This window comes from Achromobacter sp. ACM04, from assembly GCF_014851465.1.
In the GTDB taxonomy this organism is placed as follows: Bacteria; Pseudomonadota; Gammaproteobacteria; order Burkholderiales; family Burkholderiaceae_B; genus Achromobacter; species Achromobacter aegrifaciens.
Genome location: NZ_JACUZS010000004.1, coordinates 450,059 through 507,729 on the forward strand (window position 1 = coordinate 450,059; position 57,671 = coordinate 507,729).

At 65.2% G+C, this 57,671-nt stretch carries 48 protein-coding genes (1 of these 48 cut by a window edge); 25 read left to right on the forward strand and 23 right to left on the reverse strand.

Translation table 11 applies throughout. The annotated features are described in order from the left end of the window. Nucleotides 1-170 precede the first annotated feature (170 nt). Together IB259_RS24005 and IB259_RS24010 are read right to left on the reverse strand one after the other, a co-directional pair. Nucleotides 171-671: a copper chaperone PCu(A)C gene (locus IB259_RS24005; RefSeq protein ID WP_192330271.1), complete on the reverse strand. Its 501-nt coding sequence runs from the start codon at nt 669-671 to the stop codon at nt 171-173. A 19-nt stretch (nt 672-690) separates the two neighbouring features. After that, nucleotides 691-1,590: a LysR family transcriptional regulator ArgP gene (locus IB259_RS24010; protein WP_192330273.1), complete on the reverse strand. Its 900-nt coding sequence runs from the start codon at nt 1,588-1,590 to the stop codon at nt 691-693. A gap of 146 nt (nt 1,591-1,736) precedes the next feature. On the opposite strand from IB259_RS24010, the gene IB259_RS24015 reads away from it, so the two are divergent. From IB259_RS24015 to IB259_RS24045, 7 genes are all read left to right on the forward strand, one after another. Next, on the forward strand, nt 1,737-2,369 hold the full coding sequence (locus tag IB259_RS24015) for a LysE/ArgO family amino acid transporter (protein WP_054457287.1): 633 nt from the start codon (nt 1,737-1,739) through the stop codon (nt 2,367-2,369). Between the two features lie 102 nt (nt 2,370-2,471). Then, on the forward strand, nt 2,472-2,783 hold the full coding sequence (locus IB259_RS24020) for an antibiotic biosynthesis monooxygenase (protein ID WP_054456914.1): 312 nt from the start codon (nt 2,472-2,474) through the stop codon (nt 2,781-2,783). Nucleotides 2,784-2,835: 52 nt separating this feature from the next. Beyond that, nucleotides 2,836-3,777, forward strand: a complete 942-nt coding sequence (locus tag IB259_RS24025) for a LysR substrate-binding domain-containing protein (RefSeq protein ID WP_054456916.1) — start codon at nt 2,836-2,838, stop codon at nt 3,775-3,777. A 330-nt stretch (nt 3,778-4,107) separates the two neighbouring features. After that, nucleotides 4,108-5,271 (forward strand): ABC transporter substrate-binding protein, encoded by a 1,164-nt coding sequence (locus IB259_RS24030; RefSeq protein ID WP_054456918.1) that lies wholly within the window; start codon nt 4,108-4,110, stop codon nt 5,269-5,271. Nucleotides 5,272-5,414: 143 nt separating this feature from the next. Continuing rightward, the gene (locus IB259_RS24035; RefSeq protein ID WP_054456919.1) at nt 5,415-6,287 is read left to right on the forward strand and encodes a branched-chain amino acid ABC transporter permease; all 873 of its coding nucleotides are present in this window, start codon (nt 5,415-5,417) and stop codon (nt 6,285-6,287) included. A gap of 3 nt (nt 6,288-6,290) precedes the next feature. Further along, nucleotides 6,291-8,213, forward strand: a complete 1,923-nt coding sequence (locus tag IB259_RS24040; RefSeq protein WP_119450178.1) for an ATP-binding cassette domain-containing protein — start codon at nt 6,291-6,293, stop codon at nt 8,211-8,213. 18 nt (nt 8,214-8,231) lie between these two features. Beyond that, nucleotides 8,232-8,954: an ABC transporter ATP-binding protein gene (locus IB259_RS24045; RefSeq protein WP_013396767.1), complete on the forward strand. Its 723-nt coding sequence runs from the start codon at nt 8,232-8,234 to the stop codon at nt 8,952-8,954. 190 nt (nt 8,955-9,144) lie between these two features. Here IB259_RS24045 and IB259_RS24050 read toward each other — a convergent pair whose 3' ends face one another. From IB259_RS24050 to IB259_RS24060, 3 genes are all read right to left on the reverse strand, one after another. Next, the gene (locus tag IB259_RS24050) at nt 9,145-9,570 is read right to left on the reverse strand and encodes an organic hydroperoxide resistance protein (protein WP_175162424.1); all 426 of its coding nucleotides are present in this window, start codon (nt 9,568-9,570) and stop codon (nt 9,145-9,147) included. A 143-nt stretch (nt 9,571-9,713) separates the two neighbouring features. Continuing rightward, entirely contained in the window at nt 9,714-10,175 is a 462-nt protein-coding gene (locus IB259_RS24055; protein ID WP_192330275.1) for a MarR family winged helix-turn-helix transcriptional regulator, read from the reverse strand. Between the two features lie 64 nt (nt 10,176-10,239). After that, nucleotides 10,240-10,944, reverse strand: coding sequence for a Crp/Fnr family transcriptional regulator (locus tag IB259_RS24060; RefSeq protein ID WP_054456926.1), 705 nt, complete (start codon nt 10,942-10,944; stop codon nt 10,240-10,242). Nucleotides 10,945-11,113: 169 nt separating this feature from the next. On the opposite strand from IB259_RS24060, the gene IB259_RS24065 reads away from it, so the two are divergent. The 7 genes from IB259_RS24065 to IB259_RS24095 all read left to right on the forward strand — a co-directional run bounded on the left by IB259_RS24065 (nt 11,114) and on the right by IB259_RS24095 (nt 19,693). After that, complete coding sequence (locus tag IB259_RS24065) at nt 11,114-13,090, forward strand: long-chain fatty acid--CoA ligase (RefSeq protein ID WP_175181510.1); 1,977 nt, start codon at nt 11,114-11,116, stop codon at nt 13,088-13,090. Between the two features lie 5 nt (nt 13,091-13,095). After that, the gene (locus IB259_RS24070) at nt 13,096-13,893 is read left to right on the forward strand and encodes an ABC transporter ATP-binding protein (protein WP_054456930.1); all 798 of its coding nucleotides are present in this window, start codon (nt 13,096-13,098) and stop codon (nt 13,891-13,893) included. Between the two features lie 11 nt (nt 13,894-13,904). After that, the gene (locus tag IB259_RS24075; protein ID WP_042796065.1) at nt 13,905-14,834 is read left to right on the forward strand and encodes a branched-chain amino acid ABC transporter permease; all 930 of its coding nucleotides are present in this window, start codon (nt 13,905-13,907) and stop codon (nt 14,832-14,834) included. Between the two features lie 26 nt (nt 14,835-14,860). After that, the gene (locus IB259_RS24080; RefSeq protein ID WP_192330277.1) at nt 14,861-15,925 is read left to right on the forward strand and encodes a branched-chain amino acid ABC transporter permease; all 1,065 of its coding nucleotides are present in this window, start codon (nt 14,861-14,863) and stop codon (nt 15,923-15,925) included. 227 nt (nt 15,926-16,152) lie between these two features. Beyond that, nucleotides 16,153-17,493 carry an ABC transporter substrate-binding protein gene (locus IB259_RS24085; protein ID WP_175162420.1) on the forward strand — a complete coding sequence of 447 codons (1,341 nt, stop codon included), beginning with the start codon at nt 16,153-16,155 and terminating at the stop codon, nt 17,491-17,493. Nucleotides 17,494-17,553: 60 nt separating this feature from the next. Further along, nucleotides 17,554-18,396 carry an ABC transporter ATP-binding protein gene (locus IB259_RS24090; protein WP_175162418.1) on the forward strand — a complete coding sequence of 281 codons (843 nt, stop codon included), beginning with the start codon at nt 17,554-17,556 and terminating at the stop codon, nt 18,394-18,396. Nucleotides 18,397-18,424: 28 nt separating this feature from the next. Beyond that, nucleotides 18,425-19,693, forward strand: coding sequence for a phenylacetate--CoA ligase family protein (locus tag IB259_RS24095; protein WP_054456936.1), 1,269 nt, complete (start codon nt 18,425-18,427; stop codon nt 19,691-19,693). Nucleotides 19,694-19,711: 18 nt separating this feature from the next. Here IB259_RS24095 and IB259_RS24100 read toward each other — a convergent pair whose 3' ends face one another. The 5 genes from IB259_RS24100 to IB259_RS24120 are packed head-to-tail and all read right to left on the reverse strand — an operon-like array spanning nt 19,712 to nt 22,994. Then, on the reverse strand, nt 19,712-20,539 hold the full coding sequence (locus tag IB259_RS24100; RefSeq protein WP_192330279.1) for a sulfite exporter TauE/SafE family protein: 828 nt from the start codon (nt 20,537-20,539) through the stop codon (nt 19,712-19,714). A gap of 7 nt (nt 20,540-20,546) precedes the next feature. After that, nucleotides 20,547-21,782, reverse strand: a complete 1,236-nt coding sequence (locus tag IB259_RS24105) for an FAD/NAD(P)-binding oxidoreductase (RefSeq protein ID WP_175181511.1) — start codon at nt 21,780-21,782, stop codon at nt 20,547-20,549. Between the two features lie 18 nt (nt 21,783-21,800). After that, nucleotides 21,801-22,220: a DUF6691 family protein gene (locus tag IB259_RS24110; protein WP_054456941.1), complete on the reverse strand. Its 420-nt coding sequence runs from the start codon at nt 22,218-22,220 to the stop codon at nt 21,801-21,803. Between the two features lies 1 nt (nt 22,221). After that, nucleotides 22,222-22,653 carry a YeeE/YedE family protein gene (locus tag IB259_RS24115; protein WP_054456943.1) on the reverse strand — a complete coding sequence of 144 codons (432 nt, stop codon included), beginning with the start codon at nt 22,651-22,653 and terminating at the stop codon, nt 22,222-22,224. After that, nucleotides 22,650-22,994: a helix-turn-helix transcriptional regulator gene (locus tag IB259_RS24120; RefSeq protein ID WP_054456945.1), complete on the reverse strand. Its 345-nt coding sequence runs from the start codon at nt 22,992-22,994 to the stop codon at nt 22,650-22,652. The genes IB259_RS24115 and IB259_RS24120 overlap by 4 nt, the downstream gene beginning before the upstream one ends. A 123-nt stretch (nt 22,995-23,117) precedes the next feature. Between IB259_RS24120 and IB259_RS24125 the strand changes: the two genes are divergently transcribed. From IB259_RS24125 to IB259_RS24140, 4 genes are all read left to right on the forward strand, one after another. Beyond that, nucleotides 23,118-23,981, forward strand: a complete 864-nt coding sequence (locus IB259_RS24125) for an MBL fold metallo-hydrolase (protein ID WP_192330281.1) — start codon at nt 23,118-23,120, stop codon at nt 23,979-23,981. Between the two features lie 84 nt (nt 23,982-24,065). Then, complete coding sequence (pap, locus tag IB259_RS24130; protein ID WP_192330283.1) at nt 24,066-25,532, forward strand: polyphosphate:AMP phosphotransferase; 1,467 nt, start codon at nt 24,066-24,068, stop codon at nt 25,530-25,532. A gap of 23 nt (nt 25,533-25,555) precedes the next feature. Beyond that, entirely contained in the window at nt 25,556-26,005 is a 450-nt protein-coding gene (locus IB259_RS24135; RefSeq protein WP_175213016.1) for a GNAT family N-acetyltransferase, read from the forward strand. Then, the gene (locus IB259_RS24140) at nt 26,002-26,466 is read left to right on the forward strand and encodes an HIT family protein (protein ID WP_175162405.1); all 465 of its coding nucleotides are present in this window, start codon (nt 26,002-26,004) and stop codon (nt 26,464-26,466) included. The genes IB259_RS24135 and IB259_RS24140 overlap by 4 nt, the downstream gene beginning before the upstream one ends. A 13-nt stretch (nt 26,467-26,479) precedes the next feature. On the opposite strand, the gene IB259_RS24145 is transcribed toward IB259_RS24140, so the two are convergent. Both IB259_RS24145 and IB259_RS24150 read right to left on the reverse strand, forming a co-directional pair. Next, nucleotides 26,480-27,637 carry a glycosyltransferase family 4 protein gene (locus IB259_RS24145; protein WP_192330285.1) on the reverse strand — a complete coding sequence of 386 codons (1,158 nt, stop codon included), beginning with the start codon at nt 27,635-27,637 and terminating at the stop codon, nt 26,480-26,482. A 2-nt stretch (nt 27,638-27,639) separates the two neighbouring features. Further along, a complete protein-coding gene (locus IB259_RS24150) occupies nt 27,640-28,017 on the reverse strand; it encodes a hydrogenase (RefSeq protein ID WP_192330287.1) in 378 nt (125 codons plus the stop codon). 229 nt (nt 28,018-28,246) lie between these two features. On the opposite strand from IB259_RS24150, the gene nhaA reads away from it, so the two are divergent. The 3 genes from nhaA to tenA all read left to right on the forward strand — a co-directional run bounded on the left by nhaA (nt 28,247) and on the right by tenA (nt 30,668). After that, nucleotides 28,247-29,467, forward strand: coding sequence for a Na+/H+ antiporter NhaA (gene nhaA / locus IB259_RS24155; RefSeq protein WP_192330289.1), 1,221 nt, complete (start codon nt 28,247-28,249; stop codon nt 29,465-29,467). A 66-nt stretch (nt 29,468-29,533) separates the two neighbouring features. Further along, the gene (locus IB259_RS24160) at nt 29,534-29,923 is read left to right on the forward strand and encodes a DUF488 domain-containing protein (RefSeq protein WP_125471134.1); all 390 of its coding nucleotides are present in this window, start codon (nt 29,534-29,536) and stop codon (nt 29,921-29,923) included. 82 nt (nt 29,924-30,005) lie between these two features. Next, complete coding sequence (tenA, locus tag IB259_RS24165; protein ID WP_054456962.1) at nt 30,006-30,668, forward strand: thiaminase II; 663 nt, start codon at nt 30,006-30,008, stop codon at nt 30,666-30,668. Nucleotides 30,669-30,818: 150 nt separating this feature from the next. Here the strand turns inward: tenA and IB259_RS24170 are convergent, their stop codons facing one another. Together IB259_RS24170 and IB259_RS24175 are read right to left on the reverse strand one after the other, a co-directional pair. Beyond that, nucleotides 30,819-31,217 carry a hemagglutinin repeat-containing protein gene (locus tag IB259_RS24170; RefSeq protein ID WP_192330291.1) on the reverse strand — a complete coding sequence of 133 codons (399 nt, stop codon included), beginning with the start codon at nt 31,215-31,217 and terminating at the stop codon, nt 30,819-30,821. Nucleotides 31,218-31,491: 274 nt separating this feature from the next. After that, nucleotides 31,492-32,025, reverse strand: a complete 534-nt coding sequence (locus tag IB259_RS24175) for a contact-dependent growth inhibition system immunity protein (protein WP_175162394.1) — start codon at nt 32,023-32,025, stop codon at nt 31,492-31,494. Between the two features lie 507 nt (nt 32,026-32,532). Between IB259_RS24175 and IB259_RS24180 the strand changes: the two genes are divergently transcribed. Next, a complete protein-coding gene (locus tag IB259_RS24180) occupies nt 32,533-33,132 on the forward strand; it encodes an RNA 2'-phosphotransferase (RefSeq protein ID WP_192330293.1) in 600 nt (199 codons plus the stop codon). Here IB259_RS24180 and IB259_RS24185 read toward each other — a convergent pair. From IB259_RS24185 to IB259_RS24215, 7 genes are all read right to left on the reverse strand, one after another. After that, a complete protein-coding gene (locus IB259_RS24185; protein ID WP_192330295.1) occupies nt 33,081-33,530 on the reverse strand; it encodes a hypothetical protein in 450 nt (149 codons plus the stop codon). The genes IB259_RS24180 and IB259_RS24185 overlap by 52 nt on opposite strands. Nucleotides 33,531-33,538: 8 nt before the next feature. Beyond that, on the reverse strand, nt 33,539-34,630 hold the full coding sequence (locus IB259_RS24190) for a hypothetical protein (RefSeq protein ID WP_192330297.1): 1,092 nt from the start codon (nt 34,628-34,630) through the stop codon (nt 33,539-33,541). 536 nt (nt 34,631-35,166) lie between these two features. Continuing rightward, a complete protein-coding gene (locus IB259_RS24195; protein WP_192330299.1) occupies nt 35,167-35,439 on the reverse strand; it encodes a hypothetical protein in 273 nt (90 codons plus the stop codon). Between the two features lie 241 nt (nt 35,440-35,680). Further along, nucleotides 35,681-36,127 carry a hypothetical protein gene (locus tag IB259_RS24200; RefSeq protein WP_192330301.1) on the reverse strand — a complete coding sequence of 149 codons (447 nt, stop codon included), beginning with the start codon at nt 36,125-36,127 and terminating at the stop codon, nt 35,681-35,683. A gap of 8 nt (nt 36,128-36,135) precedes the next feature. Continuing rightward, entirely contained in the window at nt 36,136-40,920 is a 4,785-nt protein-coding gene (locus IB259_RS24205) for a hemagglutinin repeat-containing protein (RefSeq protein ID WP_192330303.1), read from the reverse strand. Beyond that, on the reverse strand, nt 40,921-48,201 hold the full coding sequence (locus tag IB259_RS24210; protein WP_192330305.1) for a filamentous hemagglutinin N-terminal domain-containing protein: 7,281 nt from the start codon (nt 48,199-48,201) through the stop codon (nt 40,921-40,923). Between the two features lie 90 nt (nt 48,202-48,291). Next, nucleotides 48,292-49,977: a ShlB/FhaC/HecB family hemolysin secretion/activation protein gene (locus tag IB259_RS24215; protein ID WP_192330307.1), complete on the reverse strand. Its 1,686-nt coding sequence runs from the start codon at nt 49,975-49,977 to the stop codon at nt 48,292-48,294. Between the two features lie 291 nt (nt 49,978-50,268). On the opposite strand from IB259_RS24215, the gene IB259_RS24220 reads away from it, so the two are divergent. From IB259_RS24220 to IB259_RS24230, 3 genes are all read left to right on the forward strand, one after another. Continuing rightward, nucleotides 50,269-51,030 (forward strand): uracil-DNA glycosylase, encoded by a 762-nt coding sequence (locus IB259_RS24220; RefSeq protein WP_192330309.1) that lies wholly within the window; start codon nt 50,269-50,271, stop codon nt 51,028-51,030. 277 nt (nt 51,031-51,307) lie between these two features. Beyond that, the gene (locus IB259_RS24225; protein ID WP_054456966.1) at nt 51,308-53,107 is read left to right on the forward strand and encodes a DEAD/DEAH box helicase; all 1,800 of its coding nucleotides are present in this window, start codon (nt 51,308-51,310) and stop codon (nt 53,105-53,107) included. Between the two features lie 89 nt (nt 53,108-53,196). Beyond that, nucleotides 53,197-54,384 carry a class I SAM-dependent methyltransferase gene (locus tag IB259_RS24230; RefSeq protein ID WP_054456968.1) on the forward strand — a complete coding sequence of 396 codons (1,188 nt, stop codon included), beginning with the start codon at nt 53,197-53,199 and terminating at the stop codon, nt 54,382-54,384. A gap of 55 nt (nt 54,385-54,439) precedes the next feature. Here IB259_RS24230 and IB259_RS24235 read toward each other — a convergent pair whose 3' ends face one another. Both IB259_RS24235 and IB259_RS24240 read right to left on the reverse strand, forming a co-directional pair. Next, nucleotides 54,440-55,540 (reverse strand): CCA tRNA nucleotidyltransferase, encoded by a 1,101-nt coding sequence (locus tag IB259_RS24235; protein WP_119450167.1) that lies wholly within the window; start codon nt 55,538-55,540, stop codon nt 54,440-54,442. Further along, nucleotides 55,537-57,671 carry the 3' portion of a lytic transglycosylase domain-containing protein gene (locus IB259_RS24240; RefSeq protein WP_119450166.1) on the reverse strand. Its footprint extends 16 nt past the window's final position, so only the last 2,135 of its 2,151 coding nucleotides appear in the window; the start codon falls outside the window, past its right edge; its stop codon occupies nt 55,537-55,539. Before IB259_RS24240 ends, IB259_RS24235 begins: the two co-directional genes overlap by 4 nt.

The window sequence follows — 57,671 nt, forward strand, 5'->3', positions numbered from 1 at the left end:
GACCGGCAAAGCCGGCTCCGCGCGGCCGCGATTGGGGCAGATCTGCTTTATCAAGACGGACCCGCCTCGTTGGCGGGGATTCGCCCGAGCCAGGCTGGCTGACTAACTGACTTCTTGGGTCTTTCAGGTGAACCACACCCGCGCCATCAGGCGCGGGCGACGCCTGGCGCTTAATGCTTCATCGCGCCGTGGTTCATGCTGCCGTGGTTCATGCCGGGGTTGTGCGAGGCCGGCTTGACCTTGAATTGCACGGCGACTTCGCCGGCTTTTTCGAACTTCAGCGTGGCCGGGACCGTGCCGCCTTCGGCGAACGGGGCCTTCAGCTTGATGAACATGACGTGGTAGCCGCCCGGGCTGAGCTTGACCTCGGTGTCCGCCGGCAACGCGATGCCGCCTTCCACCTGACGCATCTTCGAGACGCCGTTCTCGGTTTGCACCGTGTGCAGTTCGACGCGTTCCGCCGCGTCGGACGACACCGACAGCAGGCGGTCAGCAGCCTTGGCGTCGTTATCGATGTCCATATACCCCGCGCCATTGGACTGGCCAGGCGCCGACGCACGCACCCAGAGGTCGTCGACCTCGATCTGGCCAACCTTGTAGTCCTTCGCCCAGGCCGAGCCGGCCGTGCACAGGCCCAGTGCGGCAATGACAGCGAACTTGCGGATGTTCATGGGTTGTTCTCCTAGTGGGTTAACGCCGCCTGACCAGGCTGCGGGCAGCTGACAGGACCGAATCCGTCAGGGCTTCCATCGCTTCGGAGTTTACCCGCCAATGCTGCCAATACAGCGGTACATCCTCCCAGGCGCGGCCTCGAAGCAGCATCAGCTGACCTGCATCAAGGTGTTCCTGCACCAAGGGCAGCGGATTCATGGTCCAGCCCAGGCCGCCCAGCGTGGCCTGCACGAACGCGCGTGTCGACGGCACCCACCAGACCGGCGGCTGCCAGGGTGCGGGATCGGCGATCTTGTGCGCGAAGCGCGCCTGCAGCGCGTCCTTGCGGTTGAACACCAGCACCGGCGCCTGCGCCAGCGTCTGGGCGTTGACGCCCTGCGAAAAGTAGCGCTTGTGGAATTCCGGCGTGCAGGTGGCCACGTAGCGCATGCTTCCCAGCGCATGGATGCGGCAGCCCTGGACCGGCTCGGCCAGGGCGGTCACCGCGCCCAGCACCGAACCGTTGCGCAGCAGCGCCGCGGTGTGGTCCTGGTCTTCGGACTGCATGTCCAGCGTGGCGCGCGTGCGCGCCGAAAACTCTACGGCAGCGTTGACGAACCAGGTCTCCAGGCTGTCATGATTGACCGCGACCGGGATGCTGGCATACGGCACATCGTCGTCCGCCACGCCCAGGCGGTCGAGCGCGTCATGCTCCAGCAGCGCCGTCTGCTCGGCCAGCCGCACCAGCACCTGGCCGTCCGCCGTCGCCACCGCCGGCACGGTGCGCTGGACCAGCAGGCGGCCCATGCGGTCCTCCAGCGCCTTGATCCGCTGCGACACCGCGGATGGCGTGACGCTCAGCGACAGCGCCGCCCGCTCGAAACTGCCTTCCCGCACTACCGCGGCCAGGGCGCGCAGGTTGCCGTGATCGATTTTCATGAGATTAGATTTACTTAAGATAGTGAAGGAAAATTAGCTTTATTTCATATTCACCGCAAGCGAAAATGCCTTATTACCGGAGCGCCGATAGCGCCCCGCGTTGTCATCCAAACGCCGCCACAGGCGTAGCAGCACAGGTGCAGGTCATGTTCGCCACGTTGTCATCCCCCCTCTTCTTCACTGCCTGGGCCAGCGGTACGGCCACCGGGCTGGGCCTCTTCGCGGTCGTGGGCGCGCAAAGCGCGTTCATCCTGCGACAGGGGCTGATGCGCGCCCACCTCTTGAGCGTGGTCGCCATCTGCGCGCTGATAGACGCCGTCTTCATCTTCGCCAGCGTGTCCGGCCTGCAGGCGCTCACCGCCTGGTTCCCCTGGCTGACAACCGCCGTGCTGTGGTTCGGCGTGGCCTTCCTGTCCTGGTACGCACTGCAATCTGCGCGCCGCGCCTGGACCGCCACCGGCGGCCTGGCCGCCGCCCGCGACGTGGTGCCATCGCGCCGCGCCGCCATGCTGGGCGCGCTGGGCTTTTCGTTGCTGAATCCGCACTTCTGGCTCGACATGGTGGTGGTCGGCTCGCTGGCGCACGGCTTCGAGGAAGCGCGCATGGCATTCGCCGCCGGCGCCTTCACCGCCAGCCTGCTGTGGCTCGCCGTGCTCGGCATCGGCTCCCGCCTGTTCGCCCCGTTCTTCGCCAGCGCGTCGGCCTGGCGCGTGCTGGACGGCATCATCGCCGTGGTCATGGCCGCGCTGGCGGTCAGCCTGGCGCTGAAGGGCGTGTAGACGCGTTTAAGCTACGCTTCCAGCAGTTCCCCCGATCGGCCGCCCGGACCTCCCGGCGGCCGGTTTTCCTGCTTGCCGCACCCGCCGCGTCCGGAGTCCCACATGTACAGCTCCACCTTCATCTTCGCCACCAAGCAGTTCGACGATGATTTTCACCGCCTGGATCAAGCCATCGCCGCTGCCGCGCGCGCCATTCCGGGCTATCTGGGCGAAGAGAGCTGGGCAGACACCGCGCGCGGCCTGATCTCCAACGTCTACTACTGGGAATCGCTGGAAGCGTTGGAACAACTCATCCGCCACCCTGCGCACCAGCAGGCCAAGGCCGCACAAGCGCGCTGGCTGGACGGCTATCGCGTGGAAATCTCCCAGGTGCTCCGGCGCTACGGAGCAGGGCTGGCGCCGCCGTCCTTATAATCGCCCGGTAGCCAATCTTTCGTCGGGCGCAACACCGGCCCGCCAGACGATCATGCGCGGTCCCAGCCCTTCCAAAGATGTGCGCCTGCCCCCCCTGGCAGCCATCCAGGCCTTCGAGGCAGCCGCCCGCCTGGGCTCCTTCGAACGCGCCAGCGAGGAACTCTTCGTCACTGCCAGCGCCATCGGCAAGCGCATCGCCGCGCTCGAGGCCATGCTGGACGTCACACTCTTCATCCGCAGCAGCCGCGGCGCCACGCTGAGCTCGGCCGGACGCGAGTACCTGGACCAGGTCCGCACCGCGCTGGACCTGCTGTCCGACGCCTCCCTGCACAAGCGCGGCGAACCCAAGCTCGAACCGCTGCGCGTCGTCTCCACCCCCACGTTCGCCCGCCAGGTGCTGATCCCCGCCCTGCCCGGCTTCACCGCCGCGCATCCCGAGGTGGAGCTGGAAATCATGCTGTCCATCCCCTACCTGGACATCATGCCGCCCAATGCCGACGTCTGGGTGCGCTTCGGCAGCGGAAAATATCCCGGCCTGAACGCGCACCAGTTGACGGCGGATCCGGTGTTCGCGGTCTGCGCGCCCGAATACCGCGACCGGCACGGCCCCTTCGAGCGGCCCGCCGACCTGGCCCGGGCGCAACTGCTGCGCTGCCCGATGGAACCGTGGCGGCCCTGGCTGGCCGCCGCCGGGCTAGACTGGCCCGAGCCCGCGCGCGGGGTGTGGCTGGTGGACCTGGGCATCATGTTGGCAGCCGCGCGCGCCGGCCAGGGCCTGGCGCTCACGCGGCGCGCGCTGGCGGCCGAATGGCTGGACGAGGGCAAGCTGGTGCGCGTCCTGGACATCGAAATTCCCGGCGAATGCCAGTATTACCTGTGCACCGAAACCTCGCGCCCGCCGGGCAGAGCGGTCCAAGCGTTTTCCCTATGGCTGGATGACGTGTGCAAACAGGTTTCTCAATGGCCGCAAGGCCTGCGGGCCGGTAAGGAATAAATTTCCAGGCCGGGGCGGAATGAAATTCCGCGCAGCCCGCCGCCGCGCTGGCTAGGATGCCGCCAATGCAATGTCCCGCCCATGCCCGCCACGGCACGCCGCCTTCCATTCCCTTCCCCACAGCAGGCAGCGCCATGGCGCATGACAGGAACCCTCGTGCGTCCGTACTAGGTATTTACGCGGAAAAACCCCGCCGGGTCAGTTTCGCGTAAGTGATTAGGCAGACAGTCACGACACGCCACACAGGAGAGCGCCGCAGCAACGATTTTCGCCGTCTGGCGCCGGCACACGGTTTTCCACGCAGTTCTACCAATTACAACGGAGACATCAATGGATTTTCGTTTGAAGCTGCTAGCAGGAACCCTTGCACTTGCCGCAACGGCCGCGTCCCACGCCGCCGACCCCATCAAGATCGGCGTGGCCGGCCCCTACACCGGCGGCTCGTCCTCCATGGGCGTCAGCATGCGCGACGGCGTGCGCCTGGCCATTGAAGAAATCAACAAGAACGGCGGCGTCATGGGACGCCAGCTGGTCGCCGTCGAACGCGACGACGAAGCCAAGAACGAGCGCGGCGTACAGATCGCCCAAGAGCTGATCAACAAGGAACAGGTCGCCGCCACCGTCGGCTACATCAACACGGGCGTGGCCCTGGCCTCCCAGCGCTTCTACCAGGACGCCAAGATCCCCGTGTTCAACAACGTGGCCACGGGCAGCGTGATCACGCACCAGTTCAAGGCGCCGGAATACCCGAACAACTACGTGTTCCGCAACGCGGCGCATGACAGCATCCAGGCCCCGATGATCGTCGAAGAGGCGGTGACCCGCCGCGGCTTCAAGAAGGTCGCGATCCTGGCCGACTCCACCAACTACGGCCAGCTCGGCCGCGAGGACCTGGAAAAGGCCCTGGACGCCAAGGGCATCAAGCCCGTGGCCGTGGAGAAGTTCAACATCAAGGACGTCGACATGACGGCCCAGCTGCTGAAGGCCAAGGCCGCCGGCGCCGAAGCCGTGCTGACCTACGGCATCGGCCCCGAACTGGCCCAGGTCGCCAACGGCATGACCAAGCTGGGCTGGAAGGTGCCGATCATCGGCAGCTGGACCCTGTCCATGGCCAACTACATCGACAACTCCGGCGCCAACGGCGAAGGCGCGCGCATGCCGCAGACCTTCATCCAGGACCCGGACACGCCCAAGCGCAAGGCCTTCATCGACGCCTACCTGGCCAAGTTCAAGCCCAAGAACAACCGCATCGATTCCCCAGTGTCGGCCGCCCAGGGCTATGACTCCATCTATCTGCTGGCCGCGGCCTTCAAGCAGGCCAACTCCACCGACGGCCCGAAGGTCCGCGAGGCCCTCGAAAACCTGCAGACGCCCGTCGAGGGCGTGGTCATGACCTACAACAAGCCCTTCAGCGCAGACAACCACGACGCGATCACCGTCAAGGAAGTGGTCATCGGCGAGGTCAAGGGCGGCCGCGTCGTCAAGGCCAACTAAGGTCCCGCAGCGCATCCCGGCGGCGGCTGCCCGGCCGCCGCCAGCCGCGCCCTGTCGCCCAGGGCGCGGGCTTGCCGCCGCCTGAAAACCGCGTTCTGCCCAAGGGGGTTGGGACGGAACCACAGCGCTACACGACACACACCATGATTCTTCTACAGCTCATCTATAGCGGTATCGCGCTGGGCATGATCTATGCCGTCATCGCGTTCGGATACCAGCTCACGTTCGCCACGTCGGGCACCCTGAACTTCGGCCAGGGCGAAGCCCTGATGCTGGGCGCGCTGGTCGGCCTGACACTGGTCGGCCTGGGCGTGAACTACTGGGTGATGATACCCATCGTCTGCATCTTCGGATTCGCGCAAGGCGCGCTGGTCGAGCGCGTGGGCGTCAGGCCCGCCATCAAGACCCGCTCGGAGTTCGGCTGGATCATGGCCACCATCGCGCTGGGCATCATCTTCAAGAACGTCGCCGAGAACATCTGGGGCCGCGACGACCTGCGCTTCCCCTCGCCGCTGCCGGAAGCGCCCATCCAGGTGCTGGGCGCCAACGTGCTGCCCATGGAGCTGCTGGTGGTGTTCGGCGCCCTGGCGATGATGCTGCTGGTGGAAGTCTTCAACCGCAAATCCATCTACGGCAAGGCCTTCGTCGCCACGTCCAACGACCGCGACGCCGCTGGCCTGATGGGGATCAACACGGGCATGGTGATCACCTTTTCCTACGCGCTGTCCTCGCTGACTGCCGCGTTCGCGGGCGTGCTGGTCGCGCCCCTGACCCTGACCGGCGCCACCATGGGCGCGGTGCTGGGCCTCAAAGCCTTCGCGGTCGCCATCATCGGCGGCCTGTCCAGCGGCATGGGCGTGGTGGTGGGCGGGCTGATCCTGGGGATCGCCGAAACGACCACCGGTTTCTATCTTTCGACGGGGTACAAAGACGTGCCGGGATTGGTGTTGCTGCTGCTCGTACTGACCTTCAAGCCCGCCGGCCTGTTCGGCAAGACCGCGATCAAGAAGGTGTAAGCGATGAAACCCTTGCACCTTTTGCTATCCATCGTGGCCGTGGCCTGCCTGGCCGCCGTGCCGCTGGGCGTGACCAACACGTACTACCTGCACCTCATCGAAACCATCATGATCTATTCGATCCTGCTGTTCGGGCTCGATATCGTGGTGGGCTATACCGGCCAGGTGTCGCTGGGCCACGCCGGCCTGTTCGGCATCGGCTCGTATGTGGCGGGCGTGCTGTTCTTCCATCTGCAGATGCCCATCTGGGTGATCCTGCCCGCGGCCATCCTGATCGCGGCCGCCTTCGGCGCGGTGCTGGCGCTGCCGGCGCTGCGCGTCACGGGGCCGTACCTGGCCATGGTGACGCTGGCGTTTGGCACCATCATCCAGATCCTGATCAACGAAATGACCTTCCTCACCGAAGGCCCCCTGGGCATCAAGATCTCCAAGCCCGCCATCGCCGGACATGTGCTGACCAAGAGCGAGTACTTCTGGCTGGTCGCGGCGCTGCTGGTGCTGTCGCTGATCGTGGTGCACCGCATCCTGAAGTCTCACCTGGGCCGCTCGTTCGAGGCCCTGCGGGACAGCCCCATCGCGTCCGACTGCATGGGCGTGTCGGTCTACCGGCACAAGGTGTTCGCCTTCGTCATCAGCGCCGGCTTCGCCGGCCTGGCCGGCGCGCTGTACTCGTATTCCGAACAGTACATCTCGCCCAACACCTACAACTTCGAACTGACCATCCTGTTCCTGCTGGCCATCATCATGGGCGGGCGCAAGAGCCGCACGGGCGCGCTGCTGGGCGCGTCCATCATCGTGCTGCTGCCCAAGATGCTGGATGACATCTCGACCTTCAGGCTGATCGCGCTGGCCGTGGCCATCCTGGTCACCGTCGGCAGCGCCATCGCAATATCCAAGGGCCGCACCGAACCGCGCCGCGTCGTCGTGCCGGTCGTCGGCACCATCCTGCTGGCGGTGTTCTCGTACTGGCTGGAAGCGGTCACCGACTGGCGCCTGACGATCTTCGGCGCCATGATCCTGTTCGTCGTGTACTACCTGCCCGACGGCATCGTGGGCTTCGTGCGCAACCTGTTCTTCTCCAACCGCCGCGCCGCGCTCTCGGTCAAGTCGGATCTGGTGAAGGCCCAGGACGCCGTGCCCGATGCGGCCAAGGGCAAGGGCGACACGCTGCTGGCAGCCAAGGGCGTGCTGATGCAGTTCGGCGGCCTGAAGGCGCTGAACCAGGTCGACCTGACCGTCAAGCGCGGCACCATCCATGGCCTGATCGGTCCCAACGGCTCCGGCAAGAGCACCATGATGAACGTGCTGACGGGCATCTACGTGCCGACTTCCGGCGCCGTGGAGTTCTCGGGCAAGTCGCTGGTTGGCATGACACCGGCCGACATTGCCGAAACCGGCATCGCGCGCACCTTCCAGAACGTGCAACTCTTCGGCGAGATGACCGCGCTGGAGAACGTGCTGGTCGGCCTGCACCACACCTTCACCACTGGGCTGGCCGGCATCGCGCTGCGCACGTCCAAGTGGAAAGGCGAGGAACAGGGCGCCCGCGCCCGCGCCATGGCGCTGCTGGAATTCGTGGGCCTGGAATCCCTGGCCAGCGAGGAAGCGCGCAACCTGCCCTACGGCAAGCAACGCCTGCTGGAAATCGCCCGCGCGCTGGCCCTGGATCCGCAACTCCTGCTGCTGGACGAACCCGCGGCCGGCCTGACCGCGCCCGACATCGTCGAACTGCTGGCCATCATCCGCAAGGTGCGCGACCACGGCATCACGCTGATCCTCATCGAACACCACATGGACGTGGTGATGGGGGTGTGCGACACCGTGTCGGTGCTGGACTTCGGCCAGAAGATCGCCGAGGGCCTGCCCAACGAAGTGCAAAGCAACGCCAAGGTCATCGAGGCGTATCTGGGCGGCGCGCCCGCCTGACGCCAAGGGGACAACAAGATGCTATCGATCAAGAATCTGGAAGCGGGCTACGGCAAGGTGAAGGTGCTGCACGGCATCAGCATGGAAGTGCCTAAGGCCAAGGTGGTGACGCTGATCGGCTCCAACGGCGCCGGCAAGACCACCACGATGCGGGCGCTGTCCGGCATGATCCGCCCCACCGCGGGCGAGGTCACGCTGAGCGGCAAGCGCATCGACGGCCTGGAGTCTCACCGCATCGCGCGGCTGGGCCTGGCGCATTCGCCCGAGGGCCGGCGAGTATTTCCAACGCTGTCGGTCACCGACAACCTGCTGCTGGGCGCTTTCCCGCGCCTGACAGGCAGCCGTCCCAAGGGCGACGTGCAGTCCGACCTGGGCCGGGCCATGGATCTGTTTCCGCGCCTGAAGGAACGGCGCGATCAGCTGGCCGGCACCTTGTCGGGCGGCGAACAGCAGATGCTGGCCATGGCTAGAGCGGTGATGCTGAATCCGGAACTGGTGTTGCTGGACGAGCCTTCAATGGGGCTGGCGCCGATCCTGGTGGAAGAAGTGTTCCGGATCATTGCGCGGCTCAAGGATGAAGGGGTGACGATGCTGCTGGTGGAGCAGTTTGCTGCTGCTGCATTGAATGTGGCGGATTATGGGTATGTGTTGGAGAACGGGCGGATCTCGGTGCATGGGAGTGCGGATAAGTTGAAGCATGATCCGGCTGTTGTGGCGGCTTACTTGGGTGGGTCGCATTAGAGGGATGGCGTTGTTGGCGTTCTTTTGACGCCTGCCACGTCGGGGACTCGCGCTGCGCGGGGCAACGATTGCGGCCCGGAGCCTTCGCTCCGGACCGCAATCGTGGGCGCGAGCCGCCACGCCGCACGCGACGACGGGCGGCCTAAGAACAAGGCCGCCCGCCAACAGAACATCAACAACCCATCAACGATCAAACAATCGTCAACGTCACATCAATATTGCCACGCGTAGCATTCGAGTAAGGGCAAACGATATGCGCCGCAGCCACCAGCTTCTCCGCCTCAGCCCGCTCCATCCCCGGCAACGAAATCTTCAGTTCGACTTCAATCCCAAACCCCGTAGGAATAGGACCGATGCCGACAGCACCGTCGATCGTCGCATTCGCCGGCATGGCGATCTTGTCGCGGCCGGCGACGAATTTCATGGCGCCCATGAAGCAGGCCGAGTAGCCCACGGCGAACAGTTGTTCCGGATTGGTGCCGGCCGCGCCCGCGCCGCCCAGTTCCTTCGGCGTGGTCAGCTTGACGTTCAGGTTGCCGTCGTCCGTGGCGCCCGTGCCTTCACGGCCGCCGGTGACGTGCGCATGGGCGCGGTACAGCACTTTTTCGATAGACATGATGCGTTTCCTTGTAGGGAAGTGGAGGTTGGACTGCCAGGCCTGGCGGGAACATCCCGCCGCGACCCTTACTATTTAAATAGTGCAATATTAAATAGCGCACTATTTATTTGATCTAACGATAGCGGGCCTGGCCCGCCGCTTCAAAGACTTGCGCTGAGCTTCTCCCGCAGCGCATGCAGCGTTTTCATCATACCTTGCGCCTCTTCCAGCGAACACTGCGCGGCGCCCGCGATCGAGTGCGGCACGGCCTCGGCTTGCGCGCGCAGTTCGCGGCCCTGGCGGGTCAGTTCGACGATCACCTGGCGCTCGTCTTCCACGGCGCGCTTGCGCGTTACCAGGCCTGCCGCTTCCAGGCGCTTCAGCAGCGGCGTCAGCGTGGCCGAATCCAGGAACAGGCGCTCGCCGATATCCGTCACTGTAATCTCGTCGCCTTCCCACAGCACCAGCATCACCAGGTACTGCGGATAGGTCAGGTCCAGACCGCGCAGCAGCTTGCGGTACACCTTGTTCATCGCCAGCGAGGTCGAGTACAGGGCGAAGCACAGCTGGCTGTCCAGCAGCAGCGGGTTGAATGCGGCCTTGGCTTTGGATCTGGATTTCATTGCGCAATATTAAATAGCGCGCGATCTATCGTCAACAACTATTTTGAACAGGAGCGGCCAGCGCCTAGGCCGGCTCGCCCTCGGCCGCGGCGCGGTCCGACCCGTATTGTTTCAAGCCGTCCAGGTCCAGCACCCTGACCGCGCCGTATTCCACATTCAGCAAGCCCGCCTCTTCCAGCTTGCGCAGCGCCTGGTTGGCGCGCTGGCGCGACACCCGGGCCAGATAGCCGACTTCTTCCTGGGTAATCGCCAGGCGCATGCCCATGCCGGGATACAGCAAAGGGTTGAAGAGTTCGGCCAGGCAGCGGGCCACGCGCGCATCCGGATCCAGCAAACGGTCGTACTCCGCCTTGCCGATGAACTGCGCCACGCGCTCGTTCAATTGGTGGAGCAGATAGCGGTTGAACGGGATGCTGTTATCCAGCAACCAATCGAAGGTAGCGGCCGGCAGGCGCGCCACCACCGAATCCCGCAGTGCAACGATGTCGTACTTGCGGATCTCGCGCTTGAGCAGCGAGCCCTCGCCGATCCAGCCGCCGGCAGGCACGCCGGTCAGCGACGCCACCTTGCCTTCGGCGTTGCCCACCGAAACCTTCACCAGCCCCGCCAGCACCCCTATCCAAGCCTGGGCGAGTTCACCTTTGCGCTCTATGATCGACCCGGCAACCACCTGCTGCACGGTAAGGTCCCTCTCGACGCGCTCTTGCTGATCGCGGCTGAGCACGCGAAACCAGGCGGCGGCGAGTTGCAGGGAGTCGGATAGCTGCATCGGGAATACCCTAAAAGTTCCTTGAATGTCGCGATGGTGACAGTTGGTAGCAACCCAACCTTATACCTTAACTCCTGCCGTAAATCTAAAACCAACTGGTCAAGCGCCTCATCGCCGCCACCGCTATCGCGGACTCCCGGCCCGATGCGCCCAAACCGGAGGAGACATCGTGGCACATACACCGCCCGCATCTGCACAGATGCCGGCGGCGCTGGATACCTTTCCGGCGCTGCTGTTCACGCATGCCAGCGTTCGCGGGTCGCGGCCCGCCATACGCGAAAAAGATCTGGGGATCTGGCAAACCCTAACGTGGTCCGACGTGGCGGAGCATGTCCGGCACGTTGCGCATGGCTTGGCTGCATTGGGCATCAAACCCGGCATGCACGTGGCCGTGATCGGTGAAAACCGTCCGCGCCTGTACATGGCCATGATGGCTGCGCAGTCGCTGGGCGCCATTCCCGTACCGCTATATCAGGACGCGGTCGCCCAGGAAATGGTCTACGTGCTGCAGGATGCCGAGATCAGCGTGGCCATCGTCGAAGACCAGGAACAGGTCGACAAGATGCTCGAAGTCCACGAGCAATGTCCCGCGCTCAAGCATGTGGTGTACGACGATCCGCGCGGCCTGCGGCATTACACCGACCCGATGCTGCGCTCGTATGAACAGCTGGAGGAGCTGGGCCGCGAATACGCCAAGCAGCATCCCGGCTTCTTCGAGCAGGCCGTCGCCGCCGTGCAGCCGCATGACCCGGCCGCCATGTTCTATACCTCCGGCACCACGGGCAAGCCCAAGGGCGTGGTGCTAACGCACCATGCGCTGATCGACCGTGCGCGCGCCGTGTCCGATATGGAAAAGCTGACCGACCAGGAAGACGTGCTGGCCTATCTGCCGCCCGCCTGGATCGGCCAGAACATGTTCTCGTACACGCAACTGCTGGTCACGGGCTTTACCGTGAACCATCCTGAATCGCCCGACACCGTGTCAATCGACATGCGCGACATCGGCCCCACCTATTACTTCGCGCCGCCGCGCGTGCTGGAAGGCCTGCTGACGCATGTGATGATCCGCATGGAAGACGCGGGGCTGATCAAGCGCAAGCTGTTCGCGGCCTGCATGAAGCTCGCCCGCCGCGTGGGCGCCAGGATCCTGGACGGCGAGCAGGTCGGCGCCTGGGACCGCCTGCGCTACGCGCTGGGCAACATGATGATCTACGGTCCGCTGCGCAATGCGCTGGGCATGAGCCGCGTGCGCGTGGCCTACACCGCGGGCGAGGCCATCGGCCCCGACCTGTTCGTGTTCTACCGCTCCATCGGCATCAACCTCAAGCAGCTCTACGGCTCCACCGAAACCTCGGTCTTCGTCTGCGTGCAGCCCGACGGCCAGGTGCGCGACGACACGGTAGGCCCGCCCGTCGAGGGCGTGGAGATCCGCGTGGCCGACAACGGCGAGATCCTGGTCAAGAGCCCCGGGCTCTTCAAGGAGTACTACCGCAACCCCGAAGCCACCGCCGAAGCGCGCAGCGCCGACGGCTGGTTCCATACGGGCGACGCGGGCTATCTGGACACCGACGGCCAGCTGAAGATCATCGACCGCGCCAAGGACGTGGGCAAGCTTGCCAATGGCGCCCTGTTCGCGCCCAAGTACATCGAGAACAAGCTCAAGTTCTTCCAGCACATCAAGGAAGCGGTCGCCTTCGGCGCCAACCGCGACGACGTGTGCGCCTTCATCAACATCGACCTGGAAGCCGTGGGCAACTGGGCCGAACGCCGCGGCATGCCCTATGCCGGCTACACCGATCTGGCGTCCAAGGACGAGGTCTACCAGCTGATCGCCGAATGCGTGGAGCAGGTCAACGCCGACCTGGCCACCGATCCCAAGCTGTCGGCCTCGCAGATCAGCCGCTTCCTCATCCTGCACAAGGAACTGGATCCGGACGACGACGAACTGACCCGCACGCGCAAGGTGCGCCGCGCCTTCATCGCGCAGAAGTATGGCGTGCTGATTGACGCGCTCTTTGGCGGCAAGCAATCGCAGTTCATCGAGACCGAAGTGAAATTCGAAGACGGACGCACCGGCAAGATCTCGGCGGACCTGAAGATCCGCCCGGTCAAGACCTTCCCCGCCATCACCGCCAAGGCCGCGTAGAGATCATGAGCAACAACGACCGCGACCAGCGTATTGGCGACGTCATGCTGGACATGCAGAACATCTCGCTGTCCTTCGGCGGCGTGAAAGCGCTGACGGACATTTCGTTCAACGTGCGCGAACACGAGATCCGCGCCATCATCGGCCCCAACGGCGCCGGCAAGAGCTCGATGCTCAACGTCATCAACGGCGTCTACACACCGCAGCAAGGCGGCATCGAATTCCGCGGCGAGCGCTTCTCGCGCATGAATCCGCGCCGCGCCGCTGAAATGGGCATCGCGCGCACGTTCCAGAACCTGGCCCTGTTCAAGGGCATGAGCGTGCTGGACAACATCATGACCGGCCGCAACCTGCGCATGAAGTGCGGACTGCTGGCCCAGGCCTTCCGCCTGGGCCCGGCCGAGCGCGAAGAAATCAAACACCGCGAGTTCGTCGAAAACATCGTCGACTTCCTGGAAATCCAGGCCTACCGCAAGACGCCCGTGGGCCGCCTGCCCTACGGCCTGCAAAAGCGCGTGGACCTGGGCCGCGCGCTGGCAATGGAGCCGCGCCTGCTGCTGTTGGACGAACCCATGGCCGGCATGAACATCGAAGAGAAGCAGGACATGAGCCGCTTCATCCTGGATGTGAACGACGAGTTCGGCACCACCATCGTGCTGATCGAGCACGACATGGGCGTGGTCATGGATATTTCGGACCGCGTCGTGGTGCTGGACTATGGCAAGAAGATCGGCGACGGCAAGCCGGACGAGGTCCGTGCCAACGAAGACGTGATCCGAGCTTACCTCGGCGTATCGCACTAAGGCGGACAGACATGGGATTTTTTCTAGAGACCTTACTCGGCGGCCTGATGAGCGGCATGCTGTACGCGCTGATCGGCCTGGGCTTCGTGCTGATCTTCAAGGCATCCGGCGTCTTCAACTTCGCGCAGGGCGCGATGGTGCTGGTCGCCGCGCTGTCCATGGCCCGCTTCTCGGAGTGGCTGCCGCGCTGGTTCGGCTTTGACAACATGATCCTGGCCAATGTGCTGGCCTTCATCGTCAGCGCCATCGTGATGTTCCTGCTGGCGGTCGCCATCGAACGCTTCGTGCTGCGCCACCTGGTCAACCAGGAGGCCACCACCTTGCTGATGGCCACGCTGGGCATCAGCTACTTCCTGGACGGCCTGGGCCAGATCACCTTCGGCAGCTCGGTGTACTCCATCAACGTCGGCATGCCCAAGGATCCGCTGATGATCCTGGACTCGGTCTTCGAGGGAGGGTTGCTGATCAACCTGGAAGACCTGACGGCAGCGGTGATCGCCGCCCTGCTGGTGGCCGCGCTGGCCCTGTTCTTCCAGTACACCTCGACCGGCCGCGCCCTGCGCGCGGTGGCCGACGACCACCAGGCCGCGCAGTCCATCGGCATTCCGCTGAACCGCATCTGGGTGATCGTCTGGAGCGTGGCGGGGCTGGTGGCGCTGGTGGCCGGGATCATCTGGGGCTCGAAATTCGGCGTGCAGTTCACGCTGTCCACCGCGGCGCTGCGGGCGCTGCCGGTGGTGATCCTGGGCGGCCTGACTTCGGTGCCGGGCGCCATCCTGGGCGGCCTGATCATCGGCGTGGGCGAAAAGCTGTCCGAGGTCTATCTGGGGTCGCTGGTAGGCGGCGGTATCGAAATCTGGTTCGCCTATGTGCTGGCGCTGGTGTTCCTGCTGTTCCGTCCGCAAGGGCTGTTCGGCGAGAAGATCATCGACCGTGTCTGAGCCCACAGGCCCTCTAGGATAAAAACATGTTCTATCGCGAAAACGGCCAATTCAAGACCAGCTATCGCGCTGACCAGCAGATCTTTCCGATCCGCCAGGACCGCATCTTCATCTGGCTGCTGCTGGCGGTGGTGTTCATCGCCATCCCGGCCATGGCCAGCGACTACCTGCTGCGCGCCATCCTGATCCCGTTCCTGATCCTGGCGCTGGCCGCCGTGGGCTTGAACATCCTGGTGGGCTATTGCGGCCAGATCTCGCTGGGCACGGGCGCCTTCATGGCGGTGGGCGCCTATGCAGCCTGGAACTTCGGCGTGCGCTTTCCCGGCATGCCGCTGGTCATCCAGATCCTGCTGGGCGGCTTCTTCGCCACCATCGTGGGCGTGATCTTCGGCATACCCAGCCTGCGCATCCGCGGCCTGTACCTGGCGGTGGCGACGCTGGCCGCGCAATTCTTCGTGGACTGGGCGTTCCTGCGCATCCCCTTCTTCACCAACTACTCGTCGTCCGGCAACGTCTCGGTGCCGCCGCTGACCGCCTTCGGCCTGCCGGTGCAGAGCGCGCTGGAGAAGTACCTGTTCGTGCTGATCCTGGTCGTCATCTTCAGCCTGCTTGCCAAGAACCTGGTACGCGGCGCCATCGGCCGGCAGTGGATGGCGATCCGCGACATGGACGTGGCGGCCTCCGTCATCGGCATCCGCCCGATGTACGCCAAGCTCACGGCCTTCGCGGTCAGCTCGTTCATCGTCGGCGTGGCCGGGGCCTTGTGGGGCTACATCCACCTGGGGTCCTGGGAACCGCTGGCGTTCGACCTGACGCGTTCGTTCCAGCTGCTGTTCATGGTCATCATCGGCGGGCTGGGTTCGATCATCGGCAGCTTCTTCGGCGCGGCCTTCATCGTGCTGGTGCCGGTGGCGCTGTCCAACATCCCGCATGCGCTGGGCATCCCGCTGTCGGTGGACACGGCCGCGCACATCGAACACATGGTGTTCGGCGCGCTGATCGTGTTCTTCCTGATCGCCGAACCGCACGGGCTGGCCAGGCTGTGGAGCATCGGCAAGGAGAAGTTGCGCATCTGGCCCTTCCCGCATTAAGGATAAGACCCACCCCCGAAGCGCCTTCGGCGCTTCCCCCTCAAGGGGGCGCCGCTGGGGACCGGCAAAGCCGGATCCGCCGCGGCCCGGATGGAGTGGCCTAAGTTTTGATCACCGTCGGCAGTAGCGGCATGAGCGCTGCAACCGGCATCCTGAATACCCGGCTCAAGACCGGGCCAATCCCGGTGTCCCAGGGTTTACTGACCCAAACACCACGCAGGAGGTAAATGGAGATGAAGCGTCTTAACCTGAAGTTGGCGGCAGCTTTGATGGCCGCAGCCGGCGCCGCAGGCGCCGTGGCCACGCCGGCAATGGCGGCGGAAGAGCAGTTCGTTCCGTTGCTGGTGTATCGCACCGGGTCCTTCGCGCCCCTGGGCATTCCCTGGGCCGACGGCAAGCTGGACTATCTGAAGCTGGTCAACGAACGCGATGGCGGCGTCAACGGCGTCAAGATCACGTACGAGGAATGCGAAACCGCCTATGCCACCGACCGCGGCGTGGAATGCTACGAGCGCCTGAAGGGCAAGGGCACCGGCGCATCGGGCTTCGACACCCAGTCCACCGGCATCACCTTCGCCGTCAGCGACAAGGCCATGGTCGACAAGGTCCCGGTCGAAACGATGGGCTACGGCCTGTCGCAGTCGGTCGATGGCAGCGTGTTCGAGTGGAACTTCCCGCTGCTGGGCACCTACTGGACCGCGGCCGACGTGATGATCCAGGACATCGCCAAGAAAGAAGGCGGCATGGACAAGCTCAAGGGCAAGAAGATCGCCCTGGTCTACCACGACTCGCCGTATGGCAAGGAGCCGATCCCCCTGCTGCAGAAGCGCGCGGCCAAGGAAGGCTTCGAGCTGGTGCTCTATCCCGTGACCGCCCCCGGCGTGGAACAGAAGTCCACCTGGCTGCAGATCCGCCAGGCGCGCCCCAACTACGTGCTGCTGTGGAGCGCCGGCATCATGACGCCGACCGCCATCCGCGAAGCCCAGGCCAGCGGCTATCCGCGCGACAAGATGTACGCCATCTGGTGGGCCGGCTCTGAAGGCGACGTGAAGGACCTGGGCGATGTCGCCAAGGGCTACAACGCCATCACCATCCACAACAGCGGCGCCGAGCACGACAAGGTCTACGACGACCTGAAGAAGTTCGTCTACGACAAGGGCCAGGGTTCGGACAAGACCGGCAAGACCACGCTGGGCACCATCGCCCACACCCGCGGCATGATGATCTCGATGCTGCAGGTGGAAGCGATCCGCACCGCGCAGGAAAAGTTCGGCAAGGGCAAGGCGCTGACGCCAGAGCAGGTCCGCTGGGGCTTCGAGAACCTGAACCTGACGCAGGAAAAGCTGGACAAGCTGGGCTTCGGCCAGATCATGCGTCCGGTCAAGACCTCGTGCAGCAACCACAAGGGCGACGACTGGGCCCGCATCGTGCAGTGGGACGGCGCGAAGTTCAAGGTGGTCTCCGACTGGTATCAGGCCGACAAGACCATCCTGGATCCGATGGTTAAGGAAAGCGCAGCGAAATACGCGAAAGAAAAGAACATCACGCCCCGCACTTGCGAGAACTGATGTGAACCGGCCGCCGGTCCCGCATAAGGGGCCGGCGGCCACCAAGCCGCAGGAACAGCCATGACCGCTGCAACGACTTCCGCAGTACCCGCAGACACCCCCAAGGTGCTGCTCGACGTGAACGGCATCGAGGTGATCTACAACCACGTGATCCTGGTGCTCAAGGGCGTTTCCCTGCAAGTGCCGGAAGGCAAGATCGTGGCCTTGCTGGGCGCTAACGGCGCGGGCAAGACCACCACCTTGCGCGCCATTTCGAACCTGCTCAAGGGCGAGCGCGGCGACGTCACCAAGGGCCATATCCAGTACCGCAACCAGCGCATCGAAAAGCTGTCGCCGGCGGAATTGGTCAAGCGCGGAGTGGTGCAGGTGATGGAAGGCCGGCATTGCTTTGCCCACCTGACCATCGAGGAAAACCTGCTGACCGGCGCCTACACGCGCAGCATGAGCCGCGCCGATACCGCGGCGGCGCTGGACCGCGTCTACCAGTATTTCCCCCGCCTGAAGCAGCGCCGCGCCAGCCAGTCCGGCTACACCTCGGGCGGCGAACAGCAGATGACTGCCATCGGCCGCGCGCTGATGGCCAACCCGAACATGATCTTGCTGGACGAGCCCTCCATGGGGCTGGCGCCGCAGATCGTCGAGGAGATCTTCGAGATCGTGCGCGACCTGAACCAGCGCGAGCGCGTCAGCTTCCTCTTGGCCGAGCAGAACACCAACATTGCGCTGCGCTACGCCGACTACGGCTACATCCTGGAAAACGGCCGCGTGATGATGGATGGCGCGGCGGCCGACCTGGCCCAGAACGAGGACGTGAAAGAGTTCTATCTGGGCATCTCCAGCGGCGAACGCAAGAGTTTCCGCGACAACAAGTTCTACCGCCGGCGCAAGCGCTGGCTGGCGTGATTCCTGGCATACGAGAGGGTGTGATCCCATGTCCCAGTTTTTCGATGTTCTCGAAACCAGAGCGCCCGAGCAACGCGAGCGCGAGCTGATGGCCGCCCTGCCCGGCGCGATCGCGCGGGCCATTGCGCGTGCGCCCGCCATCGCCGAGCAGCTGCGCGGCATCGACCCCGCCACCATCACGTCGCGCGCGGCGCTGGCGACCCTGCCGGTGCTGCGCAAGCACGAACTGCTGGAACGCCAGCAGCACAGCCGCGCCGACGCGGCCGCGCCTGCCGGACCGCAGAAAGCCTTCGGCGGCTTCTCCGCCATCGGTTGGGGCGAGGCGATGCGGGTGTTCGCGTCTCCCGGCCCCATCTATGAGCCGGAGAGCGCGCGCAGCGATTATTGGCGCTTTGCCCGCGCCCTGCACGCGGCCGGGTTTCGCGCCGGCGAGCTGGCCTACAACTGCTTTTCCTATCACTTCACACCCGCGGGCTCCATGATGGAAACCGCGGCGCATGCCGTGGGCTGCACCGTGTTTCCCGGCGGCACCGGCCAGACGGAACAGCAGGTGCGCGCGATCCAGGATCTGGCGCCCACCGGCTATACCGGCACGCCCAGCTTCCTCAAGATCATTCTTGAAAAGGCCGACGAACTGGGTGTGAAGCTGGATTCGCTGCGCCGCGCGCTGGTGTCCGGCGAAGCATTCCCCCCATCCCTGCGCGACTGGCTGGCCGCGCGCGGCATCGACGGCTACCAGGCCTACGGCAGCGCCGACCTGGGTATGGTCGCGTTTGAAACGCCGGCGCGTGAAGGCCTGGTGCTGGGCGAGGACATCATCGTCGAGATCGTGCGCCCCGGCACCGGCGAACCCGTGCCCGACGGCGAAGTCGGCGAGGTCGTGGTCACCACCTTGAACCCGGACTATCCGCTGGTGCGCTTCGGCACCGGCGACCTGTCCGCCGTCATGCCCGGCATCTCGCCCTGCGGACGCACCAACACCCGCATCAAAGGCTGGATGGGACGCGCGGACCAGACCACCAAGGTGCGCGGCATGTTCGTGCATCCGTCGCAGGTAGCCGACGTGGCGCGCCGCCATCCCGAGATCCTGCGCGCGCGGCTGGTGATCAGCGGCAGCACGGGTTCCGACCGCATGGTGCTCAAAGTGGAATCGCGGGTGCGCAGCGAAGAGCTCGGCAAGCGCATCGCCGAATCGGTGCGCGACGTGACCAAGCTGCGCAGCGACGTGGAGTGGGTGGATGCGGATGGCCTGCCGAACGACGGCAAGGTCATCGACGATATCCGCACCTACGAGTAAACCGCGCTGCTCACGGCCTCATGCGGCCGCGAGCAGCGCCAGCACACCCTTCATCAGCATCGCCACGGCCACCAGGCCCGCGAACAGCGCGAAACTCTGCTGCAGACGGCGCGGGGGAAACCGGTCGGCCACCTTGCGCCCTCCCAGCATGCCCAGCACCGCCGCCGCGGTAAAAGGCGCGGCGATGCGCCAGTCCAGATGCCCGCCCGCCGCCGCGGCCACGACGCCGCTGGCCGACACCAACGCGATCACTGCCAGCGAGGTGCCGACGATGGCCTGCATGCTGAGGTCCGTGGCGCGCCGCAGCGCGGGCACGATGACGAAGCCGCCCCCCACGCCCAGGAGACCGGAGAGAAAACCGGCGACCAACCCCGCCCCCGTCAAGGCGCGCGCGCAGGGCGCGGTCCAGCGCAGTCGGCCGGTGCTGGCGTTGAGCTGGCAGGGCGGCGTGCGCGGCGCGGCCTGCGCCGTCGCGGGCTTGTTGCCCTGGTTCCACATGCGCCAGGCCACCATGCCCAGCACGCCGGCAAAGATGATGGCCAACGGCGCATTGGGCAGACGCCGCGCCGCCCACAAGCCCAACGGCGACACCAGGATGCCGGTGGCCGCCATGAAGCCCGCTGCGCGATAGCGCACCTGCCCTTTGCGCAAGCCCAGCACCGCGCCCAGCGCAGCCGACAACCCCACCGCCAGCAAGGCGATGGGCGCGGCCTGCGACACCTGCAAGTGCAGGCCGAAGACCAGCAGAGGCACCGCCATGATGGCGCCGCCCGCGCCGGTCAGCCCGAGTATCAGGCCGACGCACGCCCCCAGCGCCGCACTGACGGCCAATACCGTATCGATCATGAGACGCTCAGTTGCCCAACGGGCGGGCCAGCCATTCGCGGCCCTTGAGCATGCCGTTCCAGTAGATCCAGGGCAGCAGCGTCGCCTTGAGGAACCAGGCGCTCTTGCGCGGCACGGTCGGGTCCAGCGGGAACGTGGGCAGCAGCTTGCCGCCGTAACCGAACTCGGCCAGCACGATGCGTCCGCGCTCCACCGTCAGCGGGCAGGAGCCATAGCCGTCGTACTTGACGGGCATGGCATGGCCTTCGCGCAGCGCCAGCAAGTTTTCCGCCACCGTGACGATCTGCTTGCGCGCGGCCGCGGCGGTCTTGGCGTTGCTGGTGCAGATGCCGTCGCCCAGCCCGAACACGTTGCCATGGCGCACGTGCAACAGCGTGGACGGGTCCACTTCGCACCAGCCGGCGGCGTCCGCCAGCGGGCTGTTCTTCAGGAAGTCATGCGGCACCTGCGGCGGCACCGCATGCAGCATGTCGAAGGATTTTTCCACGCGCGTCACCGCGCCGTCGGCGTTCTTGAGATCGAACCAGGCCTTGCGCGCCGCGCCGTCCACCGCCACCAGCGCAGAGTTGAAGGCCAGGGCGATGCCGTAGCTTTCGACATAGCGCATCAGCGGCGGAACGAACGTCGGCACGCCAAACAGCGCCGCGCCAGCCAGGTCGAACTCCACGTCGATGCGGTCCAGCACGCCGGTGCGCTTCCAGTGGTCGCAGGCCAGGTACATGGCCTTTTGCGGCGCGCCGGCGCATTTGATGGGCATGGCCGGCTGCGTGAACAGCGCCCGCCCGCCCTTCAACCCGCGCACCAGTTCCCAGGTATAGGGCGCCAGGTCATAGCGGTAGTTGGAGCTGACGCCGTTCTTGCCCAGCGTGTCGGCCAGGCCCTCGACCTTGTCCCACGCCAGGCGCAGGCCGGGGCAGACGATCAGTTGCTGGTAGCTCACCGCCCGGCCGTCGGACAGCAGCACGCGGTTGGCCTCGGGTTCGAAGCCCGCCGCTGCCGCCTGCAGCCAAGTGGCGCGCCTGGGCATGACGTCGCGGGTCGGGCGCACGGTCTTGGCGATGTCGAAAGCGCCGCCGCCCACCAGCGTCCAGGCCGGCTGGTAGTAGTGCTTGTCGCTGGGTTCGATGACGCCGATGCGCAGGTCCGGGCGGCGACGCAGCAGACTGGCGGTGACGCCTATGCCCGCCGATCCGCCGCCCACCACCACCACATCGAAATCGCGCTGCGCCTCTGCTGTCGGCATGCTTGTCTCCTTGCCGGTTTACCGGCTTTTGAATTTTTCCAGGACTGAAAATATCGCCATGCCGGCAACCATGGCAGCCACGAAGATCAGCGCTTCGGACACGCCGGCGGATGCGGCCACCAGCGCGGGCCCTGGGCAGAAGCCCGCCAGGCCCCAGCCCGCGCCGAACGCCAGGCTGCCCACGGCCAGTCGCACGTCCACGCGCGTAGCCGTGGGCCAGCGCAGCGGCTCGCCCGACAAGCTGGCACGACGCCGCCGCAAGAGCGCGAAGCCCGCCGCCGTGACCAGCACGGCGCCACCCATCACGAAGGCCAGTGAAGGATCCCAGGCGCCGGCCAGGTCCAGAAAACCCAGCACCTTGGCCGGATTGGCCATGCCGGAAATGATGAGGCCCAGCCCGAACACCAGGCCCGACCCGAATGCGATCAATGCCACCATGTCAAAGTCCCCCCAGATGGCGGGTGACGTAGACCACGGCAAAACCCGCGGCCATGAACAAGGCGGTGGCGGTGAGCGACCGGCGCGATCCGCGCGACACGCCGCAGACGCCGTGGCCGCTGGTGCAGCCCGAGGCATAGCGGGTGCCGATCCCCACCAGCAGACCCGCCACAATCAGGCGCGTCGTGCCGGCTTCGACCACGATGGGCGGCAAGGCGCTGCCCAGGCGATACAGCCAGGGCGCAGCGAACACGCCCAACAGAAAGGCCAGCCGCCACATGCCGCCGCGCTCGGGCGGCAGCAGGCCGCCCAGGATGCCGCTGATGCCCGCGATCCGCCCCGCCCCGGCCATCAGCAGCACGGCTGCGGCGCCGATGAGCAGGCCGCCCGCGCCAGCGGACCAAGGCGTGAAGGCGGACCAGTCCATGTTCATTTGAGCGACTCCAGTGACTCCATGGTCCGGCCGCAGTACAAACTGGAAAGCGTCTTCATCACCTGGCTGACCTCGAAACTGGCCATCTGGTAGTAGACGTACTTGCCCTCGCGCCGGGTCGCGACCAGGCCTTCGTCGCGCAGCACGCCCAGTTGCTGGGACAAGGTGGGCTGGCGGATGCCGGTGAGCGATTCGAGTTCGCTCACATTGCGTTCGTTCTGGACCAGCTGGCACAGCAGCAGCAGGCGGTCTTCGTTGGCCAGCGCCTTGAGGAGCGCGCAGGCCTGGGAGGCGGATTCGCGCAAGGCGGCGACCTCGCACTCGGTCAGGGCGTCATTCATTTGATGCGTATCAATCGGCTAGATGGAGTTTGATCATTATATTGACCAATATAATATCCAACAATATTATTGAAATACATATAGTGTTTCATCGTGCAGCGACTCGCTGCGATGCGAGCGTCCATGTCTCCCCAGATCCAGGCCTTTTTCGATCCCGTCACCGCCACCGTCACCTACGTCGTGCATGAGCCCGCGCCGGGCGGCGCCTGCGCCATCATTGACTCGGTGCTGGATTACGACCCCAAGTCCGGCCGCAGCAGCACCGCCAGCGCCGACCGGGTAGCGGATTACGTGCGCCAGCATGACCTGAAGACCGAATGGCTGCTGGAAACCCATGCCCATGCCGACCATCTGTCGGCCGCGCCCTACCTGCAGCGGCAACTTGGCGGCGTCATTGCCATCGGCCAAAGCATCCAGACCGTGCAGGGCGTGTTCAAAAAGATCTTCAACCTGGAGCCGGAGTTCCAGCTGGACGGCTCGCAATTCGGCCATCTGTTCAAGGACGGCGAAACCTTCTGCATCGGCGCGCTGACGGCGCAGGCCATCCACGTGCCTGGCCACACGCCGGCTGACATGGCCTACCTGATCGGCGACGCGGCCTTCGTCGGCGACACGCTGTTCATGCCGGACGTGGGCACGGCGCGCTGTGACTTCCCGGGCGGCGACGCCCATCAGCTGTACCGTTCCATCCAGCGCCTGCTGGGCCTGCCCGCCGAGACGCGGCTGTACATGTGCCACGACTACCCGCCCGCCGGGCGCGAAGCCTCCTGGCAGACCACGGTGGCCGAACAGCGCCGCGCCAATATCCACGTGCGCGACGGCGTCGCCGAAGAGGACTTCGTCGCCATGCGCACGCGGCGCGACGCCACGCTCTCCATGCCCACCCTGATCCTGCCCGCCATCCAGGTGAACATCCGCGCCGGCCATTTCCCGCCGCCCGAGGACAACGGCGTGCGCTACCTGAAGATCCCCGTCGACGCGCTCTGACCGAGCCGCGCGCCGGGCTTGCGCGCCCGGGGCTTATCCCGCAAGATCGTCCGATCGCAGAATTGCCGATCAGACGGATCCCCCATGTTTGCAGAAGCCGAAGCCGACCCCAGCCTGTCCAAGGAAGAGTTCAAGCCATTGGAGGCGAAGCTGCGCGTCGCGCTGCTGAACGCGCAGTACCAGCGCCTGCAGAAAGCGGACAAGACGCTGCTGGTGGTCATCGCGGGCATAGACGGCGCCGGCAAGGGCGCCACCGTCAACCTGCTGAACGAATGGATGGATCCGCGCCACATCAAGACGCTGGCCTACGGCCCGCGCGAAGGCGCCGCGCTGGAGCGTCCGCCCTTCTGGCGCTACTGGCATGACCTGCCGCCCAAGGGCAGCACCGGCATCGTGTTCGGCTCCTGGTATGCATCGCTGTTGTATGAGGCGACGCGCAAGAAGCCCGACCAGAACAGCATCGAGGCGCAGGCCGCCGCGATCCGCCACTTCGAGGCCATGCTCGCCGCCGAGGGAGTGCAGATCGTCAAGCTCTGGTTCCATTTGTCGGCCAAGGCACAGAAAGAGCGGGCCGAGCGCCTGCTGGCCAGCCCGGAAACCTCCTGGCAGGTCAGCCCGATAGACCTGAAGGTCTACAAAAAGTACGACCGCATCCGCAACGCCGGCCAGTTGGTGCTGAACCGCACGGACTGCGGCCACGCCCCCTGGGTCGTGATCCCCAGCGCGGACGAAGACATGCGCGCCGCGCGCACCGCCGAAGCCGTGTTGGCCGCCATGCGCCAGCGCGGCGTGCCGCGCATTCCGGCCGCCTTCGTGGCGCATGCCAGGACCACGCGCGTCGTCGACCGCCTGGGCGAACTGGACTACGACGCCAAGACCGACAAGGACGACTACGAATCCGAACTGGGCCTGCTGCAAGGCCGGCTGGCGCGCGCCGCGCGTTCAAAGAAATTCCAGGAGCGTTCGCTGGTGCTGGTGTTCGAAGGGCAGGACGCGGCCGGCAAGGGCGGCGCGATCCGGCGCGTCACGCATGCGCTGGATGCGCGCCAGTTCGACATCACGCCCATATCCGCCCCCACCAGCGAAGAGCTGGCCCGGCCCTATCTGTGGCGCTTCTGGCGCCACGTGCCGCGCCATGGCCGCATCGCCATCTTCGACCGCTCCTGGTACGGCCGCGTGCTGGTCGAGCGCGTCGAAAAACTGACCGCGCCCGCCTGCTGGCGCCGCGCCTACGCCGAGATCAACGACTTCGAGGGACAACTGGCCGCCAGCGGCGCGCTGGTGCTGAAGTTCTGGCTGGCGGTGACGCCGGACGTGCAGCTGGAGCGCTTCAAGGAGCGCGAGAACTCGCCCTTCAAGAACTTCAAGATCACACCCGACGACTGGCGCAATCGCGACAAATGGAAGGACTACGCGGATGCCGCCAACGAGATGCTGGCGCGCACCGACCTCGCGCATGCGCCGTGGCATCTGGTGTCCGCCAACGACAAGCGCTACGCTCGATTGCAAGTGCTGCGACACATCGTCGAAGCCATGGAAGACCAACTCTGAATCCCGCCTGGAGGCCGCAAGCCATGAGTACCGCAGAAATCCGTCCCATCGTCGCCGCCGACTTCGAAGCCTGGCTGCCGCTATGGAAGGGCTACCAGGAGTTCTATCGCGTCAACATCGACGACGCCGTCACGCGCAACACCTGGGCGCGCTTCCTGGACCCCGCCGAACCCATGCACGCGGCGCTGGCGTACGAAAGCGGCCGGGCCATCGGCATGGTGCACTGGATCTTCCACCGCTCCACCTGGACCGCGGGCGACTACTGCTATCTGCAGGACCTGTATGTGGACCCGGACGTGCGCGGCACCGGCGCCGGCCGCAAGCTGATCGAACACGTGTACGCGCAGGCTGCCGCCGCCAACTGCTCGCGCGTGTACTGGCTGACGCATGAAACCAACGCCACCGCCATCCAGCTCTACGACCGCATCGCCGACCGCTCGGGCTTCATCCAGTACCGCAAGGTGATGCCGTGAGCGCACGCGACCCCAACTGTCCGCTGTGCCAGGAAGACGGCGGCACGCTGCTGTGGCGCGGCCCGCACCTGCGCATCATCGAGGTCGACGACGCCGACTATCCGGGCTTCACGCGGGTAATCTGGAACGGCCATCTGGCCGAGATGACCAGCCTGTCCACGCACGGCCGCGACCTGCTGATGCGCGCCGTGTACGTGGTCGAAGAAGCGCAGCAATCGGTCCTGGGACCGGACAAGATCAACCTGGCCTCGCTGGGCAACATGGTGCCGCACCTGCACTGGCACGTGATCCCGCGCTGGCGCGGCGACCGCCATTTCCCCGACCCGATATGGGCGCCGCCGCGCATCGCCGCTGGCGCGGAACCCGCGGAATGGAAGGAACGTCAGGCGCGCGTGCAGGCGCTGCTGCCGCGTTACCGCGACCGGCTGGTCGAGGCCATGAACGCCCTGCTCTGGCACTGAGCCGCCGCCCGCCTCAGGCAGCGCGCGCAGGCCCCCGCAGTTCCGCCAGCCAGCCGGCGTAAGCCTGTTCAACCAGGCCGGCTGTGCGCTCGGCGGAAAACAGGCCTTGCCCGCGGATCAGCTCGCGGCCCGCATCGCCCATGCGGCGGCGCAGCGCCGGATCGGCCAGCAGGCTTTCCAGCGCTCCCGCCAGTGCCGCAGGATCGCCGGGCGGCACCAACAGGCCAGTCACGCCCGCCTGCATGGTTTCCGGCACGCCGCCCACGTCGGTGCCTATGACCGGCACCCCCATGGCCGCGGCCTCGATGAAGACAGTGCCCAGCGCCTCGCGCAGCGTCGGCAGCGCAAACACGTCGAAGGCTGTCAGGACATTGCCGATGTCGTCGCGCCGGCCGGTGAAATGCACGCGGTGCGCCAGGCCCAATGCCTCCACCTGCGCCTGCAACTGCCCCGCCATGGGCTGGCCCTCGCCCACCAGCACCAGATGCGCCCGCGGAAACGTGGCGGCGATACGGCGAAAAGCGTCGATCAGGTCGCAATGCCCTTTGTCCGCCCTCATGACGGCCACGCAGCCGACCACCAGCGCATCCTCCGGCAGGCCAAGCTCGCGCCTGACGCAGACGCCGCCATGCACCTGAGGCAGCACCACCGGCGAATGGATGGTGGCGATGGCCTCCGGCCGCGCGCCGCCGTCCAGCAACTGGCCACGCACGTAACGGCTGACGGCGATGACGCGATGCGCCAGCCACGTATAGGCGTAGAGGGAATTGATGGGCTTGGCCAGATGGCGCGTGCGCACGATGAGAGGCGTGCCCGCCAGGCGCGCCGCAAACGCGCCCAGGACCGTATCGCGGCGACTGTGCGTATTGACCACGTCAAAGCGCCCGCGGCGCAGCAGCCGGCGCACGAACGCGACGCCGCGCACGAAGTTGAGCGGGCCATCCATGGGAATGAGGTGCACGGTGAAGCCGGCCTCGCGCAAGCGCGTGCCGAGTTCCGCCTCCGGCTGGCAGACCGCTTCCAGATGGTGGCCACGCTCGCGCATGGCTATCATTTCCTTGTAGATGCAGAACTCCTGGCCGCCGAACGAGGTGGCCGCTTCCGTGTGCAGGATGCGCAGGCGCGCTTCGGGGTCCGGCCGGCCCTGGAGGGATTCGATGGAATTCGGCATGATCAGGACTGGCCGCCTTGCGAGGCGTCCGCGTCGCTCCAGCAACGGCCCTGCGATAGCAGGTAGGCTTCCAGGTAGGCGATGTCTTCCTGCTCCAGGGCCGCCGCGCCCGCGCTGGCGCAGTCGCGCGGGCATTCGGCGGCGTGCAGCCGGCCATCGGACCAGACGCGCACGGAACCGGTGCGGGACAGATCGAAGCGCGCACCGGCCCGCGCCCAGCCCAACAGGCGTGTGCTGGGAATCAGTTGCCGGGTCTGATAGACGCCATGGGGACTCTGGGCCGCGGGCGCCGTGAGCGCTTCGCCAACATCCACCAGGCGGCTCGCGGCGCCGAGCTTGGCGGGCGTGTAGGTCAATACCGTAAGAGGGCGTAATGGCATTTGGCTAGCAAGAGTCGCCAGGCGGCGTTGCTGGCCACGGACTGGTCGGGATTCGAGGGAAAGGGTTTGGTCGCCGGACAAGCAACGCCAACAATTCGACGCTGATAAGCTGTTTTTTCGAATAATTGAAAGATGTTCGCCGACGTAGAAGAATCCCGAAAGATGAATTCAGGTAAAATTCAGGAATGAAACGCGCATCTTATCAAAACGTAAGCAAGGGCGGTACTGCATGAGTTTCCAGGCCGTCCCTCCCCAAAAGCCGGTCTCGTTCCTGCAATCGTTCCTCCGTTCCGAGGCGCTGGGCGGCTATGTCCTGATGCTGGCCGCGCTGGTCGCGCTGGTGGTCGCCAACAGCCCGGCCGCCCCCGTCTATTTCAGCGTGCTGGAGACCAAGCTCGGCTTCCAGGCGGGGCCGGTCGTGCTCAAGGAAACCGTACTGCACTGGATCAACGACGGCCTGATGGCGGTGTTCTTCCTGCTGGTCGGGCTTGAGATCAAGCGTGAAGTCCTGGACGGCCAACTGCGCGGCGCCGCTCGCATCGTGCTGCCCGGCATAGCCGCCCTGGGCGGCATGGCCTTGCCCGCCCTGATCTACGTGCTGATCAACTTTGGCAGCCCCGACACTCTGCGCGGGTGGGCCATTCCGGCCGCGACCGACATCGCCTTTGCGCTGGGCATCCTGGCGCTGCTGGGCAGCCGCGTGCCGACCTCGTTGAAGATCTTCCTGACGGCGCTGGCCATCCTGGACGACCTGGGCGCCATCGTCATCATCGCCTTGTTCTATACCGCCGAACTCAACGTGTTCGCGCTGAGCATGGCGGGCGCCCTGCTGGTCTGCCTGTTCTGCCTGAACCGCGCTGGCGTGCTACGCCTGACGCCCTACCTGCTGATCGGCGCCGTGCTCTGGTACTTCGTCCTGAAGTCCGGCGTGCATGCCACGCTGGCCGGCGTGGCGCTGGCGCTGACCATTCCGCTGCGCCCGCAAAACCAGGGCCATCCCGGCGCGCACTCGCCCCTGCATACGCTGGAACATGCGCTGCACAAGCCTGTCGCCCTACTGATCGTGCCCATCTTCGGCTTCGCCAATGCCGGCGTGTCTTTCGCCGGCATGGGCCTGGGCAGCCTGGCGGCGCCCGTGCCCCTGGGCGTGGCGCTGGGCCTGTTCCTGGGTAAGCAGCTGGGCGTGTTCGGCTTTGCCTGGCTGGCCATCAAGAGCGGCATAGCCACCCTGCCGCGCCACGCCAGCTACGCGCAGCTGTACGGCGTGTCGCTGCTTTGCGGCATCGGCTTCACCATGAGCCTGTTCATCGGCGCCCTGGCATTCAGCGATCCGGCCGCCATCGACGCCACCAAGATCGGCGTGCTGACGGGCTCGCTGGCGTCCGCCGTGGTCGGCTTCCTGGTGCTGCGCGCCTGCGGCACGCGCGCCGGCGCCGCGGAAAATCCTTGAGCGCCGGTTGAATAGGGACGGCGGGCGCTAAAGTAGCGAGGTCCGCCACCCTTCCCTGGAGCCGCCATGAAACCATCCGCCATCGCCGTGCAACGCGTCTACGAGGGCTTGGGTCCGGAAGGCAGCTACCGGGCGCTGGTGGACCGCATGTGGCCGCGCGGCCTGCGCAAGGCGGACCTGCACCTGGACGAATGGGCCCGCGACATCGCGCCCACCCTGGAGCTGTGCAAATGGTTCAGCCACATCGAAGAACGCTGGGAAGAATTCCGCCAACGCTACCAGGCCGAACTGGCCGAACCTGAACAGCAGGCGCGCATGGCCGCCCTGCTGGACGCGGCGGGCGACCGTCCGCTGACCCTGCTCTATGGCGCCCGCAACACCGAACACAACCAGGCCATCGTGCTGCGCGAGGTCCTGCAGGACTACGTCCGGCATCACCGCAAGCGCAAGGCCTGACGCCCCGCATGCTTTGATACCCTAGCCCGCTTTTATCGACCGGCGCGCAACCGCGCGCCGACAGTCTGTCTTGAGGAATCCCATGTCTTTCAGCTCCGACGCCTGGGCGCGCAACGCCGCACTCTATGAAACCACGCGCGACATGCCGTTCAACCGCGAACTGGCCAGCGGCCAGCTCGACGAGAACGCATTCAAGCACTACATGATCCAGGACGCCCACTACCTGGTGGCCTTCGGACGCGCGCTGGCCATCGCCTCTGCCAAGGCCGACGACGCCGACGGCGTGGTGCAATTCGCTGACGCCGCCAAGGGCGCGGTGGTCGCCGAACGCACGCTGCACGCAGGCTTCCTGAAGCAGTTCGGCATCGATGACGCCACCTTCGAAGCCACGCCGCTCACGCCGGCCTGCCACCACTACACCAGCTACCTGATCGCCACCGCCTGGAGCGCGCCGTACCCGGTAGCGCTGGCGGCCCTGCTGCCGTGCTTCTGGATCTACGCCGAAATCGGCCGCGAGATCCATGCGCGCGCGGCGCAGCCTAATCCTTACTCCGCCTGGATCGAGGCCTATGCCTGCGAGGACTTCCACGCCCTGGTGCGCCGGGTCATCACCACGGTCGACCGCGTCGCCGAAAAGGCGTCCGCCGAAACGTTGGAGCAGATGCACGCGGCGTATACGCGTGCCGCGCAGCTGGAATGGATGTTCTGGGATTCGGCGTATCGGCAGGATGGGTGGCCGGTTTGAATCGACGGTAGCGATTTCGGAGTCGCCGCCAGACGTAGGCGGCACGCTTGAGCGCCAGGCTATTGATGCCTGGCGTTTTCGTTTCAGCGGGTTTGAGGCATCCGCCATCGCCTAATTACTGCTGGAGAGTTGGATCCAGCCGATGAAGTCTTACTGCAGTGGGTAATACACCGTAAGCCCCGCCGTCACGCCCACGCCTACGCTGGCGCCCGAACTCTTGTTCTGGGTGTGCTGTTCGTAGGTGTCGCGCGCGGCTTGCAGCAGGATGTCGCCGTCCGCCTTGAGCAAGGCGTTGTTCCCGGCGGACAGCCGCGAACCCGTGACCGTGATGTCCGAATCGGCGCCTGCGCCCTTGGCGATGACGGTGAGGTCGTTGCCTGCCGCGATGTTGGAGCCGACGGACGAGGTCGTGTTGCGGTTGGTGATGGTCTGGCTCTTGCTGCTGCCGTAGTCGATGGTCAGCGTCATGCCGCCCGCGCTCTGCGGGTCCGCCATCACTTCGTCGTAGGTGTTGACCGCCGCCACGCCCGTTGTGGCCCGGGCCTTCATGACTTCGCGATCGGCGAGGTCGACGGTGGCGCCCTGGCGCCTAGTTTTTTATTTTTTTAAAGACCAACTTTGTTGAATGCGATTTCGCATTCTTTTATTTGGAAAAGCGACTGATAAGTTGACAAAGGCATCGCCGATTTTTAAAAAAATCAGAGCCCGGACACAGAGACTGACACCTTGGTTCTTTCCAGGACCAAAGAGTCTTATCCGGAGCGCGCATTCATGGAGACTTGCGATACCGGCCGGGCTTCTTGCTTCTATGTTGAAGATTTATTCATGTGCAGCGACTCAGCGCCAAACGAAGAGCAAAGCCTACTTGATCAGGCGAACTATCTGCTGCAATGACGACATTGTCAGAATCGGTGAATCCATCTCCGCTCCAAGCCTCCAGTTTCTCGTGATGACTTGGTATCATTTTCAAAATTCCGAGCTTACCTTCCACGTTGCAGCTCTTCATATCTTTAAATAGCGCCCTCTTGGTCTTATATCCGTATTTGTCCATCAGTCCTGCAACCCAATCTTTATAGCGTTTCATCATGGAATCCAGATCATATAAATCCCTGTCGAATGTAGCCGCCGGATGGATCCAGACATCCGTCCTCGGTTCCGGCAAAACAAAGCGGCTTTTCGACAGGGCATCTAGCACAGCCTCACCAACCTCTTGATCAGCAGCATCGGGAGACATTAGATACAAGGCGCCTTTGTAATCAGCCCGGCTACTTCCATAGCCCGAATAGGTTTGAATGCAAAGAAACTCCTTATTCAGTTTCACACTCGCCCAAGCTCTAGGCACTATTTCCTTTTTCATTCGATCACCTTCACTTTCAGTTGTACGCCTTAACTTTCGGCGTATTTATATGCCCGGCCAATTTCCGCCCAGTGTGCCGTTGTGGTGACCTTGGGAAGGTTCGGAAATTCTGCCGAGCAGTGTCTACCGGAACGGAGCTTGCGAATCGGCTGTCGATGCCACTACACGGGCCTCGTTTGCGTGCCAGTTGTTACTACCCACACCTGCTGACGTCTCTATTCTGAGGCTGTCCACTTCCAGCAAAGCTCAAATCTGTAATCTATGCTAAGCAAGCTCAGACATTGACTGAAGCGTCACCATATGGCAGTTTCAAGCACTACGTGACTCAAAGGGGACGCATCGGTGTCCTTCGGTGCGTTCACGAGAAAACTTCAGTGCCTGAAAAAAAACTCAATTTTCCCTGTCTTTTCTCGCTGGAGAACTGCCATTAGCTCACATTAAATTGGAGCAAACTCGCAGGCCGGCGAGAATTATCAGCTAGCAAACCACATCGACTCTTCAAGCGACATGAATACCGAGCGACTCAACGAGACCAGCAAGTTTCTTAGTTATGTACTCAGACATGAGCCACATGCTATCGACCTGGAGCTAGATAGCGAAGGTTGGGCGGATATTGAATGCTTGATAGCAAGCGCGGCCAAATACGGGCGCTCCTTAGATAGGGCCCTGATTCTTGCAGTCGTCAGCAATAGTGATAAGAAGCGCTTCAGCATTTCGAATGATGGTCTGCGTATTCGCGCGGCGCAGGGTCACTCAACATCGAGCGTACGCATTCAGCATATAGAGAAAGAACCTCCTGAGTTTCTCTATCATGGCACCACCACACGCTTCTTAACGTCAATCCGACAGCAAGGATTAATCGCAGGATCTCGGCACCATGTGCATCTGTCGACAGACAAGCCAACAGCTATCGCGGTTGGGCAGCGCCATGGGCAACCTGTAGTACTGAGAATTTTTGCCCTGCGAATGTATCAACAGGGCTTCAAGTTCTTTCAAGCCGAGAATGGGGTCTGGTTAACGGCCGAGGTACCCAGCAGCTCCATCGTAGAAGAGGATCAAGCAACCAATTCTTCATCCGATAGAGAGACAGCTTCCGCCAACACATGAAACGCGACATTTTCAGACAAAAATTGAATGCTGAAGTGTCTAACTTCTGAAGCCCCGCAAGAAAATACAGCGCGACATGCATCCGTGTTAGAACCAATTAACTCGGAATCCAAAAACTCTGTTAATTCTCCGAGCCCATATTCACTTGGATCGCCATGAAAATCAAAAATCAGATTCCCAGGAAATGGGGTTCGCATAAAAAATCGCACGGTTCCAAATGTGATCTCCCGCCGCATCTTCTTCACAGCATCACGGCCCTCCGCGTTCGGTACGTCCCTATCATATTCGACGGTCAGCACCACATCCAGCCCGAAAGAACGAAATGATACTTTTGACTCACCATAACCTGGCAGCCAATCATATGGATTAAAAATTAGTTTTGGCTTACCAATTTTCATGAACGCACCTACTTTAGTTTTTCCGCACCTGTTGGCGGCAGTTTATTTTTTCTCAATTGATCTGCAGCTAAATCATTGAATGTCTTTCCTCCATAGGCTTCAACGCCCGTTTGATTTCGCCCGAACCATTCGCTACGTGGAATTCCAGCTTGCTCAAGCGCCGTCGAAGTCCGCGTGTTCAAAATAAGACGAGTACCATTCATATCCACATAATCAACAGGAAGCTGATTCGGCCGAACAGTTCCCGCCTTTAGTGCATCAGCCAATTCATCGACCGTTCTAATCGGTTTTCCGGCCAAGTCCGAGTATATCTTCTGCCCATCCAGACTAAACACGCGATCAGCATTAATTCTGTTCTGGGCAAAATTTGCCTCATTCAAAACTCCTTTTTCAGCAGAACCCGCAGTAATGCGGCCCAGTGCGCCACGCGCTCCTGCACCAATCGCCAGATTTTCCCCTCTACTCGCAACCTGCGCCGCCACCTTTTCGGTCAGAGTAGCGCCACTCTTGGCGACTCCTGTCACTCCAGCCACCAGCAAAGCCACGTCAAATATCAGCTTCCCGCCTTCTACACCCGCGTTGAACGAGCCGCCCGCACCCGCGCGCTGGTATTCCGCCTCCATCCGTGTAATGCGTTCGATGTATGACTGCTTGATCGCCGCAGGCACTTTTTCCAGCACATCGCCACTTTCAAACAACGACTTCAGCGCAGCATAGGTTTCCCCCGGACTGGCCGCGACCTGGAGAATGCCAAGCGCTAAGTCAACCGCGCCCGCAGGAACCCCCGCAACCACTCCCGTATAGAAGCTGACGTCCTGTCCCGTATCGATGGCAACCCATTTGGCTTCGGCCGTAACGACGCAAGTCCAGGACTTGCAAGCCTGTATTTCCTCGTTCCGCTGCGCCTTCTGCGCCTCACTGAGGTAGTTGTTCTCTGCCTCGATGTTCGCGCCCGTCAGCACGGTTGCTACCGCGGACGGATCAATCGCCGCGGTAATGCCTGTCACGTTGCTGCCAACAAAATCAAGGCGGGACTGCCGTTCCTCGGCCGAGAGTTGCTTGGTCGCATCCTCTCTTGCGCTGTCCAGCAACTTGTTCAACACAACGCTAGACAAGGCGCCTACGCCGCCCGCCGCGCACGAGGCGCTTTGTGCCGCGGCTCCTGCGCAACCCAGAATGGTATGAAGCGCCGCATTAGCCGCCGAGCCATCTCCTCCCAACCCCTTGGTGAGTTCTTTGATCTGTGCGGCGCCCAGGGCCGCTCGAACTCTTGGTCTGCCTCTTGCTGCTGCCGTAGTCGATGCTCAACGTCAGGCCGCCCGCGCTCTGCGGGTCCTTCATCACTTCATCGTAGGAGTTGACCGCCGACAGGCCCGCGGTCGTCAGGGGCCTGGGCGTTCATGACCGCACAGTCGGCGAGGTCGACGGTAGCGCCCTAGCACCTAGTTTTTATTTTTTAAAGACCAGCTTCGTTAAATGCAATTTCGCATTCTTTCATTTGGCAAAGCGACTGGCGCCCTGTTTCCCAAAGGGCATTATCTCTGACGGGAAAGACGGTATTTCTTGGAAGGCGGCGAACAAAAATTGGAGCCAACCTACACTGTCAACGGGAGAATTCTAGGTTGGCATCTTATTTTCAAACCAACAATCTGCGTTTAACTTGCAAAGCAATATCCTCCACAACCCCCTTCGGTCCGGAAATAGTAATCCCGACAAAGGTCTCTGCTTCAATCGATATTGATGCATCACCGAGCGCGACGACTAGACGCTCGATTTCTTGAGACCCACCGACTCCCCAAGATTTATCAATTTCAACCGCACCGCTATTTTCTAGAACGGCACGGAGGGCCTCCCTGAGAGCATTGTCGTACTCATCTCCAAGAACGAGCACCACCACTTTACTTGCCATCTTTAGAACCCCAGATCTTGGGAAATGGACTACCCCCTCTTTCCTCAAGGGCATTTCCACCTCAAGGACGCTCGGAATCTCAACCAACTGGTGCCTACTTTTATTGCCTGAATTATCACCACATGGCACATGGAAAATGTAGCCTGACGGCGCCCGAATTCGGCCACCCACTCAATCGGAGTGTGCCTAGCTTCTTGACGCGAAAGACTCTATCTCTCTTGCGTTACTTCAGATGATTTTGTTATTTGTCGGCAATCCATCGTCCCAATATTTCGGAAAATTCTGAAATCGAGGAAACATCAACGCTCCACTGAGAGATTTTCCTTCCATCTTCATTGATTTCCTCCCTCGCAGAAACATGTAGATTTATGTCGCCCGGAATAAATGGAACAGGCAATTCATTCAAAAATAACGCATGATTTTGAATATAAGCCCGCTCACCCTCGATATAGATCACCCAACAAAATACAAAATTGCATGAACCCGGATCACGCATCGACGTCGCCAGAACCGCATGACTACGATCTCGCAACCCCTGATCCAGTGATTTCTTCCAACTCTTCAGATAATCAATTCGAAACCAGAATCCCACTGGAGCGAAAAAAGTCTCTTTGTACCCATTTATTTCTATCTCTCCACACAACACTGATTCATCAAAACGTTCCAATACATCCTCAAACAAGTTCATGCTAAAGCTCATTCTTTCACCCAATTTAGATTTTTGTCGTACGTTCCTTCTCTCTTACCTTTGCGATCGAACACCTTCCACCCTCCCGAGACATTATGCGCGTCAACATCGGGCGTAATGTAATTTTTCCCATTCCAGAACACCACCTGGCCATGCGAATCGAATGGCGCTTTTTGCGGCGGAATTCGGCGCGTATACCCTAACTCCTCCGCCCTGCGTTGAAGCTCCTTATTCTTGCTGAAGATCGGATCAACAATGATCGGACCCTCGTTTGGGGTGCTTATCGGTTCTCCATCATCAACTTCCGCTACCCCTTTCCCCGGCACGCCAACATCCGCCACATCCCCCGACTTACCAGGCACTTTCGTTTCCGGCAACTCCCCCCCGCTCGGCGGCACCCCTATCGGCGGCACGGGGTCTCCTGATTTCCCTGGAATGCTCTCCGATTCGTCGCCTGAAAGGAGGCGATGAATGACAACGATCGGCAGAGCCTGATCCTCCGACAAACCCGGCGTCTTGCGCATCAGATCTGCCACCGCCGCCGTTATCGCCGTAGCATCGGTAGCTCCGATGACGCTGTCTCGGCATACCGTCGAGGCGAGGCATGCGCGGATGGCGGCCACCCCGCCGCGCTTGAGCAGTGCTGCGATCCCGTTATTCTCGGTTTCCAGCTTCCCGCTGTTGACGACCGCACTCGCGTCCAATCCCAGCCCGGCAGCCAAGCCTGCCAACAGCGAAGACACCAGGTTGTTGCGAGCCTCCTTGTCCTGCGGCGACAGGGTCGAGCCAGGCTTACCGTTGGCGGCATCCAGCAAGGCGTTCACCACCGAAGCGGCGCCGGCGCCCAACGCGGAAGCCCCGCAACCATCGCCACGCGCCGCCCCTCCGGCGCATCCCGCCACCGCGTGCAACGCGGCGCGCGCAGCTTGCGCCTCGACGCCTTCGCCCAGCGCATCCGCATACAGCTTGATCTGCTGCGCGGTCAGACCTTGCAGATAATTGACCGCTGCCGCCTGCACCATTTCACTGGCGCCGCCGGTGACGTTGCCGCTCAATGCACCGATTATTGCGGTCGTTATAAGGCGACCTTGGCTACCAATCTCCCATTTCTTGGCGTCTTCGTATTGCGCTTTCAGCTCATCCCTGCGCGGACCCTCGGGTTCGTTCTCCAACGCCTTTTTAAGCGTCTTCGCCTTCTCAGCCCGATTCTCGAAAAACTGCCCCGCCTGCTTGACCATTTCCTCCGCAATATCGAATCCCCCCTCGATCCGATCCTTATCAAAAATCGGATTAAGCGAATTCAACGTGTCGCTCGTATCGCGGTTCAACAACGCGATGGTCTCAGTCGCCGTCTTGCCGGTCAGCGCCTGCTGCCCCGCGACGTCCCGGATCTCCACCGTGCCGCCACTGATGCCGCTGAGCGTTTTGGAGTCGTTTTCGCCGAAGGCTCCAAGCGCCACCGGCGTCCCCGCCCCGCCGCTACCGCCGCTCAGGGAGATCCGGTCGGCGTTGTAGCGCGCCACGTTCTTCACGTCTTCGGCCACCAGCGTGCCTGTCTTCAGCAGGTTCAGACCATCCGCCACGGCCTGGTCGCTGCTGGAGATGACGCCGCCCGTCAGCGTGGTGTTGCGCTTGACGTCCACCACGAAGCCGCCGTCGCCCGCCATCAGCCCGGACTGCTCCTCCACCGACTTGTAGTCGCTCTTCATCCGAGTCTGCGAGACGTTGCCCGACACCGAGCTCTTGCAATAGCCGTAGCACAGGCTGCCCTGCACCCCGCCGCCCTGCTGCTTGGAGTCGTAGGTGCTGACGTCCTGCAGACTCTCGATGCGCAGGTCCCGTCCGACGTCGGCGATGATCTGATCGGCGCGGCCCGTCGCGCCGATCAAGGAGATGTCGCCGCCCGATTGCAGCGCCAGCACATTGCCCGCGGTCAGCTCGGTGTTGGTCCAGGTGGTGTCCTTGCCATCGCTGCGGCCGCGCGAGGCGTTGGCCCCGGCAGTCGCCACGAAGCCGACGCCGTTGCTGCCCGCCGTCACGCCCACGCCTACGCTGGCGCCCGAACTCTTGTTCTGGGTGTGCTGTTCGTAGGTGTCGCGCGCGGCTTGCAGCAGGATGTCGCCGTCCGCCTTGAGCAAGGCGTTGTTCCCGGCGGACAGCCGCGAACCCGTGACTGTGATGTCCGAATCGGCGCCTGCGCCCTTGGCGATGACGGTGAGGTCGTTGCCTGCCGCGATGTTGGAGCCGACCGAGGACGTCGTGTTGCGGGTGGTGGTGGTCTGGCTCTTGCTGCTGCCGATGTCCAGGCTCAGCGTCACGCCGCCCGCGCTCTGCGGGTCCTTCATCACTTCGTCGTAGGTGTTGACCGCCGCCACGCCCGTGGTCACCAAGGCCAGGGCCTTCATGATCTTGTTGTCGGTCTTGCCGGCGGCGTTGCCCATGCGGTTCGCGGTTTGCATGGCATCAAGCAAGGGGTTCTTGGCGTTGATACTGAGGCCGCTTTGCTTGACCTCGTGGAACTCTCTTTCACGGGCGGTGTCCTGGGCGGCGGCGATGTTGACCTGCTGGCCGATCAGGGTCACGTCGCCCTTGGGCGCGACCACGTTGCTGCCCACGATATTCAAGGTCTTGCCGGCGTTGATGAGCACGTCGCCTTCGACGCTGCCCACGGTGCTGGCCGTGTGGAAGACTTTCTTGCCCTCGAGCGAGTCTGTCTGCTGGCGTTTGCCGTAGCTCAGGCCGCCCGTCGCGCCGAGGCCGGACTTGGTGACTTTCTTGTAGTCGTAGCTGTCCGTGGTGTTGACGCCGGGCAGGATGTTCACGTCGCGCTCGGCGTTCATGACCAGGTTTTTCTGCGCGCCGACGTTGGAGCCGATGACGTTCAAATCCCTTCCGGCCATCAGCACGGCGGTATCGCCGGTGAAGGTCGAGCCCTGCGCCTGCGTCCAGTCGCCCGACTTGATCGTGTGGGTGGTCTTGGAGGACAGGAAGCCCTTGGTCTTGTAATGGACCTCGTCGCGCGCAGAGCCCGTCTCCACGCCCGCGGTCAGGTTGATGTCGCGCCCCGCGGCGACCGCCAACTGCTTGCCGGCGGTGACATCGGCCGCACGAGCGTTGACATCCTGGCCTGCGATCAGGGTCAGGTTGCGGCCGGCGTCGATGACGGAGCCGATTTCCTTGCTGGTGCTCAGGTCATGACGATTGCGCCGGTTGAGCGCCATGCTTTCGCCATGGCTTTCCGTCAGCGTGGCCAGCGTGATGTCGCGACCGGCTTGCAGACGCGCGTCGTCCTTGACCATGACCTGCGCGGCGGTCAGCGTCAGGTCGCGGCCGGCCTGCATGTCGAGGGTGCCCGCCTCTACCCGCGCCACGCCGGTGAGGTGCGTGCCCCAGGTGCTGCCGTGGTTCTCGGAACCGGCGGTCGAGGTCAGCGCAATGTCGCGCCCGGCGGTCAGGGCGACCTTGTCGCCTTTGATCAGGGACGCGATGTTGGCCAGGTCTTCCCGCGCGGCGAGATTGACGCTGCCGCCCTGAATGGTGCCGCCGGCCTGGTTGACGATGTTGCCGGCGGTGACGACGGTGGCTTGCCGCGAACCGATGGTGCCGCTATTGGTGACTTTGCCTTCGGCGGCGATGTTCACGTCGCGCCCGGCCATGAGCGTGCCGTCGCCCTTGAGGTCGCCTTCGCGCACCACCAGGTAGACCTGCGGCACCAGCACGGTCTCGGTGCTGCCGTCGGGCAGGGTGACGGTCTGCTCCACCAGCCAGACCAGGTCGGTGGTGAGCTGACGCTGTTGGGCCTCGGTAAGCGCGGAGCCAAGCTTGACGCCATTGTCCAGCGCGAACTTGGCGCCAGCCGCGAGCAAGGCCTTGTACTGCGCGTCGTTGTCGCTGTAGTTCTCCAGGAAGCGCTGGCCGGTGGTGGCCAGAATCTGGTCGGACACCGCCTTCTGTTCATAGAAGCCGTCGCCCAGGCGCCGAGGTTGGCCCGAGGGCGTGAGGAACTTGGCGCCCGGCGGAATCAGCGCGGCCCAACCGCCCAGCCGGGACCCGGTCAGCGCGCCGCCGGCGGCAACCCCGGTCCCCGAGGAACCGCCGGACACATGGCCATCGGCGCCTGTATTGGCGTTGACGCCGCCAGACGGGTTGTCCCCCTGCTTGCGATCTCCCGTCAGGCCAGCGCCCGCGCCTGCCGTGTTGTCGATCGAGGTTCCCGGCAACGCGCCGGGCTGGCGCAGCAGGTCGAACAGATAGTCGCTGGAGACGTAGGGGCGTTGGCCCGTGAAACGCGGATCGGTGGACACGATGTACTGCGCGTCCGGCCGGCCGTTGATGGTGAACAGTTGGCTGTCGGGAATGCTGGCCGGATTGGATACGGTGCGGACGGCCTTGCCGCCCGGGAGGTCGAGGCTGGCGACCTGAACCGCGCCCGGCTTGCCGATCGCCGTAGAACCGGGCGTCTTGCCGCTCAGGCCGACCTGCACATTGCCGCCCGCTGTGGCGATGGGCAATTCGATGGGCTGGGCGGCCAGCGTGACGGTGTAGGGAGTGGAGTATTCCTTGCGGTCCCGGCGGCGCTCCTGCGTCACGGTTGCCGTGCCGTTGCGGGTGATGGTGCGCGTGCCGCCGGCGCCGATGTTGTTGATTTCCGGTCCGGATATCGACAACGCGCCGCCCGCCGCGATCTGACTCTTGTTGTTGGTGACGGCGCCGGTCAGCGTCATATTGCCGCCCGACAGGATGCGGGCGGGATCGGTGGAGGTCGTGCGCGATTCGGTGACGGTTTCGGTCACCTAGTAGTAGGTGAAATTGCCCACCAACCGATTGGCGTGGTCGGCGTTGAACTCGTGGATGCGCGCGTCCAGTTCCAAATGCCGGGCCTTGTAGGCGGCATAGGCCTCGTCGTGAGCCTTGCGGCGTTCGCTTTCCGCCGTGCATTCGGCACTCGTCCTGCAGGGACGATCCGGTTCCCGCCAAACGGGCATATCGCCCGCGGGCGGAGTCACGCCGAAGACCGCCCATACGCGCGCATCGTTGCCATACTTGAACTTTTCGGGCACTTGCGTGCAGTCGCCGCCGTTATCGCCGCCGGAGCAGACGTCGTAGGCCTTGGCATAGGCCGGCGGAATGGGCACATCCCGGCCCGCCTTGCCTTTGGTGCGCGGCACATAATCGAACGGAGGGCCGTAGCGATCCGCCGGGTACTTGGTCGACGGCAACAACAGCTTGCGTTCGGGATCGTCATTCAGCCACGCCGGATCCTTGCTGCACATGGGCGTGACTTCGTCGCACAGCCAGTTGGTTTCGGCGTCGTACATGTCCGTCGTGCCTTCTGGCGTGAAGTACACCTTGGGCTTGGACGACACCACCACGGTTTCGTTGGCGTAGTGATCGTTCCGGTTGATCAGCGATGCGGCCGAAATGCGGGCATCGCCGGCGGCTTCGATGGTGGCCGATGCGTTGATCAACGACACGGCCTGGCCGACGGCGCGGCCAATGGCGTCCAGCGCGCCGCCGATGCGCAGGTCTTTCGCCGCGTAGATCAGCGCATGCTCGCGGTTCACGAGGTTGGTGGCGCCCAGATCCAGATCGCCGCGCGAGGCGATCACGGCCCCGCCGCCCGCCCCCACGTCGTTGACCAGCGTACCCGCGCCGATGGAAATGGCGTCGCCGAAGATGCGGCCCAGGTTTTTCAGGCTGCCGGCCCTGATGTTGGTGACGCCGCCGTCTATCAAGCCCTCGTTGGTCAGACCATTGGTGACGTTGAGGTTGTTGTTGCGCCCCGCCAGCAGTTCGCCCGTGGCCTGGTTGTGCAACGAGTCGGCCTTGATGTTCAGGTCGCGGCCGGCGCTGAGCCGGGCGCTGTTGTCCATGGCGCCACCCACCGCCAGGTTCAGGTCGCGGCCCGCGATGATGTCGCCGCTCTGGTTCAGCGCGCCGGCATATTCGAAGGAAAGATCGCCGGCGGACTCCACCACCCCCAGACCTTCCAGGGTTTTGACGATGACGGCCAGGCTCTTGCCGGCCAACACCTTGCCCTGCACGTTTTTCAGCGTGTCGGTCTCGATGCGGGCGTCGCCCTGCGAGACCACTTCGCCGGCGGTGTTGTCGAGCTCCCTGGTCTTGATGGCGAGGCTCTCGCCCGCGTTGACGGCGCCGCCGCGGTTGTCCACCCCGTCGGCCACGATGCTCACGATCTTGCCCAACACGCCGCGCGCGGACGTGCCGTTGCCATTCAGCGTGTCGCGGTTATCCAGGCGGGACGCCAACAGCGTCAGCGTCCGATCGGCCTGAATCAGTCCGCGCTGGTTGTTGAGCGTGCCCGCGATAGTGACGTCCAGGTCGCCGCCCGCCACCGTGCCATCGCGGTTGTCCAGCGTGCCCGCATTGATGCGCGCGTTGCCGGCGGCCGCGATCAGGCCGCCGGTGTTGTCCAGCGTCCCGCCCGCGCCCAGATCGATGCGGGCATCGCCGGCGGAGGTGATCTTGCCGCCTGCGTTGCGCAAGTTGGCGGCGGACAAGTCCAGGCCGCCGCCATGAAGGGTTGCGCCGGCGGTGTCGATATCGCCCTTGGCCGACAGCGTCATCAGATTGTTGGCCGACAGCGTACCGCCCGCGAGCGACATATCGCCCGCCGCCGCGCCCGAGTCCGTGGCCGTCAGCGTCATGTCCTTGCCGGCGAGACTGGCGCCGGCATGCTGAATGGAGCCTGCCGTCAAACGCAAGCTGCCTGGCTGATTGAGCACGCCATCCGCGCCCACGCCCGCAGCCAGCCTGCCGGCATTGTCCAGCAGGCCTTGGGTGCGAACGTCGAGATCGCCGCCGGCCAGCACCGCGCCGGTGTTGGCGAGCGAGAAACCTGCGGTCAGGGTGGCATTCGTGGCCGCCACGGCCACGCCCGCATTGGCGAGCTTCCCGCCTGCGTCCAGGATCAGTGCGGCCGCGGATTGCAGGCGGCCGTCGGCGGCGATCCGCAAGTCGCCCGCCGCACTGGCGGACAGCGCGCCCGCCTGCGTGGCGATGATGCCGCCGAGCAGCGCGTCCTTGGCCGCGCGCAGCGTCAGACCGCGGCCGGCGGAAGCCGACCCCAACGTCTGCAACGTGCCGCCCGCAGCGGCAACCAGGACGCCGCCCGCCTGCACCTGCGAACCGGCGCCGAGGGTCAGATCGCCGCGCGCGGCCTGCAGCGACAGGTCGCCTTGCAGCGCCGCGACTGTGCCATCAATCTTGACGCGGTCACCCGCGGTCAGGGCCTGTTCGCGGCCGGCCAGCATGCGGCCCGCCACGTCCAGGAGTTCGTCCGCCGTCGCGGCGAGCTTGTTTGCGGCCTGCACCAGACCGTTCGCGCCCACTACGATATTCCGGCCCGTCATGGTCAGATTGGCATCGCTGGCAATGGACCCTTCCACTCGCGCATCGCGTGCAGCCGCCAAGGCCAGGTCGCGCACCGACGCCAAAGCGCCAGCGACAAAGAGGTCGCGGCCCGCGAGCGCGTTCAAGGCGCCTGCTGCCTGCACCTGGGCGCCCTGTTTGACGATCAGGTCACGCCCCGCCAACACGGACATGTCGCCAGCCTTGGACGTGGCGATCTCGCCCAACGCGGCCACCACGCCACCCAACCTGGCGTCGCCCCCGGCTTGCAGCATCAGCGCGCCGCCGGCAGCCAGCGTGCCGTCGGTGCCGACATCTCCCGCTGCGAGCAGGGACAGGTCCGTGGCGGCCTGCATGCGGCCGCCGGCAGCGACTTTAAGATCGCCTCCGGCGTCGGCGGTCAATCCGCCAGACAGCGCGGTGACGGTGCCATCGATGCCGATATGCCTGCGCGCCGCGAGGCTGGCCGGCGTGCCGCCGGTCACCACGCCGGTCACAAAGAGATCCCGGCCCGCTTGTGCACGCAGCGTGCCGCCGCTGCCCGCGCCGTCTGCCGTGCCGGCGGTGCCCGCGATATGCAGATCCTGTCCCGCGTCGAGCATCAGGCTGCGGCTGCCTTGCGCCAGCCCGTCCTTGCCCACGCGCAGATCTCCGCCAGCCGTGACGTTCAACAGGCCGTTGGCGATCGTCTTGCCATTCAGCAACGCATCCGTCGTGGCCGTCAGGCGGATGTCCTTCTCGCCGGAGAGGGTCCCGTCAAGAATCAGCTTGGCGCCGGACCGCGCCTCCAGCAGCCCGCCTGCCTGCAACGCGCCCGCCGCGCCCAGCGCGAGATCGCCGCCGCTGACAGCAGAGAGCGCGCCGTCGCGCGCCAGGACGGAACCGTCGACCTTCAAGTCCCCGCGGGTGCGCAGATCTGCGCTGCGGCCGGCGATCCACTGGCCGGCAAGCGCGGCCGTGGCCGCGTCCGCGACCACCGAGCCGTCGGCCTGTATGCGCGCGTCCGAGGTCGAAGCCAGCGTCCCGTCCGTACGCAATCGCAGATCGCCCACAGCCAAGGTCTGGCCCTTGAGCGTCAGGTCCGCGGCCGCGTCCAACGCCACGTCGGCCAGCGATGACACGATGCCGGCAGCCGTCAGGGAGGCGCCCGCCAGTGCGCTCAATGCGCCGCCAGCCAGCGCCTGGCTGCCGGCGCCAAAAGCCATATCCCGCCCGGCGCGCAATGCGAGTTCGCCCTGGGCCGAGGCGGCCACGCCATCCAGTTTCAGGTCGCCTGCGGCTTGCAGGCTCGCGCCTTGATTGCCGCGCAGCTCGCCCGTCATGATTACGTCGCCGCCGGCGCTCAAACGCGCGACATCAGCCGACTCGATCCGACCCGTCGCGGCGATTTGCGCCGTCCCGCCAGCGGTAAGGTCCAACCTGCCGTCTGCGCTGATCGTGCCTTGGGCCGCGACATCGCCGCCGGCCGTCAGCGCCGCATCGGCCGTGGACACCAGCGTGCCGTCGGCCCGCGCGTCGCGGGTCGCGTCCAGGCTCACGCCTTTGCCCTGCAATCTGCTGGCAGCGCCCAGCGACAAGTCCCGCCCGGCGGATGCGCGCAAGCGATCGCCGAAAGCCAACGCATCACCAGTCACGCGCAAATCGCGCACGGCTTCCAGCGTCATGCCGCCATCGGTCAACGTCGTGCCGGCCAATGTGAGGTCCTGGCCTGCGTTCAGGCGCAGCGTCCGGTCGCTCTGCACATGCCCGCCTTGGCTGAGGGCGAGATCGGCGCGCGCACGCAGATCCAGCGGACCCGCGGCATACAGCTTGCCGCTCACCGTGGCATTGCGCACCGCCTGCGCGGACAATTCATCCAGGGAACTCAAGGCGCCGGAGACCAGCAGATCGCCGCCCGCCAGGGCTTCCACACGCCCCTTGGCCGCCACGCGGCCTTGCGCGCCGATCGCCAGGTCGCTCCCTGCTGCCAAGCGCAAAGCGCCCGTGGCGGCGGTCAACGTGCCATCCACGGTTGCGTGGCGCGCGGCGATCAATTCAATGCCGCCATTGCTTTGCAATGCGCCCGCGAGCGCCAGATCCTGACCGGCTTGCCCCGCCACGCCGCCCTCGACTTCCCACTGCGCCTGCGTATTGCCTCGCAAGTCGCGCGCGGCCCGCAGATCCAGGTTCCCGGCCGTCGAACCTTTGCCGGCAAGCGATATGTCGCGGCCGGCGGTCAATGCGATGTCTGCGCGTGAACCCATGGCGCCGGCTGCGGTCAGGTCGCCGTCGGCTCGTGCTGCGATGCCTACGCCCTGGGTACGGCTGGCAGCCCCCAGCAACAGATCGCCGCCGGCGGCAAGCGACAAGGTACCGCCATACGCCAGAGCGTTGCCGTCGATGCGCATGCCCTGACCCGCCTGAAACGCCAATCCCGCATTGGTTTCAGCAACCCCAGCGAGCGTCAGTTCGCGTCCCGCCCGCAACTGCATCGCGCCTTCGGATTGCAGGATGGAACCCGCGCCCGCGACGAGCTTGCCGATGCTATCCACCGACAGCGGACCTCCGGCAAGCAGCTTGCCATCGACGGCGGCATCGCCTGCGGCCACCACCGTCAACGCCTGCACCGATGACACCTCGCCCGCCGACCGGAACGCAGCGCCCGTGCGCAGGTCCGCCAGGCCGCCCGCCTGCGCCACGCCGCCCGCGCCGATGCTCAGGTCGCCGGCCGATGCCAGCCTCAGCGCGCCAGCCGTGGCGCTGGCCGTACCATCTAGCGACAGCTTGCCGTCCGCCCGGACGTCGAGGTCGCCATTGCTGCGCACGCTGCCCGTCAGCGCCGCGTCGCCGCCCGCTTGCAGCCGTGCCTTGCCGGTGCTGGCCAGTTGCCCGCTCACCTGCATGCCGCCCCGCGCTTCCAGCGTCAGGTCGCCATCGGCGCCGATGGCCGCGGAGACGGCCGTATCGCGGCCGGCTTGCAGGCGGACGTCGCCCGCCGCCGCCATGGTTCCGCCGGCCCGCAGGTCGCGCGACGCCACGGCGTCGACGACGCGTCCCTGCGTCTTGCTGGCGGCGCCCAGTTGGATATCGCCGCCACTGCGCATCTGCAGCGCGCCGCCGTAGGCCAGCGCGCTGCCGTCCACCTTCAGGCCGCGCGCGCTGTCGATGGACAATGCGCCATCCGTCAACGCCGATCCTGCCAGGCTTACGTCTTCGCCTGCGCGCAGGCTCATCGACTTGCCCGACTGCAACTTCGCGCCCGCAGCGGATGAAAGTTCGCCGCCGGCCTGGACCTGCAACTCGCGCGAGGCGACGACGCGGCCCGGCAATTGGATGTCTCGTGCGGCCTGTAGCGCCACCGTCCCCTTGGCCGACACCAGGCCCGCGGAGCCATCGCCCGCTGCCGTCTCGCCAGATTTCGCGGGCGGCGGATTGCCATCCTGACCTGATCCCGAACCTGTACCTGAACCGGCGTCCGTTGCCGTGCCGCCGCCCGAATCCGAACCGCCGGTAACGGGCGGCACCGGATCCGGCACCAGGGTCGTGATGCCGGCGCGCACATGACGGCCAGCCTGCGCACTCAAATCCTGATCGCCCATCAGCAGAGAGCCCGACAAGGCCAGGTCTCGCCCTGCGGCCATGCGCAGCGCGTCCTGCGTCTGCAGGCTGCCCTGCGCCCCCACGGTCACGTCGCCCAGGGCGTTGACCGCCAGTTCCCCGCCCGCGCTCACCGCCCCGCGAACCGCGGCTTGCCCGCCTGCGCGCAAAGCCACCGTGCCCGACGCCTGCGCCGCGCCTGCCACTTCAAGATCGCGGCCCGCCGCCATCTGCAAGTTCTTCGCGGCCTGCACGGTGCCGCTGGGAGTGATGCGCAGGTCCCCGGCGGCGCTCACCTCCAGATCACCCGTAAGCGCCACGAGATTGCCGCCCACGTTCACGCCCACGCCGGCTTCCGTGCCGATCAGCCGTATGCTGTTGGCGTACATGCCGCCCAGTGCCGCCGTGTCCAGCGCCACCGCAGGCGCGGCGCCCTCGCCTTCGCGAGCCGACACCGCGCCAGAGCCGTAATCCACCCGCGATGCACCCGCCGTTACGTTCAGGCGCTGCGCCCAGATGCCCGCGTTGATCTCCAATGTGCGCGCCATCAGGTCCACCTGGCCGACGTTCCCGCCGAGCAGGCCGTCGCCTTCGACCCGGATCTTGCCGCTCGCTATGTCCAGACCGATGCTGCCGTCTGGCCCGACAGCGGGCTTGCCGGTGGTGAGCGTGGCGCGGTCCGCATTCAGGAAGCCGCAGCCGTTGCAGGTGATGCCGGCCGGGTTGGCGACGATGACATTGGCCCGGTTGCCCGCCACTTCAAGCGCGCCGGCCAGCTGCGACGGATTGGGGGCAGTGACCTGATTCAGGATGGTCGTCGCTCGCTGGTTGCCCAGCATGGGGTTGCCCGCGATCTGGCCCGCCAGTTGCGTCTGGCTGGCCCCGCCGCTGTTGTTCAACACCACGCCGGAGCGGCCGACGTTGAAGTCCGTGAACTTGTTGTTCGACACCCCGCCCGCGGAAGGCGGCGCGATGTTCACTACCGGCACCCCGTTGGTCACGCCCACCACTGGCCGTTGGCCCGGAGCATTCCGGTCCACTGAGATAGGTAGCGTCTGCGCCAGGACCGGCGTCCAGACCTGGGTGTACAGCACGAGCCACACGATGGCGGAACGGAATTTGGACATGAGGCACACTCGGTAGTCGGTTCTTGTGGCGCGCTGCGGGACTCGCGGCGCAAGGAGCGAGGCGCGGGCGTGGCCCGGCCGCGCTTGACGCTAAAACTCGAACATCAGTGACGCAGCCAGTACGGTGCTCTGGGTCTTCAGGCTTTCTGGTCTCTTCAAGGGCCAACCCGCCGACAGGTCGTAACTCGCGCTCAGGCCGGGCAGGGCGATCCGGCCGCGCATGCCGGTCACCGCGCCGATCAGCGTGCGGCCGGACAGGTACTCCGCCGACGGGCCTCCGACCCGTCCGACGTCCAACCCGGTGTAGAACTGCTGACCCAGATCGCCGAGGTTCAGCGACAGGTCTTGGCGCAACGTCCAGCCGTCTTCGGCGGCCAGCGTCATCTCGCCATCGAAGCCGCGCACGGCGTAGCGATTGCCGATGGTGAAGTAGTCCGCCGGCACCACCGCGGTCTTGGCGTGCTGGATCTGCCAATTGGCCTGATACGCCAATTGCTGGTCCGCCACCTTGAACGGCAGATGCAGTCCGGCGTTGGCCGTGAGCAGGGTGCTGCGCCCGTTCCAGTCGGGGTCGCCGTAGATGTAGCCGGGACGGTCGGAGAACTGCGGCAGCGTTCCGCGCACGCCGCCACCCACGTCCAGCGCGGCGGAGCCGATGTACTGGCGATGCCCATAGCCGAACTCATAGCCGGTGATGTCGCGTCGCTGCACGTCGATATCGACGTCGTTGATGGTGCTGTTGACGCGCTTGCGCAGGAATTTCAGCGTCACCGTGCCCTTGTAGGCGCCAGCCCGATAAGGCACCACGGACACGCCCGCCTCGATCTGCTTGGTGGTGCCGCCGTAGATGACCGGCTCGTCCAGACCCGCCACGGCCTGGCGATAGCGCGAACGGCTGGCGCCGGCGAACAGCGTCCAGTACCCGAAGGGAATGCTGTAGTTCATGGAGGCCGCGCGCGTTCCGGCATCGTTGCGGCGCAGCGCGGCGTTGCTGTTCCATGAAACCGACAACTGGTCATACAGGAACAGCGGAGAATCCAGCGTGAGGCCGGCGTTGATCTGTTCCTTGCCGGTGGACTCCATGCCGCCGTTGTCACCGCCCAGATAGGCATGCCAGCGCTTGCCGCTGCCGGGCTTGATGAGGATGTCGGAGTCGCCGACGCTCGGACCTGGCTCCACGTCTATGGTGGCATCGGCCTGGCCGCCAAGCCGCCGGATGTTTTCCAAGGCCTGGTCCAGATCGCGCTGATTCAGTTCGCCGCCCGGGCCGGTCGGCAGCGCCGTGCGCCACCAGCCCGCGGCGCCCTCGCTCTGGACTGCCGAAATGCGGCCTGGCACGTAACGCAACTGCAACTCGCCTGCGGCCAAGGATTGCTCCGGCACCAGTACGCGCGCGGTGATCAATCCTTGAGCGATGAGCAGCGCGTGCAAATGCTCCTGCAACTTCTTCAAACCCTGTCCGCCCAGGCAGGGGCCGATGGCGGACTCGGCCGCGCGGCGCAGCGCCGACGGCGGTTCGGGGGAGTCCCATTGCACTTCGCGCAGCACGAAGCACCGGCTTTCCTCGGGAAAGACCAGCGGCCCTTCCCCCGCGGCCGGCGCCTCGGGCGCGGACAGGACGTCTGGACGCTGCGCGGCGCGCGCGCGCTGCGCCTCGAGCTCCTGTTCCTGGCGGCGCTGGATCTCGGTGGCGCGGTCAGCGGCCGCGGGCAGTATGGGTTGGGCTGCCAAGGGGGATGCGAACACCGCCAGCAAGGCCACTGCGGTCAGCTTCATATGAAAGCCATTGCTTCTGGATTTTTCTTAATGAAACCGCCCGCGGATGCAGCGATTGCGCCTACCTGCAAAGGTCTGTTCGTTTTCATTTGGGAGGGACTACGTACAAATGCGCGGTTCTGGTTGTTTGGCGCAATGCACGAATTCTGGTCAGCAAGATTTGTCGCAAGTTAAGCGAATGGCAGGCCGTTCCGCACCAGAAAATTCTGATAGTTGACAGTAGAAGAGCGCTTTTTCGGCCCTCAATGCCCCGCCCCGGCGTCCTCGGAAGGCTGTGCCACAATTGCGCCCATGCACCAGGACAACCGCCTACTCCACTCCTCCCTGGCCACTCAGGCCGCGCAGCTTTCCTCCGCCTGGAAAGTCGCTTTCGAGACGCGCGCCGTGGCCGACGCGCTGGCCGGCGTAATCGCCCATGTGGACAAGCGCCTGGAAGAAGGCGCGGTGGTCTATCCGGCCACGCCTTTTCGCGCCCTGCACGGCCTGGAACCGTCGGACGTGCGCGTGGTGATCCTGGGGCAGGATCCCTATCACGGGCCGGGCCAGGCCCAGGGGCTGGCCTTCTCGGTGCCGGACGACTGCAAGCGGCCGCCCAGCCTGCGCAACATCTTCAACGAAATCGCCCAGGAGTTTCCGGGCACCCGCGTGCCGGCCGGCAACGACCTGAGCGTTTGGGCGGAACAGGGCGTGCTGCTGCTGAACACCGCGTTGACCGTGGAAGACGGCCAGCCGGCCTCGCATGCCAAGCGTGGTTGGGAAACGGTGACGGATGCGTTGATCGCCCTGGTCGCGCGCGACCCGTCGCCCAAGGTTTTCATGCTGTGGGGAGCCCATGCCCAGGCCAAGCGGGCGTTGCTCCCGGACAACAGCGGCCACCTGGTCCTGATGTCCAACCACCCCTCGCCCCTGTCCGCCAGAAGGCCCCCAGTACCCTTCCTGGGCTGCGGCCACTTCCTGGCCACCAATCAGTGGCTGACCAACCAAGGGAAAAACCCTATTGATTGGGAGCTGGACAAAAAAATAATTCCCATGCAGGGCGAATTCGGGTTATGATCGCCGCACTGCACAAAACGAGTTCGGCATTTACCGCCTTGATTTAGCGGAAATTTTCGCAGTCTGCCGGGTGACACAGCCCCGGCCCCATGCCGAACATCATCGATTCCTGACCTCCTTTCCTTTCGCCCTGCGTTCCACTCAGTACACGAGAACGCGCCACGCGCACGGTTGATTCGGTCGGCACGATGCTCCATCAACCGTCGCCTGGATCCGGCCGCCTAATCCCCTGGCCCGACCAAGCACTGCGTCGCATTGATTGCGGCAAGGGAAAGTAATGTCTTTCGAAAACCTGGGTCTTGCGCCCGCTCTGTTGTCGGCCATTCAAGACGCTGGCTTCACCTCCCCCACTCCTGTCCAAGCTTCGGCCATTCCGCAAGCGCTGGCTGGCCACGACCTGATGGTGTCCTCGCAGACGGGTAGCGGCAAGACCGCGGCCTTCATGCTGCCGGCCCTGCACCGCATCGCCCAGATGCCCGCCAACAAGGGTGTCGGCGTGCAAGTGCTGGTGCTGACCCCGACCCGCGAACTGGCCCTGCAAGTCACGGACGCCACCGCCACCTACGGCCGCAAGCTGGCCGACCTGCGCACCGCCACCGTCGTCGGCGGCATGCCCTACGGCGCGCAGCTGAAGGCGCTGTCGCGCCGCGTGGACGTGCTGGTCGCCACCCCCGGCCGCCTGATCGACCACCTGAACTCGGGCCGCGTCAAGCTGAACACCGTGCACACGCTGGTGCTGGACGAAGCCGACCGCATGCTGGACATGGGCTTCATCGAAGATATCGAAACCATCGTCAGCCGCCTGCCGGAAGGCCGCCAGACGCTGCTGTTCTCGGCCACGCTGGACGGCACCGTCGCCAAGCTGGCCTCGCGCATGATGCGCGAGCCGCAGCGCATCGAGATCGCCGGCGCCAAGGAAAAGCACACCAACATCACGCAAAGCCTGCTGTACGCGGACGATGCCAGCCACAAGATGCAGCTGCTGGACCACGTGCTGCGCGACGCCTCGCTGGACCAGGCCATCGTCTTCACGTCGACCAAGCGCGGCGCCGACGATCTGGCCGACCGCCTGGCCGACCAAGGCTTTGCCGCCGCCGCCCTGCACGGCGACATGAACCAGCGCCAACGCACCCGCACGCTGTCGCAACTGCAGCGCGGCCAACTGCGCATCCTGGTCGCCACCGACGTGGCTGCCCGCGGCATCGACGTGCAAGGCATCAGCCACGCCGTCAACTTCGACCTGCCGATGCAAGCCGAAGACTACGTGCACCGTATCGGCCGTACCGGCCGCGCCGGCCGCAGCGGCCTGGCCTTCACGCTGGCAACGCATTCCGAGCGCCATAAGGTCCGCCGCATCGAGCACTACATCGGCCAATCGATCACCCCCGAAGTGATCGCCGGCCTGGAACCCAAGCGCACTCCGCGCCCCTCGGCTGGCGGCGCCGGCCCGCGTGGCGGCAAGCCGTTCGGCAAGCGTCCCGGCGGCGGCTACCAGGGCAACCGCGAAGGCCGTTCCTTCGGCGGCCCGCGTGGCGAATTCAAGCCGCGTGAAGGCGGTTATCAAGGCAACCGCGAGGGCGGCCCGCGCGAAGGCGGCTACCAAGGCAATCGCCCGTTCGGCGACCGCCCGGCCCGTTCCTTCAGCGATCGTCCGAGCTTCGGCGACCGTCCGCAGCGTGAAGGCGGCTACCAGGGCAACCGCCCCTTCGGTGACCGTCCGCAGCGCGAAGGCGGCTTCCGCGGCGGCGACCGCGATTCGCGTCCCAGCTTCGGCGACCGCCCCAGCTATGGCGACCGCCCCCAGCGCGATGCCCGCCCGTTCAGCGAGCGCGGCCCGCGTGAAGGCGGTTTCCGTGGCGGCGACCGCGACTCGCGCCCCAGCTACAACGACCGCGCCAGCTTTGGCGACCGCCCGAGCTTTGGCGACCGTCCCAGCTTCGGCGACCGTCCGCAGCGTGAAGGCGGCTTCCGCGGCGGCGACCGTCCGGAAGGCGGTTTCCGTGGCAAGCCCTCGTTCGACAAGCGCCCCGGCGGCCCCGCCAAGCGCTTCGGCAAGTCGGCTGACCGCCGCGGCTAATCCGCCCGCTTGAACCCAACACAAACCCCGCGCCTGTCGCGGGGTTTGTTTTTTGGGAAAATGACCGCTTGTCCACGCACCGCCCGACCATGCAACGATCCGCCCCCGCCAACCTGCCCGCCCTTACTCCCGCCGCCGAGGAACACAGCGCAGCCGCTGCCGCGCATCTGCGCGCCACCATCGCCGCCCATGGCGGCTGGCTGTCGTTCGACCACTGGATGGCGCAGGCTCTATACGCGCCCGGGCTGGGCTATTATGCGGCCGGCAACGTCAAGCTGGCCGAGGCCGACGGCGACGTCCGCACGCCTGCCGGCGACTTCGTCACCGCGCCCCAGCTGACGCCGCTGTTCGCCCGCACGCTGGCCCGCCAGGCCGCCCAGGTGCTGCGCCAGACGCAGACCGACGCCGTGCTGGAATTCGGCGCCGGCACCGGCGCCCTGGCCGAAGGCGTGCTGCGCGAACTGGATGCGATGGGCCTGGATCAAACCCGCTACCTGATCCTGGAAGTGTCGGCCGACCTGCGCGCCCGCCAGGCTGAAAGGCTGGCGGCATTCGGCGAGCGTGTGCAATGGCTGGACGCGCTGCCCCAGCGCTTTGCCGGCTGCGTGCTGGCCAACGAAGTACTGGACGCGATGCCGGTGTCGATCTTCCGCTGGAGCGATACGGGCGAGGTGCTGGAGCGCGGCGTGGCGGTGGACGCCGCGCAAGGCTTCGTCTGGGAAGACCGCCCGGCGCCGCCGGCGCTAGCCGCCGCTGTCGCCGCCCGCATGCCGGCCCTGCCCGGTTACGTGTCCGAGATCAACCTGCAAGGCGAAGCCTGGATCGCCGCCATGGGCGGCTGGCTGGAACGCGGCGCGGCGCTGCTGCTGGACTACGGCTTTCCGCGCAGCGAGTACTACCATCCGCAGCGCGCCGGCGGCACGCTCATGTGCCACCTGCGCCATCACGCCCACGGCGATCCGTTCACCGCGCCGGGCCTGCAGGACATCACCGCGCACGTCGATTTCACCGCCATGGCGGATGCCGCGCTCGAGGCCGGCATGCAAGTCCTGGGCTATACCTCGCAGGCCCGCTTCCTGATGAACGCGGGGCTGATGGATCTGTTGGCGCAACTGGATCCGAGCGACGTGCAGCAATACGCGCAAGCCGTGGCGCCCGTGCAGAAGCTCTTGTCCGAATCGGAGATGGGCGAACTGTTCAAGGTGTTGGCGGTGGGACGCGGCATCACCGAACCGCTGGCAGGGTTCTCGCGCGGCGACCGGTTGGGCAAGCTGTAGGAACGCGTGGCGGCCTCATAGGCATGGCCGCCACGTTTTCAGATCCATAGCGGAATCACTGCGCCCGCAGGCGCTCCAGGCGCGCGGCGCGCACCTGCTCCTTGATGCGCGCCGGTTCTCCGGCGCAAGCTTTGGCGATAGCTCCGGCGTCCACTCCGCGCACGATTGCCACGCGCGATTGCCAGGCCGCTCGGTCCACGGAGCGCAGCACGGCCGCCGCATCCAGCAGATCCAGAAAGCGTTCCGGCTTGCGCAGCGCATCGGCGCGCTCCATCAGCGCCAGTTGCGCATCCGCGGGATCGGCGCCTTGCTCCACCGCGTCCAGCCCCGCCAACACTTCCGGCAATAGCCGCGCGTAATCGTTGCATTCCGTGGGCACGCGCAGGCGGCGGCCCATGGCGTCGCGTTCAGGCGTCAGCCGGCACAGCAAGGCATAACGGCCCGGCAGCGACAGGCCCTGCGCGGCCGCGCGATCCACGTCGGCCGCGGTCTGTTCCACCCCTTGCAGCTCGGGCATCACGCGCGCCAGCGCGCCGCATTGCTGCAGGATGCCCAGCATGCGCGACGGCGCCGCCGCCATCAGGCCGCGCGACAATTCCTTCCAGACCCGTTCTGCCACCAGCGCGTCGGCCTCGCCGGCCTCGACCATGCGGCGGCACAGCGCCAGGGTCTCGGGCGCCACGGAAAAATCGGCAAAGCGCGCCGCGAACCGGGCCAGCCGCAGAATGCGTACCGGATCCTCTTCGAAGGCCTCGCCAACGTGGCGGAAGATGCGGTCGCGCACGTCGGCGGCCCCGCCCAGGGGATCAACCAGCTCGCCGTCCTGCTTCTGCGCGATGGCGTTGACGGTCAGGTCGCGACGGCGCAGATCCTCTTCCAGCGTGACGTCGGCGCCCGTATAGAACGTGAAGCCCTTGTAGCCCCGCCCCGACTTGCGCTCGGTGCGCGCCAGCGCGTATTCCTCTTTGCTGCGCGGATGCAGGAACACGGGGAAATCGCCGCCCACGGGCACGAAGCCGCGGCGAGCCATGTCCTCGGGTGTGGCGCCAACCACGACCCAGTCGTGGTCGCCGGGGGGGAGGCCGAGCAGCGCATCGCGCACCGCTCCGCCCACGATATAGACCTGCAGGCCGTCCGTGGCCGGATCCCGCGTCATGGGATCGAAGTGCTTTCCGCGCCCAGCGGCACAATGTTGCCCAGGCGTTCCTTCAGGGACTGGGGCTGGCCGGTGAACATGGCGGCGTAATACACCGAGTTGGACATCACGTTCTTGACGTAGGTGCGCGTCTCGTTGAACGGGATGGTCTCGGCAAAGATCGCGCCTTCCACTGGATGCGTGAAGGTCGAGCGCCAGTTGTGCGGACGGCGCGGGCCGGCGTTATAGCCTGCGCTGGCCAGCATCTGCGAACCGTTCAGGTCACGCAGCACCATGTTCAGATAGTTGGTGCCGAGTTCGGTGTTGGTGTCGAAGTCGTTGACGCTGTCGGGCGTGAAGTTGCTCATGCCGATCTTGCCCGCGACCCACTTGGCCGTGGCCGGCATCAGCTGCATCAGGCCGGACGCGCCGACGTGCGAACGCGCGTCCATGATGAAGCGCGATTCCTGGCGGATCAGGCCATAGACCCAGGCCGGATCCAGCGCGATGGCGTTGGCCTTGGCGGTGACGCGGCCTTCGAAGGGCGCGATGAAGCGCTGGCTGAAGTCGAACTCTTTTTCCGTGCGGTCGGAGGTGTTGACCACGCGGTCGTAGATGTTCTCGGCGCGCGCCAGTTCGGCGGCGGCCATCAGCTGGCGGTCGCTCATGCCGCGCAGCGTGAAGTTCCATTCCGGCACGGCTTCGGCGCGCCAGCCCAGGCGGAAGAGCTGGATCGCCCGGCGCAGGCCGGGGTTGGCGCGGGCCTCGGTGATTTCCTGGTCGCTAATGGGCGCGGGGCGCGGCGGCACGGTGATGCGGCGGCCCAGTTCCTCGGCGGCCAGCTGGCCGTAGAAGTCGAAGCGGTCGGCGATGCTGGCGTAGGCGGTGGCGGCCTGTTCCTTGTTGCCGCGCGCGGCCTGGCCGCGGGCCTTCCAGTAGATCCAGGACGAATCGGCCTGCTGCGAGGCGGGCATCTGGTCGATGGATTCCATGACCCATTTCCAGTCGATCTTGGGCTGGCGCAAGGCGGCGCGCACCTTCCAGGCGGCGTTGTATTCCGTCATACGGATGTGGCCGGCCTCGTGGTACCAGTCGTCGGCGCGGCTGTCGAGATTCAGCGCGGCGACCAGCGCGTACTGGCCGCGGACCCAGGCCAGGTTCGACTTGGCCATGGACTTGGACCAGTCCCCGGACTTGCCCCATTCGCGGCGCAGGTAGGAATCCGCCACGCTGACGTCGGAACGCGCCAGGCGCGCCAAGGCGATCGTCACCAGTTCCTTCTCGTTGCGGCCCACGGGTTGACGGCTCTGGCGCGTCAGCCACTTCATGGGGTCCTTCATGAGCTGGTCATAGGTTTTCAGGTCGCCCGGCTCGAACATGTACTGCGCGAACTTGCGCGCGTCGGCGGTCTTGTTGGCTTCGATGGCGTCGCGCAGCTGGGGTTCCAATTGCTCCCAACCCATGATGCCGTCGGCGACCAGCTGGTCGTACAGCGCCCAGCAGGCGCCGCCCGGCGCGAACACGGCCGCGGCCTGCGCCGCCGTGGCGCGCTGCCCGGTCATGTGCTTGGCATCGAGGATGGCGCACTCGATCTGCGCATTGCTGTTCTTCACGGGCGCGAGCTTGCGCACGGTTTCGAAGTCTCCGCTGCGGGCCGCGGCCAGCAACCAGTCGCCGCGCAGGCGATCGGCCAGGTAGGCGTCGGAATTGCCGCTGATGAACTTCTGCAGGTCGGCGGTGGGCCGGCCGGTGGCGGGAGGCGTCCACAACTGGTAGCGCAGCAGCCAGTATTCGGGGTACATGCCCAGCGGATCCGGCTTGGCCTGCGGCACCAGCGCGCCCAGCACGGACCACTGCTTGCGGTTCATGGCTTCGCGCGCGGCAACCACGGCGGCCAGCGCGGGCGTCTGGGAAGTCGGCGGCAGGCCGGCCAGCACCGCGGGCGGCACGGAAATGGCGGGTTGCGCGGCCTGAACGGCGGGCTGAGGCTGGGGCTGGGTGTTGACCGACGCGCTGCGCTGCTGCGCGTCCACCGGCGCACAGGCCGCGGTGAACAGCGCCAGAAGCGGCAGCCAGCGGCGCAGGCCGGGAGCGGCCTCGGTGGCGGCGGCGGACCCGGATTTCCGCGCGGTTTTCTGATACCGTCCGGGTT

Excerpts from the sequence above, each read along its gene's own strand:
- IB259_RS24005 (WP_192330271.1), bottom strand. The coding sequence starts at position 671 with ATGAACATCCGCAAGTTCGCTGTCATTGCCGCACTGGGCCTGTGCACG.
- IB259_RS24010 (WP_192330273.1), bottom strand. The coding sequence starts at position 1,590 with ATGAAAATCGATCACGGCAACCTGCGCGCCCTGGCCGCGGTAGTGCGG.
- IB259_RS24015 (WP_054457287.1), top strand. The coding sequence starts at position 1,737 with ATGTTCGCCACGTTGTCATCCCCCCTCTTCTTCACTGCCTGGGCCAGC.
- IB259_RS24020 (WP_054456914.1), top strand. The coding sequence starts at position 2,472 with ATGTACAGCTCCACCTTCATCTTCGCCACCAAGCAGTTCGACGATGAT.
- IB259_RS24025 (WP_054456916.1), top strand. The coding sequence starts at position 2,836 with ATGCGCGGTCCCAGCCCTTCCAAAGATGTGCGCCTGCCCCCCCTGGCA.
- IB259_RS24030 (WP_054456918.1), top strand. The coding sequence starts at position 4,108 with ATGGATTTTCGTTTGAAGCTGCTAGCAGGAACCCTTGCACTTGCCGCA.
- IB259_RS24035 (WP_054456919.1), top strand. The coding sequence starts at position 5,415 with ATGATTCTTCTACAGCTCATCTATAGCGGTATCGCGCTGGGCATGATC.
- IB259_RS24040 (WP_119450178.1), top strand. The coding sequence starts at position 6,291 with ATGAAACCCTTGCACCTTTTGCTATCCATCGTGGCCGTGGCCTGCCTG.
- IB259_RS24045 (WP_013396767.1), top strand. The coding sequence starts at position 8,232 with ATGCTATCGATCAAGAATCTGGAAGCGGGCTACGGCAAGGTGAAGGTG.
- IB259_RS24050 (WP_175162424.1), bottom strand. The coding sequence starts at position 9,570 with ATGTCTATCGAAAAAGTGCTGTACCGCGCCCATGCGCACGTCACCGGC.
- IB259_RS24055 (WP_192330275.1), bottom strand. The coding sequence starts at position 10,175 with ATGAAATCCAGATCCAAAGCCAAGGCCGCATTCAACCCGCTGCTGCTG.
- IB259_RS24060 (WP_054456926.1), bottom strand. The coding sequence starts at position 10,944 with ATGCAGCTATCCGACTCCCTGCAACTCGCCGCCGCCTGGTTTCGCGTG.
- IB259_RS24070 (WP_054456930.1), top strand. The coding sequence starts at position 13,096 with ATGAGCAACAACGACCGCGACCAGCGTATTGGCGACGTCATGCTGGAC.
- IB259_RS24075 (WP_042796065.1), top strand. The coding sequence starts at position 13,905 with ATGGGATTTTTTCTAGAGACCTTACTCGGCGGCCTGATGAGCGGCATG.
- IB259_RS24080 (WP_192330277.1), top strand. The coding sequence starts at position 14,861 with ATGTTCTATCGCGAAAACGGCCAATTCAAGACCAGCTATCGCGCTGAC.
- IB259_RS24085 (WP_175162420.1), top strand. The coding sequence starts at position 16,153 with ATGGAGATGAAGCGTCTTAACCTGAAGTTGGCGGCAGCTTTGATGGCC.
- IB259_RS24090 (WP_175162418.1), top strand. The coding sequence starts at position 17,554 with ATGACCGCTGCAACGACTTCCGCAGTACCCGCAGACACCCCCAAGGTG.
- IB259_RS24095 (WP_054456936.1), top strand. The coding sequence starts at position 18,425 with ATGTCCCAGTTTTTCGATGTTCTCGAAACCAGAGCGCCCGAGCAACGC.
- IB259_RS24100 (WP_192330279.1), bottom strand. The coding sequence starts at position 20,539 with ATGATCGATACGGTATTGGCCGTCAGTGCGGCGCTGGGGGCGTGCGTC.
- IB259_RS24105 (WP_175181511.1), bottom strand. The coding sequence starts at position 21,782 with ATGCCGACAGCAGAGGCGCAGCGCGATTTCGATGTGGTGGTGGTGGGC.
- IB259_RS24110 (WP_054456941.1), bottom strand. The coding sequence starts at position 22,220 with ATGGTGGCATTGATCGCATTCGGGTCGGGCCTGGTGTTCGGGCTGGGC.
- IB259_RS24115 (WP_054456943.1), bottom strand. The coding sequence starts at position 22,653 with ATGAACATGGACTGGTCCGCCTTCACGCCTTGGTCCGCTGGCGCGGGC.
- IB259_RS24120 (WP_054456945.1), bottom strand. The coding sequence starts at position 22,994 with ATGAATGACGCCCTGACCGAGTGCGAGGTCGCCGCCTTGCGCGAATCC.
- IB259_RS24125 (WP_192330281.1), top strand. The coding sequence starts at position 23,118 with ATGTCTCCCCAGATCCAGGCCTTTTTCGATCCCGTCACCGCCACCGTC.
- pap (WP_192330283.1), top strand. The coding sequence starts at position 24,066 with ATGTTTGCAGAAGCCGAAGCCGACCCCAGCCTGTCCAAGGAAGAGTTC.
- IB259_RS24135 (WP_175213016.1), top strand. The coding sequence starts at position 25,556 with ATGAGTACCGCAGAAATCCGTCCCATCGTCGCCGCCGACTTCGAAGCC.
- IB259_RS24145 (WP_192330285.1), bottom strand. The coding sequence starts at position 27,637 with ATGCCGAATTCCATCGAATCCCTCCAGGGCCGGCCGGACCCCGAAGCG.
- IB259_RS24150 (WP_192330287.1), bottom strand. The coding sequence starts at position 28,017 with ATGCCATTACGCCCTCTTACGGTATTGACCTACACGCCCGCCAAGCTC.
- nhaA (WP_192330289.1), top strand. The coding sequence starts at position 28,247 with ATGAGTTTCCAGGCCGTCCCTCCCCAAAAGCCGGTCTCGTTCCTGCAA.
- IB259_RS24160 (WP_125471134.1), top strand. The coding sequence starts at position 29,534 with ATGAAACCATCCGCCATCGCCGTGCAACGCGTCTACGAGGGCTTGGGT.
- tenA (WP_054456962.1), top strand. The coding sequence starts at position 30,006 with ATGTCTTTCAGCTCCGACGCCTGGGCGCGCAACGCCGCACTCTATGAA.
- IB259_RS24170 (WP_192330291.1), bottom strand. The coding sequence starts at position 31,217 with ATGAAGGCCCGGGCCACAACGGGCGTGGCGGCGGTCAACACCTACGAC.
- IB259_RS24175 (WP_175162394.1), bottom strand. The coding sequence starts at position 32,025 with ATGAAAAAGGAAATAGTGCCTAGAGCTTGGGCGAGTGTGAAACTGAAT.
- IB259_RS24180 (WP_192330293.1), top strand. The coding sequence starts at position 32,533 with ATGAATACCGAGCGACTCAACGAGACCAGCAAGTTTCTTAGTTATGTA.
- IB259_RS24185 (WP_192330295.1), bottom strand. The coding sequence starts at position 33,530 with ATGAAAATTGGTAAGCCAAAACTAATTTTTAATCCATATGATTGGCTG.
- IB259_RS24195 (WP_192330299.1), bottom strand. The coding sequence starts at position 35,439 with ATGGCAAGTAAAGTGGTGGTGCTCGTTCTTGGAGATGAGTACGACAAT.
- IB259_RS24200 (WP_192330301.1), bottom strand. The coding sequence starts at position 36,127 with ATGAACTTGTTTGAGGATGTATTGGAACGTTTTGATGAATCAGTGTTG.
- IB259_RS24210 (WP_192330305.1), bottom strand. The coding sequence starts at position 48,201 with ATGTCCAAATTCCGTTCCGCCATCGTGTGGCTCGTGCTGTACACCCAG.
- IB259_RS24215 (WP_192330307.1), bottom strand. The coding sequence starts at position 49,977 with ATGAAGCTGACCGCAGTGGCCTTGCTGGCGGTGTTCGCATCCCCCTTG.
- IB259_RS24220 (WP_192330309.1), top strand. The coding sequence starts at position 50,269 with ATGCACCAGGACAACCGCCTACTCCACTCCTCCCTGGCCACTCAGGCC.
- IB259_RS24225 (WP_054456966.1), top strand. The coding sequence starts at position 51,308 with ATGTCTTTCGAAAACCTGGGTCTTGCGCCCGCTCTGTTGTCGGCCATT.
- IB259_RS24230 (WP_054456968.1), top strand. The coding sequence starts at position 53,197 with ATGCAACGATCCGCCCCCGCCAACCTGCCCGCCCTTACTCCCGCCGCC.
- IB259_RS24235 (WP_119450167.1), bottom strand. The coding sequence starts at position 55,540 with ATGACGCGGGATCCGGCCACGGACGGCCTGCAGGTCTATATCGTGGGC.